At 72.3% G+C, this 47846-nt stretch carries 54 protein-coding genes and 2 pseudogenes (1 of these 56 only partly in view); 28 read left to right on the top strand and 28 right to left on the bottom strand.

Annotation, left to right across the window (positions count from 1 at the left end; translation table 11 throughout):
* Positions 1–308: 308 nt before the first annotated feature.
* Together ABD466_RS28590 and ABD466_RS28585 are read right to left on the bottom strand one after the other, a co-directional pair.
* The gene (locus tag ABD466_RS28590; RefSeq protein ID WP_344660286.1) at positions 309–3128 is read right to left on the bottom strand and encodes a cation-translocating P-type ATPase; all 2820 of its coding nucleotides are present in this window, start codon (positions 3126–3128) and stop codon (positions 309–311) included.
* An 87-nt stretch (positions 3129–3215) separates the two neighbouring features.
* On the bottom strand, positions 3216–4109 hold the full coding sequence (locus tag ABD466_RS28585; protein WP_344660285.1) for a universal stress protein: 894 nt from the start codon (positions 4107–4109) through the stop codon (positions 3216–3218).
* A gap of 393 nt (positions 4110–4502) precedes the next feature.
* Here ABD466_RS28585 and ABD466_RS28580 point away from each other — a divergent pair, with 393 nt between their 5' ends.
* A complete protein-coding gene (locus ABD466_RS28580; RefSeq protein ID WP_344660284.1) occupies positions 4503–6383 on the top strand; it encodes a glycoside hydrolase family 27 protein in 1881 nt (626 codons plus the stop codon).
* A gap of 18 nt (positions 6384–6401) precedes the next feature.
* Here ABD466_RS28580 and ABD466_RS28575 read toward each other — a convergent pair whose 3' ends face one another.
* Positions 6402–7586 carry a GntR family transcriptional regulator gene (locus tag ABD466_RS28575; RefSeq protein WP_344660283.1) on the bottom strand — a complete coding sequence of 395 codons (1185 nt, stop codon included), beginning with the start codon at positions 7584–7586 and terminating at the stop codon, positions 6402–6404.
* Between the two features lie 258 nt (positions 7587–7844).
* On the opposite strand from ABD466_RS28575, the gene ABD466_RS28570 reads away from it, so the two are divergent.
* Positions 7845–8423, top strand: a complete 579-nt coding sequence (locus tag ABD466_RS28570) for a hypothetical protein (RefSeq protein WP_344660282.1) — start codon at positions 7845–7847, stop codon at positions 8421–8423.
* 34 nt (positions 8424–8457) lie between these two features.
* On the opposite strand, the gene ABD466_RS28565 is transcribed toward ABD466_RS28570, so the two are convergent.
* Together ABD466_RS28565 and ABD466_RS28560 are read right to left on the bottom strand one after the other, a co-directional pair.
* Complete coding sequence (locus ABD466_RS28565) at positions 8458–9339, bottom strand: universal stress protein (RefSeq protein WP_344660281.1); 882 nt, start codon at positions 9337–9339, stop codon at positions 8458–8460.
* A 268-nt stretch (positions 9340–9607) separates the two neighbouring features.
* Positions 9608–10471, bottom strand: a complete 864-nt coding sequence (locus ABD466_RS28560; protein WP_344660280.1) for an NAD(P)-dependent oxidoreductase — start codon at positions 10469–10471, stop codon at positions 9608–9610.
* A gap of 116 nt (positions 10472–10587) precedes the next feature.
* Here ABD466_RS28560 and ABD466_RS28555 point away from each other — a divergent pair, with 116 nt between their 5' ends.
* The gene (locus tag ABD466_RS28555) at positions 10588–11142 is read left to right on the top strand and encodes a CGNR zinc finger domain-containing protein (protein ID WP_344660279.1); all 555 of its coding nucleotides are present in this window, start codon (positions 10588–10590) and stop codon (positions 11140–11142) included.
* Positions 11143–11463: 321 nt separating this feature from the next.
* Here ABD466_RS28555 and ABD466_RS28550 read toward each other — a convergent pair whose 3' ends face one another.
* Positions 11464–12105: a carbonic anhydrase gene (locus tag ABD466_RS28550; RefSeq protein ID WP_344660278.1), complete on the bottom strand. Its 642-nt coding sequence runs from the start codon at positions 12103–12105 to the stop codon at positions 11464–11466.
* 161 nt (positions 12106–12266) lie between these two features.
* Here ABD466_RS28550 and ABD466_RS28545 point away from each other — a divergent pair, with 161 nt between their 5' ends.
* The gene (locus ABD466_RS28545; protein WP_344660277.1) at positions 12267–12593 is read left to right on the top strand and encodes an STAS domain-containing protein; all 327 of its coding nucleotides are present in this window, start codon (positions 12267–12269) and stop codon (positions 12591–12593) included.
* A gap of 65 nt (positions 12594–12658) precedes the next feature.
* Here the strand turns inward: ABD466_RS28545 and ABD466_RS28540 are convergent, their stop codons facing one another.
* Both ABD466_RS28540 and ABD466_RS28535 read right to left on the bottom strand, forming a co-directional pair.
* On the bottom strand, positions 12659–14188 hold the full coding sequence (locus ABD466_RS28540; protein WP_344660276.1) for a ricin-type beta-trefoil lectin domain protein: 1530 nt from the start codon (positions 14186–14188) through the stop codon (positions 12659–12661).
* A gap of 64 nt (positions 14189–14252) precedes the next feature.
* Positions 14253–15104: a GntR family transcriptional regulator gene (locus tag ABD466_RS28535; RefSeq protein ID WP_344660275.1), complete on the bottom strand. Its 852-nt coding sequence runs from the start codon at positions 15102–15104 to the stop codon at positions 14253–14255.
* A gap of 147 nt (positions 15105–15251) precedes the next feature.
* On the opposite strand from ABD466_RS28535, the gene ABD466_RS28530 reads away from it, so the two are divergent.
* From ABD466_RS28530 to ABD466_RS28505, 6 genes are read left to right on the top strand one after another with little or no spacing between them, the layout of a single operon-like run.
* Positions 15252–16610: an ABC transporter substrate-binding protein gene (locus ABD466_RS28530; RefSeq protein WP_344660274.1), complete on the top strand. Its 1359-nt coding sequence runs from the start codon at positions 15252–15254 to the stop codon at positions 16608–16610.
* A gap of 1 nt (position 16611) precedes the next feature.
* Positions 16612–17556: a carbohydrate ABC transporter permease gene (locus ABD466_RS28525; protein WP_344660273.1), complete on the top strand. Its 945-nt coding sequence runs from the start codon at positions 16612–16614 to the stop codon at positions 17554–17556.
* Positions 17553–18449, top strand: coding sequence for a carbohydrate ABC transporter permease (locus ABD466_RS28520; RefSeq protein ID WP_425558764.1), 897 nt, complete (start codon positions 17553–17555; stop codon positions 18447–18449). The genes ABD466_RS28525 and ABD466_RS28520 overlap by 4 nt, the downstream gene beginning before the upstream one ends.
* On the top strand, positions 18446–19711 hold the full coding sequence (locus ABD466_RS28515; RefSeq protein WP_344660272.1) for a 6-phospho-beta-glucosidase: 1266 nt from the start codon (positions 18446–18448) through the stop codon (positions 19709–19711). The genes ABD466_RS28520 and ABD466_RS28515 overlap by 4 nt, the downstream gene beginning before the upstream one ends.
* The gene (locus tag ABD466_RS28510; protein WP_344660271.1) at positions 19696–20679 is read left to right on the top strand and encodes an N-acetylglucosamine kinase; all 984 of its coding nucleotides are present in this window, start codon (positions 19696–19698) and stop codon (positions 20677–20679) included. Before ABD466_RS28515 ends, ABD466_RS28510 begins: the two co-directional genes overlap by 16 nt.
* On the top strand, positions 20676–22172 hold the full coding sequence (locus ABD466_RS28505) for a glycoside hydrolase family 3 protein (protein ID WP_344660270.1): 1497 nt from the start codon (positions 20676–20678) through the stop codon (positions 22170–22172). Before ABD466_RS28510 ends, ABD466_RS28505 begins: the two co-directional genes overlap by 4 nt.
* On the opposite strand, the gene ABD466_RS28500 is transcribed toward ABD466_RS28505, so the two are convergent.
* Complete coding sequence (locus ABD466_RS28500; RefSeq protein WP_344660269.1) at positions 22078–23133, bottom strand: GDSL-type esterase/lipase family protein; 1056 nt, start codon at positions 23131–23133, stop codon at positions 22078–22080. The two genes, ABD466_RS28505 and ABD466_RS28500, sit on opposite strands and share 95 nt — an antisense overlap.
* A 194-nt stretch (positions 23134–23327) precedes the next feature.
* On the opposite strand from ABD466_RS28500, the gene ABD466_RS28495 reads away from it, so the two are divergent.
* Complete coding sequence (locus ABD466_RS28495) at positions 23328–24503, top strand: AI-2E family transporter (RefSeq protein ID WP_344660268.1); 1176 nt, start codon at positions 23328–23330, stop codon at positions 24501–24503.
* On the opposite strand, the gene ABD466_RS28490 is transcribed toward ABD466_RS28495, so the two are convergent.
* The gene (locus tag ABD466_RS28490) at positions 24436–24786 is read right to left on the bottom strand and encodes an STAS domain-containing protein (RefSeq protein WP_344660267.1); all 351 of its coding nucleotides are present in this window, start codon (positions 24784–24786) and stop codon (positions 24436–24438) included. The genes ABD466_RS28495 and ABD466_RS28490 overlap by 68 nt on opposite strands.
* Before the next feature lie 150 nt (positions 24787–24936).
* Here ABD466_RS28490 and ABD466_RS28485 point away from each other — a divergent pair, with 150 nt between their 5' ends.
* Both ABD466_RS28485 and ABD466_RS28480 read left to right on the top strand, forming a co-directional pair.
* The gene (locus tag ABD466_RS28485; RefSeq protein WP_344660266.1) at positions 24937–25377 is read left to right on the top strand and encodes an ATP-binding protein; all 441 of its coding nucleotides are present in this window, start codon (positions 24937–24939) and stop codon (positions 25375–25377) included.
* 3 nt (positions 25378–25380) lie between these two features.
* Positions 25381–26172 carry a SigB/SigF/SigG family RNA polymerase sigma factor gene (locus ABD466_RS28480; RefSeq protein WP_344660265.1) on the top strand — a complete coding sequence of 264 codons (792 nt, stop codon included), beginning with the start codon at positions 25381–25383 and terminating at the stop codon, positions 26170–26172.
* Positions 26173–26267: 95 nt separating this feature from the next.
* Here ABD466_RS28480 and ABD466_RS28475 read toward each other — a convergent pair whose 3' ends face one another.
* Positions 26268–27272: an SRPBCC family protein gene (locus ABD466_RS28475; protein WP_344660264.1), complete on the bottom strand. Its 1005-nt coding sequence runs from the start codon at positions 27270–27272 to the stop codon at positions 26268–26270.
* A gap of 146 nt (positions 27273–27418) precedes the next feature.
* Between ABD466_RS28475 and ABD466_RS28470 the strand changes: the two genes are divergently transcribed.
* The 6 genes from ABD466_RS28470 (at position 27419) to ABD466_RS28440 (ending at position 31460) form a co-directional block, all read left to right on the top strand.
* Positions 27419–27829 carry a phage holin family protein gene (locus ABD466_RS28470; protein ID WP_344660263.1) on the top strand — a complete coding sequence of 137 codons (411 nt, stop codon included), beginning with the start codon at positions 27419–27421 and terminating at the stop codon, positions 27827–27829.
* Positions 27826–28230 (top strand): DUF3618 domain-containing protein, encoded by a 405-nt coding sequence (locus ABD466_RS28465; RefSeq protein ID WP_344660262.1) that lies wholly within the window; start codon positions 27826–27828, stop codon positions 28228–28230. Before ABD466_RS28470 ends, ABD466_RS28465 begins: the two co-directional genes overlap by 4 nt.
* Positions 28231–28252: 22 nt before the next feature.
* A complete protein-coding gene (locus ABD466_RS44505; RefSeq protein ID WP_425558763.1) occupies positions 28253–28624 on the top strand; it encodes an epoxide hydrolase N-terminal domain-containing protein in 372 nt (123 codons plus the stop codon).
* A gap of 198 nt (positions 28625–28822) precedes the next feature.
* The gene (locus ABD466_RS28450) at positions 28823–29485 is read left to right on the top strand and encodes a phosphoribosyltransferase (RefSeq protein ID WP_344660261.1); all 663 of its coding nucleotides are present in this window, start codon (positions 28823–28825) and stop codon (positions 29483–29485) included.
* Positions 29482–30807 (top strand): erythromycin esterase family protein, encoded by a 1326-nt coding sequence (locus tag ABD466_RS28445; protein WP_344660260.1) that lies wholly within the window; start codon positions 29482–29484, stop codon positions 30805–30807. The genes ABD466_RS28450 and ABD466_RS28445 overlap by 4 nt, the downstream gene beginning before the upstream one ends.
* A gap of 80 nt (positions 30808–30887) precedes the next feature.
* Positions 30888–31460, top strand: a complete 573-nt coding sequence (locus ABD466_RS28440) for a GNAT family N-acetyltransferase (protein ID WP_344660259.1) — start codon at positions 30888–30890, stop codon at positions 31458–31460.
* A 15-nt stretch (positions 31461–31475) separates the two neighbouring features.
* Here ABD466_RS28440 and ABD466_RS28435 read toward each other — a convergent pair whose 3' ends face one another.
* Genes ABD466_RS28435 through ABD466_RS28420 form a run of 4 tightly spaced genes read right to left on the bottom strand, consistent with a single transcriptional unit; the run spans position 31476 to position 33577 of the window.
* Positions 31476–32093 carry an HhH-GDP family DNA glycosylase gene (locus tag ABD466_RS28435; RefSeq protein ID WP_344660258.1) on the bottom strand — a complete coding sequence of 206 codons (618 nt, stop codon included), beginning with the start codon at positions 32091–32093 and terminating at the stop codon, positions 31476–31478.
* Complete coding sequence (locus tag ABD466_RS28430) at positions 32090–32731, bottom strand: UdgX family uracil-DNA binding protein (protein WP_344660257.1); 642 nt, start codon at positions 32729–32731, stop codon at positions 32090–32092. The genes ABD466_RS28435 and ABD466_RS28430 overlap by 4 nt, the downstream gene beginning before the upstream one ends.
* Before the next feature lie 24 nt (positions 32732–32755).
* Positions 32756–33007, bottom strand: a complete 252-nt coding sequence (locus tag ABD466_RS28425) for a hypothetical protein (protein ID WP_344660256.1) — start codon at positions 33005–33007, stop codon at positions 32756–32758.
* 15 nt (positions 33008–33022) lie between these two features.
* On the bottom strand, positions 33023–33577 hold the full coding sequence (locus ABD466_RS28420) for a type 1 glutamine amidotransferase domain-containing protein (protein ID WP_344660255.1): 555 nt from the start codon (positions 33575–33577) through the stop codon (positions 33023–33025).
* Positions 33578–33638: 61 nt separating this feature from the next.
* Between ABD466_RS28420 and ABD466_RS28415 the strand changes: the two genes are divergently transcribed.
* The 3 genes from ABD466_RS28415 to ABD466_RS28405 all read left to right on the top strand — a co-directional run bounded on the left by ABD466_RS28415 (position 33639) and on the right by ABD466_RS28405 (position 35770).
* Entirely contained in the window at positions 33639–34949 is a 1311-nt protein-coding gene (locus ABD466_RS28415) for a serine/threonine-protein kinase (RefSeq protein ID WP_344660254.1), read from the top strand.
* A gap of 170 nt (positions 34950–35119) precedes the next feature.
* Entirely contained in the window at positions 35120–35344 is a 225-nt protein-coding gene (locus ABD466_RS28410) for a hypothetical protein (protein WP_344660253.1), read from the top strand.
* Positions 35345–35431: 87 nt separating this feature from the next.
* Positions 35432–35770: a hypothetical protein gene (locus tag ABD466_RS28405; RefSeq protein WP_344660252.1), complete on the top strand. Its 339-nt coding sequence runs from the start codon at positions 35432–35434 to the stop codon at positions 35768–35770.
* Between the two features lie 76 nt (positions 35771–35846).
* On the opposite strand, the gene ABD466_RS28400 is transcribed toward ABD466_RS28405, so the two are convergent.
* The 7 genes and pseudogenes from ABD466_RS28400 to ABD466_RS28370 all read right to left on the bottom strand — a co-directional run bounded on the left by ABD466_RS28400 (position 35847) and on the right by ABD466_RS28370 (position 40293).
* Positions 35847–36053 carry a DUF5988 family protein gene (locus ABD466_RS28400; protein ID WP_344660251.1) on the bottom strand — a complete coding sequence of 69 codons (207 nt, stop codon included), beginning with the start codon at positions 36051–36053 and terminating at the stop codon, positions 35847–35849.
* A gap of 49 nt (positions 36054–36102) precedes the next feature.
* Positions 36103–37131, bottom strand: a complete 1029-nt coding sequence (locus ABD466_RS28395) for a zinc-binding alcohol dehydrogenase family protein (RefSeq protein WP_344660288.1) — start codon at positions 37129–37131, stop codon at positions 36103–36105.
* A gap of 13 nt (positions 37132–37144) precedes the next feature.
* Complete coding sequence (locus ABD466_RS28390) at positions 37145–37801, bottom strand: dienelactone hydrolase family protein (RefSeq protein ID WP_344660250.1); 657 nt, start codon at positions 37799–37801, stop codon at positions 37145–37147.
* Between the two features lie 324 nt (positions 37802–38125).
* Complete coding sequence (locus ABD466_RS28385) at positions 38126–39259, bottom strand: baeRF2 domain-containing protein (RefSeq protein ID WP_344660249.1); 1134 nt, start codon at positions 39257–39259, stop codon at positions 38126–38128.
* A 6-nt stretch (positions 39260–39265) separates the two neighbouring features.
* Positions 39266–39481: an LLM class oxidoreductase gene (locus tag ABD466_RS28380; protein WP_344660248.1), complete on the bottom strand. Its 216-nt coding sequence runs from the start codon at positions 39479–39481 to the stop codon at positions 39266–39268.
* Positions 39481–39678: pseudogene (locus ABD466_RS28375) on the bottom strand (Rieske 2Fe-2S domain-containing protein); the annotation flags it as partial. The pseudogene ABD466_RS28375 and the gene ABD466_RS28380, both read right to left, overlap by 1 nt.
* Positions 39679–39792: 114 nt before the next feature.
* Positions 39793–40293 carry a DUF5709 domain-containing protein gene (locus tag ABD466_RS28370; RefSeq protein ID WP_344660247.1) on the bottom strand — a complete coding sequence of 167 codons (501 nt, stop codon included), beginning with the start codon at positions 40291–40293 and terminating at the stop codon, positions 39793–39795.
* Positions 40294–40397: 104 nt separating this feature from the next.
* Here ABD466_RS28370 and ABD466_RS28365 point away from each other — a divergent pair, with 104 nt between their 5' ends.
* Positions 40398–41927 carry a glycoside hydrolase family 130 protein gene (locus ABD466_RS28365; RefSeq protein ID WP_344660246.1) on the top strand — a complete coding sequence of 510 codons (1530 nt, stop codon included), beginning with the start codon at positions 40398–40400 and terminating at the stop codon, positions 41925–41927.
* 36 nt (positions 41928–41963) lie between these two features.
* Here the strand turns inward: ABD466_RS28365 and ABD466_RS28360 are convergent, their stop codons facing one another.
* From ABD466_RS28360 to ABD466_RS28345, 4 genes are read right to left on the bottom strand one after another with little or no spacing between them, the layout of a single operon-like run.
* Positions 41964–42791, bottom strand: a complete 828-nt coding sequence (locus tag ABD466_RS28360) for a SigB/SigF/SigG family RNA polymerase sigma factor (protein ID WP_344660245.1) — start codon at positions 42789–42791, stop codon at positions 41964–41966.
* Positions 42788–43303 (bottom strand): ATP-binding protein, encoded by a 516-nt coding sequence (locus tag ABD466_RS28355; protein WP_344660244.1) that lies wholly within the window; start codon positions 43301–43303, stop codon positions 42788–42790. The genes ABD466_RS28360 and ABD466_RS28355 overlap by 4 nt, the downstream gene beginning before the upstream one ends.
* A complete protein-coding gene (locus ABD466_RS28350; protein ID WP_344660243.1) occupies positions 43300–43683 on the bottom strand; it encodes a hypothetical protein in 384 nt (127 codons plus the stop codon). Before ABD466_RS28350 ends, ABD466_RS28355 begins: the two co-directional genes overlap by 4 nt.
* 6 nt (positions 43684–43689) lie before the next feature.
* Complete coding sequence (locus tag ABD466_RS28345; protein ID WP_344660242.1) at positions 43690–43974, bottom strand: hypothetical protein; 285 nt, start codon at positions 43972–43974, stop codon at positions 43690–43692.
* 139 nt (positions 43975–44113) lie between these two features.
* On the opposite strand from ABD466_RS28345, the gene ABD466_RS28340 reads away from it, so the two are divergent.
* Entirely contained in the window at positions 44114–44440 is a 327-nt protein-coding gene (locus ABD466_RS28340; protein ID WP_344660290.1) for a hypothetical protein, read from the top strand.
* Positions 44441–44444: 4 nt separating this feature from the next.
* On the opposite strand, the pseudogene ABD466_RS28335 reads toward ABD466_RS28340, so the two are convergent.
* Positions 44445–44813, bottom strand: a pseudogene (locus tag ABD466_RS28335) (transketolase); the annotation flags it as partial.
* A gap of 117 nt (positions 44814–44930) precedes the next feature.
* Here ABD466_RS28335 and ABD466_RS28330 point away from each other — a divergent pair.
* Genes ABD466_RS28330 through ABD466_RS28320 form a run of 3 tightly spaced genes read left to right on the top strand, consistent with a single transcriptional unit; the run spans position 44931 to position 46653 of the window.
* Entirely contained in the window at positions 44931–45182 is a 252-nt protein-coding gene (locus ABD466_RS28330; protein ID WP_344660241.1) for a hypothetical protein, read from the top strand.
* A gap of 5 nt (positions 45183–45187) precedes the next feature.
* Entirely contained in the window at positions 45188–45958 is a 771-nt protein-coding gene (locus tag ABD466_RS28325) for a phosphatase PAP2 family protein (RefSeq protein WP_344660287.1), read from the top strand.
* Positions 45955–46653, top strand: coding sequence for a phosphatase PAP2 family protein (locus tag ABD466_RS28320; protein WP_344660240.1), 699 nt, complete (start codon positions 45955–45957; stop codon positions 46651–46653). The genes ABD466_RS28325 and ABD466_RS28320 overlap by 4 nt, the downstream gene beginning before the upstream one ends.
* Here the strand turns inward: ABD466_RS28320 and ABD466_RS28315 are convergent.
* Entirely contained in the window at positions 46631–47572 is a 942-nt protein-coding gene (locus ABD466_RS28315; RefSeq protein WP_344660239.1) for a YihY/virulence factor BrkB family protein, read from the bottom strand. The two genes, ABD466_RS28320 and ABD466_RS28315, sit on opposite strands and share 23 nt — an antisense overlap.
* 9 nt (positions 47573–47581) lie before the next feature.
* Between ABD466_RS28315 and ABD466_RS28310 the strand changes: the two genes are divergently transcribed.
* Positions 47582–47846, top strand: the 5' end (the start) of a protein-coding gene (locus ABD466_RS28310) for a diacylglycerol/lipid kinase family protein (protein ID WP_344660238.1). It continues 692 nt past the right edge of the window; only the first 265 of its 957 coding nucleotides appear in the window; the start codon lies at positions 47582–47584; its stop codon lies off the right edge, out of view.

Here is a 47846-nt window from a genome sequence, read left to right as displayed (position 1 = left end):
GGCGCGCGATCTCCTTGAAGGGCGTGTCGGCCTGCACGACCATCACGTGCTCGGCAGACGTCATGATGTTCAGGACCAAGCGGTGTCTCATGACCTCGCTCCTCAGCGTCTCACCGGCGGCCGGAGTGCCGTTACGACCCGGCGCGCAGCCCAGCGCACCGATCCGGCACCGGCCGGGGCCGAACGGCTCTTCTGAGGTTCTCACGGAGCAGACCAACCGGCAGCGGCAGCAACGTGCCGACTGCGAGGCGGCCGTGGGGGCCACCGACTTCGGCGTGTCGTCCGTTGGCGGTACGGAAGACGGCCCCTCAGCTCACACCGCGCGGCCTCCGGGCTCTCCGCCTGCGCACCGCCCGGCGGATCTCGTCCGCGCCCCACACGATCACCGGGAACGGCGCGACCGTCGCCAGTTCCGCCGGGCCCAGCGCCGCGGTCCCGAACACCGAGTGCGCGGCCGGCAGGTACACCAGCAGGGCCGCGAAGCCCAGCGCGACGCCCACGCCGACGAGCAGGAGCCGGTTCGTGAACACCCCGACCGACCGGAGCGAGGCGTGGTCGGTGCGGGCCGCGAAGGCCACGCCGATCTGGCAGAACACGATGCCCAGCCACGCGGTCGTGGTGGCCTGCCGGTAGGACTCGTGCAGCGCCGTCCCCGACCCCACCGGGTCGCCGGGATGCCAGCCGGCTCGCAGCAGCGTCAGGAAGAACCCGGCGAGCACCAGGCTCGCCGAGATCGATCCCAGGAACACCCACGCGCGGAACAGCAGCGCCCGGTCGATGACCCCCTGCGACCGCTTCCGAGGCGGCCGGTCCATCAGCCCCGGCTCGGCGGGTTCGCGGGAGAGCGCCAGAGCCGGGACGGTGTCGGTGCCCAGGTCGACGGCCAGGATCTGCATCACCGTCAGCGGCAGCGGCACCAGGCCGCCGCCGAGGGCGAAGATCAGGAACGGCACCAGCTCGGGCAGCAGGTGCGCGAAGATGTAGAGGATGAACTTGCGGACGTTGTCGTAGACCCGGCGGCCGTCCTCGACCGCGGTCACGATGGTCGCGAAGTCGTCGTCGGTGAGGACCATCGTCGCGGCCTCGCGGGCCACCTCGGTCCCGGAGCGGCCCATCGCCACGCCGATGTCGGCCCGGCGCAGGGCCGGCGCGTCGTTCACACCGTCGCCGGTCATCGCCACGACCTCGCCCAGGGAGCGCAGCGCGTCGGCGATCCGCAGCTTGTCCTCCGGGGAGCTGCGGGCGAAGACGATCTCCTCCGGGCCGGTGAGCAGCGCGTCCAGCTCGGCCTCGCTCAGGGCGTCCAGCTCCTCGCCGGTGACGACCCGCAGCCCGCTCCGGCCGACGCCGACCCGGCGCGCGATCGACGCCGCGGTCAGGCCGTTGTCGCCGGTGACCACGTGGACCCGGATGCCGGCGGCGTGCGCCGTGGCGATGGACGCCGCCACCTGGGATCGCGGCGGATCCAGCATCGCGACCAGTCCGACGAGGACGAGCCCCTGCTCGGCGCCCATCCGGTCGGACGGCGCCGGTTCGCCCGGGCCGCCGTCCCGGCGCGCCACCGCGAGCACCCGCAGGCCGGCGCCCGCCAGGGTGTCGATCTCGCGGCCGATCGCGGCGCGGGTGCCGGCGGTGAGGCCGGCGCACCGCTCCAGCACCGCTTCGGGCGCGCCCTTGACCAGCAGCCGCCAGCGTCCGCCGCCGGCGTCCTGAACCGTCGACATCAGCCGCAGCCGCGGGTCGAAATGGAACACGGCCAGCCGGGCCGGGTCCCGTCCGGCCGCCACCGAGTGCTGCCCGAGCTCGTCGGCCGCCTCCAGCAGCGCCAGCTCCGTGGGGTCGCCGACGGCCGGATCATCAGGACCCTTCGACGGTGTCGCGGTCGTGCAGGAGGCCGCCGCCCGGACCAGTTCCACGATCGCGTCCGGAGGAACCGGGGCGTCCGGTGTACCCGGTGTACCCGGTGTACCCGATGCGTCCGGTGCGTCCCGTGCGTCCGGTGCGCCCGCGCGAGGCCCGTCGACATGGGGCGGCTCACCGGGGTCGAGCTGGTACGCGGCCCCCGGAGTCCACAGCCGTGTCACCCGCATCCGGTTCTCGGTCAGCGTCCCGGTCTTGTCCGTGCAGATCACCGTCGTGGAACCCAGCGTCTCCACCGCCGAGAGCCGCTTCATCACGGCCCCGTGCCGTGCCAGGTCGCGCACGCCCACCGCCAGCGCCAGCGTGATCGTCGGGAGCAGCCCCTCCGGGACGTTGGCGACCAGCAGCCCGATCGCGAAGCTGGCCGCCGCGCCGACCGACAGCCCGGCGGCCAGCCCCACGGGCAGGAACGCCGCCGCCACGCCCACGCCCACCACGGCGATCAGCCACGCCACCCGCTTCACCTGCCGCTCCAGCGGACTCTCGTCCCGCCGCACCCGCTGGCTCAGCGCCGCGATCCGCCCCAGCTCGGTCCGCATCCCGGTGGCCGTCACCACCGCCCGCGCCTCGCCGCCGGTGATCATCGTCCCGCTGAACACCAGATCGCGGCTGGACACCAGCGGCCCGCTGGTGTCCAGCAGCTCGGCCGACCGGTACACCGGCACCGACTCGCCGGTCAGCGCCGACAGGTCCACCTCCAGCCCGCCGTCCACCAGGCGCGCGTCGGCGCAGACCCGCTCACCCTCGTCGAGCAGCAGCAGATCGCCCGGTACCAGGTCGGCGCCCGCCACGACCCGCGCGCCGCCGTCGCGCACCACCCGCGCGTGCTCGGGCAGGAACGCCGCCAGCGCCTCCACCGCGCGCTCGGCCTGCATCTCCTGCACGAAGGCGAACACCGCGTTCAGCACGATGACCGCGAAGATCGCGACCGTCAGGCCCGGGAGCCCGGTGACCGCGGCCAGCACGGCGGCCAGCGCCAGCAGCAGCGCCAGCGGATGCGTGAACTGCCGCGCGAGCTCGCGCGGCCACCTGGGGCCGCCGTGCCGGACCAGCGTGTTGGGCCCGTGCACCACGAGCCGGCGCGCCGCCTCCCGCTCCGACAACCCGTCGGGGCGGCTGTCCAGGTCCCGGAAGAGGTCGTTCAACGGCTCGCGCGGATCGGCCGCGGTCGGCTTCGCGACTGCGGGGGACCCGGAGGCGGCATCCATGCTTACCACTCTCGCCGCGCGGGCCCGGCTGCGCAGAGCCGAAGGTCCCTGGAAACGGTGTCCATGGTTCCGGCGGGAGCGGTGGGGTCAGCCCTGCGGAATGATCACGACCGGGCAGTCGGCCCGGAGCAGGAGCGGGTGGACGGTCGAACCGATGTGCGCGTCGCCGACCGGAAGAGCGTCGGCTCCGTGGCGGTGGGCTCCGGCGACGACGAGGTCGGCGTACGAGGAGGAGGCGGTGAGGACGGCGCCGGGGGAGCCGTGGAGCAGCTGACGGCGGTGCGGGACGTCGGGGTAAGCCGTCTCCCAGGGGCGGAGGATGCGTTCGAGAGCGAGGACTGCGTTGTCCTCGGCATGGACCGCCGACCTGCGCAAGTCGTCGGGGTCGCCGGCGTAGACGGGCGGCCAGAACGAGTCCCGGACGCTGATCGCCTCCAGACTGGCCCCCCGCAGGCGGGCTTCCTCGAAGGCGAAGGCGAGGACCCCGTCGGCCGGATCCCGCAGGTCGATCGCTGCGAGCACGGTGCCGCGGCGTTCCGGCGCCCGGCGGCGGACGATCATCGTGGGGCGGCCGGGGCTCGACGCCAGGTGTACCGCCGCCGAGTCCAGCACGAGTTCGGCGAGTCCGCCCTGACCGCGATGACCGACCACCAGCAGCTCGGCGTCGGCCTCGGCGGCGGCGTCGGCGAGGACGGCCGGGACGGAGCCGTCGGCGGCGAGGGCGCGGACCTCCAGACCGGGATGCCGGGAACAGACGTGGTCGGCGCCCCGCTCGGCGATCCGCAGTGCGGCGGCGTGCCCGGGGCGCGTCGTGTCCTCGGAAGCGAGGTGGGCGCGCTGCTCGGACGACGAAGGGGCCGGCTGGAAGGCGTGCACGACGAGGAGCACGGCGTCCCGCCGCACTGCCTCGGCGGCCGCCTCGTCGAGCGCCGGTTCACTGTGGAGCGCCGGGGCGTAGCCGACGACGACGCGGGGTTTCATGATCCGCACCCTTCCGCTCGCCGGGTCACCGGCTGAGCGCGCCACCGAGACCCGGGATCACAGGTCATGACTTCATTGTCGGTCGCGGGCCGGCCCGGGGTCAGAACCTGAGGTCCCGATCCACCCGGGCCGAAAGACCCCTTGGAGCTCGCCGAGAAGGTCGGGCCCCGTCACCGGTCGAAACATGTGCCCGGTCATCCGTTGACGACACGTTGACCGGCCGGAACAGGGAATCTACGGTTCTGGCAACCCGCGGAGCCGAGGCTCGACGCGGATCCCCCGCACGCACGACGGCGTTCGCCCTGCCCTCCCGGCCGGGCCGAGCGTCGATGCCGGCGTGCACCGAGGACTCATGGAAGCAGGTGTGCCTTGAGAAGACGAGGAACGATCTCCGTGTCGCTGGCCATGGCGGCGGTCGCCGCCGGGGGAGTGTTGTGGGCCGCCGGCGTGCCGACCGCGGGCGCGGTGTCGGCGCCCGGCAACATCGCCGACCACACGTTGCAGGGCGTCCCGACGATGATCATCCGGCCGGGCAGCTGGCGGCAGACGAACGACACGCTGGTGCGCCAGGACGCGGACGCCGCGGCTTCGGACGGTCTGGCGAAGGCGGGCTGGAACACCATCGCGGTCGACGACGACTGGATGGTCCAGGCGAACTGCGAGGACTGGGGCAGCACGACGGTGCTGCCGGACTGCTCGGGCGGACGGGACGCGAACGGCGATCTGATCGCGTCGCCGAGCAAGTACCCGCAGGGCATCAAGGCGACGATCGACTATGTGCACAGCAAGGGTCTGAGATTCGGCATCTACGAGGACGGCGGCACCAAGACCTGCGACGGCGGGTCGGGCAGCTGGGGCCACTTCACCCAGGACATGAACTACTTCGCGTCCCTGGGTGTGGACTACATCAAGATGGACTACTGCTACAACTACGACAACACCTCCAACGGCTGGCCGCTGAACACCCAGAACGACGCCGACCAGGCTGTCACCGCCTACCAGGACGCCGCGACCGCCATAGCGGCGGCGAACGATTCCTACGGCACGCACATGGTGCTCAACGAGTCGGCGCCGGCGTACTTCAACTGGGACGACGCGAGCACCGGCAGCGCGCTGTTCAAGGAGGTCATGGCCGGGGCCGGGCTGTCCGCGCAGGAGTGGCGGATGGCCGCCGACTCCGGCGGCGGCAACTGGTCCTCGATGCTCACCGTCGCCGCCCAGGGCGTCGCCTCGGCGCAGTTCGCCCGCGCCGGGCACTTCAACGACCTGGACCAGCTCACCATCGGCCAGTCCTCGATGACCGAGACGCAGCAGCAGGCCGAGTTCAGCCTCTGGGCGGTGCTGGCCGCGCCGCTGAACATCAAGGTGACCGGGACCTCCGGGTTCACCACGCAGGTGGTCGCCGACGCCGGCAACGCCGACGTGATCGCCGTCGACCAGGACCGGCTCGGTGTGCAGGGCAGGCTGATCTCCACCACCGCCACCGCCGACGTGTACGCCAAGCCGCTGGCCGGCGGCGACATCGCGGTGCTGCTGCTCAACAAGTCCACGTCGGCTCAGACCGTCTCCACCACCGGCTCGGCCGTCGGTACGTCCTCGACCGACTTCACGCTCAAGGACCTGTGGTCGAAGACCGTCACGGCCGGCAGCGGCACCATCTCGGCCGACGTCCCGGCCACCAGCGCCGTGCTCTACCGGCTGCACCCGAACCAGTCCGGGCACTTCGCCACCTGGCGGACCGCGCTGAACGCCACGTCGATCAGCGACGACGACGCCGCGACCGAAGGCTGCTTCGACCGGGTCTGCGACAGCTTCTCCGCCGACGCCCTCGCCGCCGGGGGAGCGACGGCGGGCGGCAAGGTGACCGTCAACGGGCAGAGCTTCGACTGGCTGGACAACGGCTCGGGCCGCTTCGACAGCATCACCGCGCAGGGGCAGACCATCGACTACTTCGGGTCCGGCACCACGCTCGGGTTCCTGGGCGCCTCCAGCGGCGGCGACGTCTCGGGCACCATCACCCTCCACTACAGCGACGGCACCAGCAGCACCGCCACGTTCGGGTTCCCGAACTGGCTGACGGCGAACCCGACGGCCTTCGGGGACGAGACCGCGGTCACGGCCACCCACCGCGACACCCCGACCGGACCGGCGAACTTCGGCACCGACTACGTGGTCTCCTACGCACCGGTCGCGATCAGCGCGGGCAAGAGCCTGGTCGCGATCACCTTGCCGAACCAGCCGGCGCTGCACATCTTCTCCATCACCAAGTCCTGACGAAGCCCCGACGAGCGTTCAGGCGGAAGCAGGCCAGGCCCGGGCACGGGAACCGTGCCCGGGCGTCGGCGTCCTACGGAGGATCTCCTTGCTGGAGCGGTCCGCCGCCCCGCACGACGTGCGCACGGTCAGGCCGGGCCGGAGCAGGATCTGGCGCGGTGGCTGTCCCGGATTCCGCAGCCGGTTCAGCAGCAACTCGGCCGCGGTACGGCCGATCAGCCGTTTGGGCGGGGCCACCGCGGTCAGCGGGACGTCGGGGATGTCCGCGATCTCGTCGTCGTAGGCCACGAGGGCCAGGTCGCCCGGGACGCCGAGCCCGGCCCGCCGGGCCGCCGAGACCAGCAGCGCGGCCTGGCGGTCGCCGAAGCACAGGGCGGCCGTGCAACCGGCTTCGCGGAGCCGGCGCAGACAGCGGTCGGCGGTGGCCGGTCCCCACTCCTCCAGCGCGGACTCGAACTCGGCCGGTTCGCCGCCGAGTTCGGCCACCGCCTGCCGATAGCCCGCGGTCACCGGGGCGGCCGTCGGGCTGGGGGAGCGCAGAGCCAGGCCGATCCTGCGATGGCCGAGCGACGCCAGGTGCCGGACACCGTCATAGGCGCCGGCCGCGTGATGCGTGCACACGTGCTCGGTGGCGTCGTCCAGCGATCCGCCGCGCCGCTCCATCAACACGGCCGGGACCGGCAGCCCGGTGAGCCTTCGCAGATAGGCGCCGGCCGGCTCGGGACCGCTCAGGGTGGGCACCAGCAGCAGGCCGTCGACGCCGGCTTCGAGCATCTCGTCGAGCATCGTGAGCTCGAGGGCCTGGTCGTAGTCCGAGCAGGTGAGCTGGACGCGCGCGCCGGCCGCCGCGCGGACCTCCTCGACTCCGCGCAGCACCTGCGGATAGTAGAAGCTGCTGTGCGGCACCACGACTCCGATGAGGGTCGGGCGCACCTTCTCGGGCCGCTGGTCGCGGACGAACGTCCCCGACCCCTGCCGCCGCAGGACGAGGCCCTCGGCGACCAGCTCGTCGACGGCACGGCGGACCGTGCTGATCGAGACCGCGAACGATGCGGCCAGCTGCGCCTCCGTGGGCAGCCGCCGGCCGGGGGCACAGCCGTCCTGGCGGATCTCGCGGCGGAGCCGGTCGGCGAGGACCCGGAACTTCAGCTCGCGCTCGCCGGGGGCGGTGGACGCGGCGGACCACAGGCCCGGTTCGTCCATGGTCTTCCCTCTCGATGACGGCCTCGCGGCTCCGGTCCGCCCATGATTCGCCCGCCGGCACCGCCGGTCAATCGCCGGGAAGCGGATGAATGACCGGATGAATCGTCGTGGCGCCCGGCTGAGCAGGCGCACCGTTCCGCCTGGCGCCGCTGTCAAGAGATGAATCATCCGGAAACCCCGGCATTCATCCGCCCGGGACCCGTTGACCGGCTGGTTCGCCGAAACCTAGCGTCGAGGCACCACACTGGAGGAACGACCATGCCGACCGTCACGTTGCCGCACAGCGGCCTCGCCGTGCCGACCCCTTACCCGTGCGTCACGGATCTCAGAACCCTCGATCTGTCCTGCGGGCAGGCGTTCACCGCGGCCGTCTGGTTCGACGGACAGGAGATCGGCTGGTTGGAGAACACCGGCAGTGGCCGGGCGACCACCTTCGAGCCCTGCGAGCCCGATGCGGTCGCACGTCGCGCGCGGATGGAGCAGTTCGCGGCCCTGTGCAGCCACCCGCTGCTCCGGCTCGATCGGTCGCTCGTCTACGACCTGCTGGTCCAGGAACACGACATGGCAGAACTCGTCCACACCGCTGTGGCGGCCGAGGGCACCGTCGCCCGGTTCCTGGTCGACGGCGCCCCGATCGGCCTGTTCGCCGACGTCGCGGCCGCCCCGACCCGCTGGGCCGACCTCGCCGGCGACCTCGACCAGCTGCGTGCTTTGGAACCGGGGGAGGACATCGTCGGGCACTGGCAGGCGTGGGACGGGGCCGCGTGGCGGGACCTTCCGTCGGTGCCGGAGGCCGTCGAAGCAGAGAGCAGCGGTCTGATTCTCACCGCTGTCTGACCATGAGGACCTTCGGGGTCCCGGCGACGGGACCTCACCCGTGCGGGACGAGCACCACGGGGCACTCGGCGTGATGGCCCAGCGCGTGGGCGACGGGACCCACGCGCATCCCGTGGCGGCCGTCGCCGTGGTGGCGGGCACCTGCGACGATCAGGTCGGCGTGGTGGGTGGCCTCGGTCAGCACCGCGGCGGGGGCCCCGTGCGCGACGCGGTGGCTGACGTGGACGTCCGGGTACTTCGCGTGCCACGTGCGCACGACGGCCTCCAGCGCGGCGTCGAGGTCGGCGGCCGCCGCCGCGGTGGCCTGGCGGACGTCGGCGACGTTGCCGATGTATTCGGCGTACTCGGCCGTCCAGGTCATGTCCCAGGCGTACACGGCTGCGACACGGGCTCCGCGCCGCGAGGCTTCGGCGAAGGCGAAGTCCAGGACCTCGTCGGAAGGCTCCTCGACGTCGACCGCCACGAGGACCACATCGTGCGGGTCGCGGGGCTCGCCGCGCACCACCATGGTGGGGACGCAGGACTGTGTCAGAGCACGCATGGAGACCGAGCCGAGCAGCAGGCCGGTGAAACCGCCGCGGCCCCGGTTGCCGACCACGAGCAGGTCCGCGCCGCGGGCCGCGGTGGTCAGCGCCTCGGCGGCGTCGCCGGGCACCACAGCGGCGTCGACGTGCAGGCCGGGGAAGCGGGAGCGTGCGAGGTCGGCGCCATGCCCCGCGATGTGCTCCGCGGAGCGTTCGAGGGTCGCCCCCACGCCGGCGGGAACGTAGGTCTTCGGGGCGGTCGAGGAGATCCAGTCGAAGGCGTGCACGACGGTGAGCGATCCGCCGCGCCAGGCGGCCTCCCGCGCGGCCTGGACAAGAGCGCGCTCGCTGTGCGGGGTCTGGTCGTAGCCGACGACGACGGTGGACTTCATGATTCCTCCGGATGCTCCTGTGCCCTGCGGTTCCAGATCCACGATCCCGCCGCGCGCGCGACGGTCCCAGGGCCTGACGGCACGCCCGGCCCCGGGCCGGGCCGCGGACCCGACCCGGGCCTTAGGTCCCGGGTCGGCGCAGTCGCGGCGCGTCGGACCGAGGCGTCTCAGGCCCCCGTCGTCTCCGCGATCAGTGCTCGGAGACGATCGCGACCGGGCAGTGCGCGTAACTCCGAAGAGTTCGGGGCGCTCTCTTCTTCCTGGCGGATCACCGCGGCTGCTGCTCGGCGATGGCCGCCCAGTCGTCGGATCCGTGCCCGTCGGCGATGGCGCGGTCGAAGACCTCGCGCAGCAGGTGGCCGATCGGCAGTGGAACCTTGGACTCGGCCGCGGCGTCGAGTGCGAGGCCCAGGTCTTTGCGGCCGAGCACGGTGGTGAATCCGGCGGGCCGGTAGCGGCGTTCGGCGATCGCCGAACCGTAGCCCGCGTACACGGCCCCGGGAAACAACGTCGAGGTGAGCAGTTCGATGAGTCCCGCGGCGTCGATCGCACGGGCTTCGGCGAGGCTGACCGCTTCGCCGAGCGACTGGATCGCACAGGCGATCAGGTAGTTGCCGAGGATCTTCACGAGATTGGCCTGCTCGGGGTGCTCGCCGATGCGCCAGGTGCGCGAGCCGATCACGTCGAAGTACGGCTGGACCCGGCCGATCAGCCCCGGCTCGCCGGCCGCGAGGATGGTGAGCGCCCCGGCCTCGGCCACCGGCACGCGACCGAAGACCGGGGCCGCGAGGTATCCGACGCCGTGCTCAGCGTGCGCCGCCGCGGCCCGGCGGGCCAGATCGACACTCACCGTGGCGAGGTTGACATGCACGGTTTCACGCGGCGTGCCGGCCAGGACGCCGGAGTCGAGGAACATCTCGGTCACGGCACGGTCGTCGGAGAGCATGGAGAAGACGACCGGCGCGGACAAAGCCTCCTGGACCGATGCCGCTCGCCGCGCTCCCACCGCGACGAGCTCGTCGACCGCAGCGCCGGTGCGGTTCCACACGAGAACCTCGTGGCCCGCGCTGATGAGATTGCGCGCGATGGGCCGGCCCATCGCCCCGAGGCCGATGACCGCGATGCCGCTCACAGGAAACCCTCCTTGGTTGAACCACCTAAGACGGTTCAACCATGGCACGCGGCCCCGCGTTTGTCGAACCGTCTAAGATGGTTCGCATGGCGGTGTCATCGATGACGGAGGCCGGGATGGCCGAGGAAGCGCAGCGCGTGTTCCGCCTGGACAACGAGGTCCTGGCATTCCGGTTCACCGCCACCGTCAGCGACCGGCGCGGTGCCACACCCTACGAACGGCTCGGCGACCCCGGACGGCTGGCGCTATGGCTGCGCAGCGCGGGGCTCGACGTCGGCGGCGCGTCCCTGAGCGACCTGAACGACGCGCTCGAACTGCGCGAGGCGATCTACCGCATCGGAAAGGCGATCGCCACGGCACGACAGCCCGATCCCGAGGATGTACGTACCCTCAATGCGGCCGCCGCCGCCGGACGAGCAGTCGCGATCCTCGACGGTGACGTCATGCGCTGGCACCTGACCGAAACCGCCCCTGTCCGCGACGCCCTCGGAGTCCTGGCCACGGACGCCATCCGCGTGTTCGGCGCCTCCGAGCGCGACCGCGTCAAGTGCTGCGAAGGCCCCGAATGCGCAGGACTGTTCCTGGACACCAGTCGCGGCGCCAACCGCCGCTGGTGCTCCATGAACACCTGCGGAAACAAGGCCAAGAAATCGCGACTCACCGCACGGTGACACCCAGCCGCCGTCACCACGCGAAGGCGGCGAATCGACCAGCGGGACGCGAGTGATCTTTCGCGCCGCTGACGGCGCGCAGCGACCAGGCGCTGGAAGGCAAGGCGTGCGACGCCCCGCGGGGCTTCACCCGACAGACGCTGGCGGGCGTCGCCAAGAAGTAGCGTCGTGGCGGGACGCCGCCGTCGGCGGTGGACGACCGGCCCGGCCGGCGCACCGATCGTCGCGGACTCCGTCTCCGTCAGGTGTGGTCGGCGGCCTGGCCGGCTGCCGACTTCCTGGAACAGGGCCGGAGCGCTTCGGCGTCGCCGAGCCGAGCGTTCACGATGATCCGCCGGCGGTGTGGTTGACGCCGTTGAGGATGATCAGCTCGGCGGTGCCGTCGACGAGGCGGTAGGCCAGGCCGGCCACGGCGGTGTCGCCGTTCGCCACCGCGTCCGAAAGGATGCGGGAGCGGTCCAGCAGCAGGTGGACGGTGTTCCGGATCTGCTCGGCGACGAAGTCGCGGTCGTCGGTGCGGCCGGCGGCTATGGCGGCCAGCACCGACGGGGTCACCTTCTCGATGACATCACGGACGTAGCCCTCGCCGCTGGTGCCCTCGGCGACGGCGGTGCGGGTGGCCGCGACGGCGCCGCAGGAGTCGTGGCCCAGGACCACCACCAGGGGACAGTGCAGGACGGCGACTCCGTACTCGATGCTGCCCAGCACCTCCGGGCCGATGACGTGGCCCGCGGTGCGGACCACGAACAGGTCGCCCAGCCCCTGGTCGAAGATGATCTCGGCGGCCAGGCGGGAGTCGGAGCAGCCGAACAGCACGGCGAACGGCGCTTGTCCCGGGGCCAGGTCGGCCCGGCGCGCCGCGTCCTGGTTCGGGTGCTCGGGAGTCTCCGCGACGAACCGGTGGTTGCCCGCCATCAACTTGGCGAATGCTTCGTCCGGGGTCAGGTTCGCAGGGGTAGCCATGAACGCAGGTTACGGGTGTCGCGGCACCGGGGCGCGTCCCGTCCAAAGGATGAGAAAAAATTCATGCAATATTTGACAGCTGAGCGGAGGTGGGAGACGCTGGACCCACCACGCCGGCCGCGTGCCATCGCGACCGGCGGCTCACAGGCTGGGAGGCCGGGATGGAATTCTCCTGTACCGGACGGCAGAGCGATCGAGGCGTGCTTCTCACTGTCGCCGGTGACGTCGACCTTGCGATCCACACCAGCTTCCAGGCGGAGGCCGAGGCCTGGGCCGAAAAACACACCGACATGGTCGTGGACCTCTCCGGAGTCACTTTCATGGACTCCATGGGACTGCGCGTCCTGGTGGACGTCATGCGGCAGGTGGGCGCCACCGGGCACGACTTCGCTCTGCGGGATCCGTCCGCACCGGTGCTGCGGCTCCTGGAACTCGCCGGTGCGAAGAGCCTGTTCACCGTCGTCGGCGCACAGAGGATCCCCGCGTAGTCGCCCGGATGCCGATCCGGGCCGGATGACGTCCGGCCCGGATCGGTGATCGTCGCAGGCGCCGACTACGAAGCCGTCCACTTCTGGTTGCTCTGCCCGGTGCAGGGCCACAACTCCAGCGGTGTCCCGTCGGCCGCGGCCACCGCGCCTCCGGTGACGTCCAGGCACAGCCCGGACTGCACCCCGACGAACGTGCCGTCCGCCCGCCAGGCCCACTGCTGGTTGGTCCCGCCGTTGCACGTGTAGAGGATCACCGGCGTGCCGGCCGTCGTCTTGCGGCCCTGGGCGTCCAGGCACTTGCCGAGGACCTGCAACGTGTTGTCGGTGGCGTGCACGAACTGCTGGTTGGCGGAGCCGTCGCAGTCGTAGACGTCGGCGCGCGTGGAGTTGGCGCTGGACGGCATGTCCATGCAGCGACCGCTGGCGGCGCCGACATAGGTCGTCGGGCCGACCGGGGCCAGGGCGTTGGCCGAGAACCAGGCGTTGCCGCCGCCGAGCGTCCACACCGAGACGTGGGTGATGCCCAGGTTGCGGACCAGCTGCAGCTTGGCGTCGAGCGCGGTCTGGTCGACGTAGTCGTAGAACGTGCCGCTGGAACTCCAACGGATCTCGCCGGAGCCCGGGTCGCGGCGCGAGGCGATGACGGCCGGGTCGGAGGAGTAGCCCGGGGCCTTGGTCATGTCCTTCACGGTGAGGTTGCCCGTGATGTTCTGGCACTTGTTCGTCGCGGCGTAGGCCTCGGCGGGCAGACCGGCGACGAAGCGGCTCTGCTGCGCGGCCGGTATTTGTGCGAGGGCCGAGGTCAGCAGGTCCTGCATCCAGGCGTAGGGGGAGAAGGCCAGGCACGTGCTGCCGACCGGGGACTGGTACTCGTCGTCGTACGTCATCATCACGACCTGGTCCACGCCGTCGGCCAGCACGGTGCCGTAGTTGAACCCGGTGGTGGTGTCCGGCGGGCCCTCGACCTGGAGCTTGAGACCGGCGGCGTGCAGGCCGGCGGCGAGCTCGGTCAGGAAGCTGTAGTAGTTCGCCTGGTCATCGCCGGTCCAGTCCCAGTAGTTCTCGAAGTCGACGTCGGCGCCGGTGAAGCCGATGTTCTTCACGAACGTGGTGATGGTGGAGATCGCCGCGGCACGCTTGGCTTTGGTGCCGGTCAGTGCTTCCTCGGAGGGGAGGTCGGCGAGGGAGACGGTGACGTACTGCTGCGCCGAGTGCGCCTTCACGTCGGCGGCGTTGGCCGTGCTGTAGCCGTTGCAGGCATAGGCGGGGTTGCTCGCCAGGAGGGTGTAGGGGCTGCCGTCGGTGTCGATGTCGATGTACTCGGCCTTGAGGATCCCGTTCTGCACGCGGCCGTCGGCGTACTCGGCCGGGGCGGAGCAGGTGACGTTGCCGACGGGGCCGGGGTAGAGCCATTCCTGGACCTGGATGGGAGCGGCCGCGGAGGCTGTGGTGGTCGACGCCGCGGTCGTCCCGGCTGTGCGGGCGGCCCGTGGCGCGGCGCCGGCCGGCCACGCCGCCACGCCCACCAGAAGCGCCGCCGCGGCGGCGGAAGCGGCCAGAGCCGTCCGCCGCCCGGGGGAGGGGGGAATCGTCATGGCGGACATCATGCGACTGGTATTTACCAGTGGTCAATACCAGTGCGCGGTTTTCGGTAAAGGATCACGACGCCGACGGCGCGGCGAAGTACGGGTCGCTCGGCATCGCGCCGGCGTCTCCGCTCCCCGTGGACCACTCGCCCGCCAGCACCCGGCCGCCGCCGCGGTTCCGCGTGAGCGACAGACGGGACACCACGCGGTACCGGTCGCCCCGGTACACCGAGTGCGCGAACTCCACGACGCGGCCGTCGGCGTCCTCGGTGACCCGTTCGAACAGCAGGGCCGGGAAGTGCAGCGGCACGCCGAGCAGCGCCGCCTCCTCCTCGTCGGTCACGGTCGGCTCGATGGTCTGCACGGCTTCGGTGACGCCGATGCCGTAGCGGACTTCCAACAGCTCGTAGAAGGAGTTCTCCTCCAGGTCCGCGGCGGTGATGCCGGGTACCAGCTCCTCCGGCAGGTACAGCGTGTCCACCGCCATGGGCTCGCCGTCGACCAGGCGGAGGCGGGTGACCCGCAGGACCGGTGCCGAGGGGGCCAGGCGGAGCCGGCGGCCGACGCGGGCGCCGGCCGTGATGCGGGTGAAGTCCACCGTGCGGCTGCTCCAGGTGCCGGTCACGCCGGCCACCGCGTGGGCCGTCGCCGGGCCCTGCGTCGCCGGCGCCAGGTTCTGGGCGATCTTGCGGCGCGCCACGAACATGCCCTGGCCGTGGCGGCGGACCAGCAGCCCGTCGCGGACCAGGTCGTCGACGACGGCGCGGACCGTGGGGCGGGACACCGACAGTTCGGCGCACAGGCGGCGCTCCGAGGGGATCGCCTGCCCCGGCTCCAGGGTCTCCACCAGGTCCAGCAGATGGTCGCGGACCAGGTCGCGCTTGAGCCGGCCGGCCTCGGCGGACGCCGAGGGGCTGCCGTCCATGGGACTCCTTCGTGATGCGTGGTGCGTGCTGTGCGGGGCCTTTCCGGGCAGGCCGAAGGCGCCCCGGTGCCGCCATCCTGCCGGAGCGACCGGCAACTGGTCAACCCATTGCGCAACTGGTAAGCCAACTGGTAAACACCTCTGCTCATGAGAACCCCACTGCGACGGGCCCGGGTCTCGATCCCCGCCCTGCTATGCGCCGCCGCGCTGCTCGCCGGCTGCGGGACCGGTGGCACCGACGCCTCCGGGTCGGCACCGAAGGCGCGCACCGGTGCGGACGACACCACACCGGTCACGATCACGTTCTGGCACGCGTTCACCGACGACCGCGAGGTCGACGCGGTGGCCAAGGTGCTGGACAAGTTCCACGCGAAGTACCCGTACATCACGGTGAACGCGGTGAAGGGCCAGACCGACGACAAGATCAACCAGGCTGTGCGCGGCGGTACGGCACCGGACGTCGCCGCCTCGTTCAACGCCGGCAACGTCGGCGGGTGGTGCTCCTCCGGCGGTATGCAGGACCTGGGGCCGGACATCGCCGCCGACAAGGTGGACCTGTCGGTGATCCCGAAGGCGGTCCAGGACTACACCGCCTTCAAAGGCAAGCGCTGCACCATGCCGTGGCTGGCCGACACCTTCGGGCTCTACTACAACAAGAAGCTGTTCGCCGCGGCGGGCATCGCCGAACCGCCGAAGACCATGTCCGAGCTCGCCGACGACGCCAAGAAGCTGACCGCCTACAACGGCGACGGGTCGATCAGGGTCGCCGGCTTCATGCCCTACATGGGCGGCTACGAGATGGTGACCGAGCACCTGGTGACCGCATGGGGCGGTCAGTGGCTGACCGCCGACGGCAAGTCCAACACCAGTCAGGACCCCGCCTTCGCCGCCGCGCTCACCTGGCAGAAGAAGCTCGTCGACACGATGGGGGCGGACAAGCTCAAGGCGTTCAAGACCGCGATGGCGCCCGAGCAGTCGGCCCAGAACGCCTTCGAAGCCGGCAACCTGGCGATGATGGTCGACGGCGAGTGGCGCACCGCGTTCATCAAGGGTGACCAGTCCGCCGTGGACTACGGCACCGCTCCGATCCCGGCGGCCGACGACCATCCCGAGCTGTACGGCTCCGGCTACGTCGGCGGCAACGTCATCGGCATCCCCAAGGGCAGCAAGCACCCGGACGCGGCCTGGAAGCTGGTGAAGTTCCTGTCCACCGACACCGACGCGCTGGTCACCCTGGCCAACGACGTCGGCAACGTGCCGACCACGCTGCCCGCGCTGGACTCCCCGCAGCTCACGCTGACCTCCGACCCGCACTTCAAGACGTTCCTGGACGTGTACAAGAACCCGCACACGTCGACGACCCCGGCCGCGGCCGACGGCGGCGCCTACGTCACCAACTTCGAGCCCTTCGCCGAGAAGTGGCAGGACGGCGGCGTGCCGGACCTCAAGGCGGGACTGGCCGAGCTGGACAAGCAGAACGACGCGGCACTCTCGCTCGGGTCCTGACATGGCGATCCCGCACGTGCTCGCCCCTCGGGCGGCGGCCCACCGCCGCCGCCTGGTGGTGGCCGCCTTCCTCGCGCCGGGCGTGGTGGGGATCGGGCTGTTCCTGATCTATCCGCTGCTCACCACCGTCTACCTGTCCTTCACCAACTCCAACATGATCTCCCCGGCCAAGTGGGTCGGCCTGCGCAACTACCGCTACCTGTTCACTCAGGACCCTTCGATCTGGCAGGCCGTCCGCAACACCGGCTGGCTGGTCGCGATCATGGTCCCGGCCCAGCTGCTGTTCGCGCTCGGCGTCGCCATGGTCACCGCGCGGCTGAAGGCCGGAGCCGGGATCTACCGCACCTTGTTCTACCTGCCCGCGCTGGCGCCGCCGGTCGCCGCCACCGTCGCCTTCGTGTGCCTGTTCACCCCCGGCACCGGCCCGGTCGACCACCTGCTGCACGCCCTGGGGCTGCCGCAGCCGCTGTGGTTCACGTCCGAGACGTGGTCCAAGCCCGGCCTGGCGCTGCTGGCGCTGTGGGGGAGCGGCAGCAGCATGGTGATCTTCCTGGCCGCGCTGCTGGACGTCCCGGCCGAGCTCTACGAGGCCGCGGCGCTCGACGGCGCCGGCTCCTGGCAGCGGTTCCGCCGGATCACGCTGCCGACCATCTCCCCGGTCCTGCTGTTCTCGGCGGTGACCGGCGTGATCGCCGCCCTGCAGTACTTCACCCAGGCCGTCGTGGCGCAGCAGACCGCCGGGAACAGCCGGATCGGCGTGCCGCCCGGCTACCCGAACGGCAGCACCCTGACGTATTCGCAATGGCTGTACGTCGTCGGCTTCGGCCAGTTCCACATGGGCTACGCGTGCGCGCTGGCCGTGCTGCTGTTCGCCGCCACCATGCTCGCCACAGTCGTCCTGCTCCGCCGGGCGTCCGGTTTCACTCCGCAGGAGGCCGCGTCGTGACCGCCGTCGCTCCCGGACGTGCCGGCACCCCGGCCGTCTCAGCCCGCCGCGCTTCCGTGGCACGGGCCCGCCGCCGCCGGATCCTGGTCTGGATCGCGGATCACACGGTCGCGGTGAGCCTGGTCGTGCTGTTCACGTTCCCCCTGGTGTTCATCGTCCTCACCTCGGTGATGACCGACCAGCAGGCGCTCACCCCGGACCTGTGGCCGCGGCACTGGCAGTGGTCCAACTACGCCGAGGTGTTCCGGCGCGCGCCGGTGTTCACCTGGCTCCGCAACACGGTGGTGTACGCGGTGCTGGCCACCGCGGCGATGCTGGTGTCCAGCGTGCCGATCGCGTACGCGCTGGCCCGTTTCAGGTTCCGCGGCCGCAACACCGCGTTCCTGGCGGTGCTGACGATGATGATGCTGCCGCCGCAGGTGCTGGTGATCCCCATGTACTTGTTCTGGGCGCATCTGCACCTGACCGGGACCGTCTGGCCGCTGGTGGTGCCGTCGCTGTTCGGCGACGCGTTCTCGGTGTTCCTGTTGCGCCAGTTCCTGCTGACGCTGCCCCAGGAGTACCTGGACGCCGCCAAGATCGACGGCTGCGGCGAGATCAGGGCCCTGGTCCGGGTGGTGCTGCCGATGATGAAGCCGGCCGTCGCCGCCGTCGCCCTGTTCCAGTTCTTCTCGGCCTGGAACGACTACTACGGGCCGCTCATCTACACCGGGGAGAACCCGCAGCACTGGACGCTGGCCGTCGGGCTCGCCGGATTCCGCACGTCCCAGGCCGTGGAGTGGAACCTCACCATGGCCGCCACCGTGATCGCCATGGCCCCGGTGATCATCGTGTTCTTTTTCGCTCAGCGCGCCTTCATCGAGGGCGTCACCATGACAGGAGTCAAGGGTTGAAGATCGTCGTCGTCGGTGGCGGTTCCACCTACACCCCCGAACTGGCCGACGGGTTCGCCCGGCTGTACGGACAGCTCCCGCTGGAGGAGCTGGTGCTCGTCGACGTGCCTGCCGCCGCCGACCGGCTCTCCCTGGTCGGCGGGGTCTCCGCGCGGATCCTCTCCCGGCTCGGCCATCCCGGCCGGGTGGTGACGTCCGTGGCGCTGGACGAGGCGCTGGAAGGCGCGTCAGCCGTGCTGCTGCAACTGCGGGTCGGCGGGCAGGCCGCCCGGCACAGCGACGAGACCTTTCCGCTGATGTGCGGTTGCGTCGGCCAGGAGACCAGCGGCGCGGGCGGCCTCGCCAAGGCGCTGCGGACCGTGCCGGTGGTGCTGGACATCGCCGAGCGGGTGCGGCACGTCGCCCCGGAGGCCTGGATCGTGGACTTCACCAACCCGGTCGGGATCGTGACGCGGGCGCTGCTGGACGCCGGGCATCGCGCGGTGGGGCTGTGCAACGTCGCGAAGGGGTTCCAGCACACGTTCGGGGACTGGCTCGGGGCGGACCCCGAGGAGGTGGAGCTGGACCACGTCGGTCTGAACCACCTGACGTGGGAGCTCGGGGTGCGGGTGCGGGGCGAGGACGTGATGCCCGAGCTGCTGGCCCAGCACGCCGACAGCTTGGCGGCGAGGTGCATGCTGCCGGTCGACGTGCTGGAGCGGCTGGGCGTGATCCCGTCCTATTACCTGCGCTACTACTACGGGCACGACCGGGTGGTCGAGGAGCAGCGGAGCGCGCCGTCCCGGGCCGAGGCGGTGACCGAACTGGAGAAGCAGCTGCTGGCGCTGTATGCCGACCCGACGCTGGACACCAAGCCGGCACTGCTCGGCGAGCGCGGCGGGACGTACTACTCGGAGGCGGCGGTCGCGCTGGTCGGCGGATTGCTGCGGGACACCGGTTCGACGCAGGTGGCGAACGTGCGCAACGGCAGGACCCTGCCGTTCCTGCCGGAGCGGGCGGTGATCGAGGTGCCGTGCCGGATCGGCGCGGCCGGGGCCGAACCGCTGCCGGTGGCGGAGCTCGACCCGTTGTATGCGGGGCTGATCGCGCACGTGTCGGCGTATGAGGAACTGGCGGTGCGGGCGGCGGTCGAGGGCGGTGTCGAGCGGGTGGAGCGGGCACTTCTGGCGCATCCGCTGATCGGGCAGATCGGTCCGGCGCGGGAGCTGGCGGCGGAGCTGGTGACGCGGAACGCGGACTTTCTGCCGTGGGCCGCGCGGTGAGGCTGCTCGCGGTCGACGGGGGGAACAGCAAGACGGACGTGGTGCTGGCCGACAGGGACGGAAGGGTGCTGCGACGGGTGCGCAGCGGGTCGTTCCGGCCGCAGGTGACGGGTGTCGGTGCGGCGTTGGACGCGCTGGGGGAGGCGATCGCCGAAGCGCTCGACGGCGCTGACGGCGTCGTCGGGCAGCTGTCCGCCTTCGTCGCGGGGGCCGATCTCCCGGCTGAGGAGGCCGTGCTGGCCGAGGCGTTCGCCGCTCGCGGCTGGGCCGAGCGGGTGCACGTCGCGAACGACACGTTCGCGGTGCTGCACGCGGGATCGCGGTCCGGGACGGGTGTCGCAGTGGTCTGCGGTACCGGGATCAACTGCGTCGGCCTGGCCGCAGACGGCCGGGTGGCGCGGTTCCCGGCGCTCGGCGCGATCTCCGGCGACTGGGGCGGCGGCATCGACCTCGGTGCCGGGGCGCTCTGGCACGCGGCGCGGGCCGAGGACGGTCGCGGGCCCGAGACGGTGTTGCGGACGGCGGTCGCCGAGTACTTCGGCCGCGCCTCGGTCGCGGAGGTGACCGAGGCGCTGCACACCGGCGCCCTCCACCACGCGGCGCTGCCCGGACTGGCCCGGCCGCTGTTCGACGCCGCGACGGCCGGGGACGCGGTGGCGCTCGCGCTCGTGGACCGGCTGGCCGAGGAGATCGTCGCGATGGGTGTCACAGCCCTGCGACGCCTCGACCTTCTGGACGATCCGGCTGAAGTGGTGCTCGGCGGCGGGATCCTGGCCGCCGGGCACCCGCGGCTGGCGGCACGGGTGGCCGCCGGGTTCGCCGGCGTCGCGCCGCGGGCCGTGCTGCGGACGGTCGACCTGCCTCCCGTCGCCGGCGCCGCGCTGCACGCGCTCGGCGTGCTGCATCAGAACCCGGACACACTCCGAGCCGCGCGCGAACGGCTGCTCGACGAATGCGGAGCCTCATGAACACCGATCTCGAACGCCGGGCCGACGCCACCGTCTTCCCCGGGTTCTCCGGAACGGCCGTGCCGGACTGGCTGCGGCGCCGGATCGCCGAGGGCGTGCGGGGCGTCGTGCTCTACCACGACAACATGGCCGGGCCGGAGGCGCTGGCGCGGCTCACCGCCGGCCTGCGGGCCGAGCGCGCCGATCTGCTGATCGCGCTGGACGAGGAGGGCGGCGACGTCACCCGGCTGCACCTGGCCGAGGGCAGCCCGTGGCCGGGGAACCTGGCCCTCGGGGCGGCCGGCGACCCGGAGCTGACCCGCGAGGTCGCCCACTCGATCGGCACGACGCTCGCCGGGCTGGGGGTCAACGTCGACCTGGCGCCGGTCGTCGACGTGAACACCGCCGCCGGCAACCCGGTGATCGGCACCCGCTCGTTCGGCGCGGAGCCGGAGTCGGTCGCGGCACACGGCGCGGCCTATGTCAGGGGCCTGCAGGCGACAGGCGTCGCCGGATGCGCCAAGCATTTCCCGGGCCACGGTTCCACGGTGGTCGACTCGCACCACGACCTGCCGGTGGTGGCGGAGGACCGCGAGGCGTTCGAGGCGGTGGCGCTGCCGCCGTTCCGGGCCGCGATCGAAGCCGGGGTGGCGGCGGTGATGACGGCGCACATCCGGCTGCCGGCTTATGACGACGTCCCGGCGACGATCAGCCGGGCGGTGCTGACCGGCCTGCTGCGCGAACAGCTCGGCTTCGACGGCCTGGTGATCACCGACTCGCTGGAGATGCACGCGGTCTGCGACCGCTACGGCATCGCCGGCACCGCCGTCAGAGCCTTGGCCGCCGGTGCCGACGCCCTCTGCGTCGGGACGCACCGCGGCGAGGCGCGAGCTCGCATGCTGCGGGAGGAGATCACGGCGGCTGTGCGGCGCGGAGAGCTGACCGAGGAGCGGTTGACGCAGGCGGCGCGGCGGGTGGAGGTGCTCGCCGAACGGTTCGCGCCAGGGAGATCCTCGGGCTCGATCGACGGCGCGCCGGACCGGAGTTCCCTCACCGCGGCCCGCCGTGCGCTGACCAGCGCCGACCTCGTCCCGCTGACGGCCCCACCCCTGGTCATCGAACTCCACGACGAGCCGACTCCCGCGATCGGCGCCACCGCGTGGGGCCTGGGCGCCCTCCTCGCCGACCGCCTCTCCGGCACCACGGTGGTCCACACCGACGCCGATGCCGTCCCACCGCCCGACCCGAACCGTCCTCTGCTCCTCGTGGTCCGCGATCTGCACCGCCGTCCTCGAACCGCCGCCGTCGTCGCCGACCTGCTCGCGGCCCGCCCGGACGCGGTCCTCGTCGAAATGGGCCTGCCGCGGTACCGGCCGCCTCAAGGCACCGCGTTCCTCGCCACGCGCGGCGCGTCGCGAGTCAGCGCGCTCGCGGCGGTCGAGGTGCTGACGGGCCGGCGAGGACCCGCACCGGTTTCGACCGCCGGCCCAGCCGCTCGCCGCGAGCGGGGGTGACGTCGAACTCGTAGACATGACCCGGCGCCAAACCCCGGGCCCGCCAATGGTCGCCCAGGACGGGCAGGGGGCCCAGCGCGCGCCGCTCCCCGAGTGTGATGTCCCGCATCGCGACCCGGTACGCGGACGCGCCCCGCACCCGGCTCCACCGAAGCTGCACGCTCCCGCCCCGGCTCGGAGTCGCGGCGAGCGCCGGCTCGGTCAACGGCAGATCCCTCGGCCGGTCGTGGGGCGCGCTCCACGGCCGGCGGCCGACGCCGAACTCACGCAGCACTTCGGCGAACGCGGCGGCCATGACCAGTTCGCCGCCCGGGTTCGGGTGGATCGCGTCGTAGGTGTCGGAGGCGGGGTCGAAGCCGCTGCGGACGTCCACCAAAGCGACGCGGGACCGCGGCGTGGACCATGCGGCGAGCGCCGACGGCAGCTTGGCGTTGTAGTCCTTCAGCGTCTCCCGGAACCACGCGTTCCCCCACGAAGACGTCCCGGCGACGTTCGCGACCAGGACTGTCACCTCCGGTGCGGCGGCGCGGGCCTCGGAGACGACCGCGCCCAGGTCCCGCAGCGCCTGCTCGGGCGGTCCCACCATGGCGAGGTCGTTGAACCCCAGCTGGATCAGGAGGAAGTCCGGTTGCTCGGCCGCGACCACGTCACGGACGGCGCCGCGCGCCGCGTGCGCGGTCCACCCCGGTCGCGCGCAGTGCCGTCCTGCGAAAGTGCCGTCTCGATAGGGACCCGTCATCGGATTCGCGGCCTCGACACCCGTCGGCGCCGACCGCCCCTCCACGAGCGCCAGCAGTACCGGATCCTCGTACATCGAGAACGTCCCGCTGTACGGTCCCACGAACTCGGCGGCCGTGTCCGTGCGCCGATAGTGCTCGCCCAGCCGCCACCGCCATGTGTAGTCGTCCTGCATCCCGCTGGCGAGCGAATCGCCCAGGATCATGATCCGCGGTGCCCGCACAGGCTCCAGCCTCCTCCTCGGTCGCGAGGAGGAAGACGTGCCCGCCCGCCCGGGCACCCAAACGATCTGATCGAGTGCCCGTTTGACTTCCGTGATCGCGGCTATCAGGAGCCTGGCCACCGGGGATCCCCCCCGCCCGGTGGCTGCCGCATCCGAGGCGACCGCCGCGGATGCGGAGGCGAGGAGGAGTCTGTATGCCAGAGCCTTCCCGGATCCGCGGGAACGCGTCATCCCCAGGCGGTTCCTGGGTCCGGACAGGATTCGGGCTCGGCATCGGGCTCCTCCTCGCTTACGGACTCGCCCAGGCGCTGCTCGGAGCCGAGCAGGTTCTCCTGCTCGCCCTGCTGTCCCTGTTCATCGCCGTCAGCTTGGAGCCCGCGGTGGCGGCGCTGGTGCGGCTCGGCGCGCGACGGGGCGTGGCCGTGGCAGTGGTCGTGGCGGGGATGCTCGGCGTGGTGGCGGTGTTCGTCGCGCTCGCGGTGCCGCCGGTGACCACCGAGATCGACGCGCTGGTGAAGGCTGTGCCGGTGTGGATCCAGCAGCTGCACGACCACCACTCGGCCCTGGGTCGGCTGGAGGACCGCTACCAGGTCCTGGAGAAGGTGAAGCAGCACTTCTCCGGGCCGGACGCGGGTTCGGCGCTGTTCTCCGGCGTGCTGGGCATGGGACGGCGGCTGGTGGGCGCGGTCGCGGGCCTCCTGGCCGTCAGCACCCTGACCATCTATCTGCTCACCGGCATGCCGGTGATCAAGCGGTTCGCCCTGCGGTTCGTGCGCGCGCCGCGGCGGGAGACCGTGGGGGACCTCACCGACCGGATCATGACGCAGGTCGGCCGCTACATGCTGGCGAACGTCGCGACCTCGGTGCTGGCCGGGCTGGCGACGTTCGCGTGGGCGTGGCCCTTCGGCATCCCGTATCCGGCGCTGCTGGGGATGTTCGTCGCCATCATGGACCTGGTCCCGATCATCGGCTCCACCGTCGGCGGGATCGTGGTCAGCCTGGTGGCGCTGGCCGTCTCGGTCCCGGTGGCGGCCGCGACGGCCGTCTACTACACGGTGTTCCGCTTCGCCGAGGACCATCTGGTCAACCCGCTGACGATGAAGTACGTGGTGCGCATCCACCCGGCGGCCACGATGCTCGCCGTGCTGGCCGGCGGCACGCTGCTGGGCATCGTCGGCGCGCTGGTCGCGGTGCCGGCCGCCACCGCGGTCGGGCTGATCCTGGAGGAGGTGGTGTTCCCGGAACGGGATGCCGCCGAGCCGGGCGGCGTTCCCCGGCCCCAGGCCGCCGCCGTCCAGACCCTCAGCTCACCGGGTCCGGATCAGGCTCGCCGTCCGGCAGCGGCCCGACCACCGAGAACAGGCTCGTGACACCGGCCAGCTCCAGGACCCGCAGCACCGGTTCGGACGGCGCGGCGAGCGCGAACCCGCAGTTCTGGTGGGAGGCCCGCTGCATGGTCTGCACCAGCACCCGCAGGCCCATCGAGTCCAGGAACGTGACCCCGGAGAGGTCGAAGACCACGTCCGTGGGCGCCGACGGCCACGCGGCGTCCACGTCGGTCTGGAACCGGGCGTGGGCTGCGAGGTCCACGTCCCCGGTGACTGTGTACACCAGGAGTCCACCGGTCTGCTGTGAGGTACAAGAGAACTCCATGTCGGCTCCTAGCCCGTGGGTGCCGTGCGATGCGGGGTCCAGCTTTCGGTATGCCCGCCAAGTCTGTCAACTGATGCATGAATTTTTTCTCGTGTTTTATGCTTCATAGGTGTGCCCACGTAGGTGACCCACGACGACCGGGGAGCGACCATGGATCCTGAACCACCCACGGCACAGACGGTGCCGGCCACCCGGCCGGAGACGGACACGGTCCTGATCCGTGTGCCGGCCCACCCCGACTACCTGGCCATCATCCGGTCCGCCTCCGCGCACGTCGGCACCAAGCTCGGGTGCACCCTGGCGGAGGTCTCCGATCTGCGCCTGGCGTTGGACGAGGCCTGCGGCCTGCTGCTGCGGCACACCGTCCAGGACCCGGTCCCCGACGGCGGCGGCGACCTGGAGTGCCGGTTCGTGCTCGACGGCGAGGCCCTGCGCGTCGTGCTGAGCCTGCAGGCCCGCGACGCCGTCCGGCCCGAGACCGACGAGTTCGGCTGGACGATCCTGACCGCGCTGGTCGACGACTTCCTGTGGCGCGTCGACGGTCCGACCGTGCACGTCGAGATCGTGAAGCGCCGAACGCCGGGGAGGTGATCCATGGACGCGTCCGTCGAGCCGGGCGACCGGGCCCGCGAACGGGCCGCCGCCCGCGAGGCGCTGCTCCGTCTCAAAGCTCTGCCACCCGACGACGCCGAGTACGCCGACCTGCGCGAACACGTCATCGGCGAGTACATGTCCTACGCCCGCTACCTCGCCGGCAAGTTCCAGCTCCGCGGCGAGTCGCTGTCCGATCTGGAACAGGTGGCCTACCTGGGCCTGGTCAAGGCGGTCGACAACTACGACCCCGAGTACGGCACGACCTTCCTCACCTACGCCACCCCGATGATCGCCGGCGAGATCAAGCGCCACTTCCGCGACACCACGTGGGACCTCCACGTCCCGCGCAGCATGCAGGAACTGTCCACCCTCGTCCGCGCCGCCGAGGCGGAGCTGACCCAGCGCGACGGCACCCCGCCGACCGCCGCCGACCTCGCCCGCCACCTGGACCGCTCACCCGACGAGATCGCCGAGGCCTACGAGGCGGCCGCGGCCCACGACGCCGCGTCCCTGGACGTGCCCGTGGCCATGGCCGACGGCGACGGCGCCACCCTGGGCGAGCTCCTCGGCGACGACGACCCCGGCTTCGACAAGATCGTCGACCGCGAGGCGCTCAGACCGCTGCTCGCGGAACTCGGCGCGCGGGACAAGCGGATCCTGCTGATGCGGTTCTTCCGCAACATGTCCCAGGCGCAGATCGGCGCCGAGCTCGGCGTCTCGCAGATGCAGGTGTCACGGCTGCTGACGCAGATCCTGAGCCGGCTCCGTGAGGGCGTCGAGTCAGGGCACTGAGAAGTGCCGGATGGGCGGCGCCGCCGGGAACCCGGCGGCGCCGCCCCTTCCTCCGGACCTCAGAGCCCGGACGCGGCCGCCGGCCGAGGCGGCTCTCAGTTCTTCGCGGTCTGCACCGCGACCAGTTCCTCGGCCATCGTCCGCAACCGCGCCGGGTCCAGGTCGCGCCGCAGCCTCGGGAACTCCTCGCGCTCCTCGTGCTCGGCGTGGGCCAGCACGGCCGAGCGCAGCTCCTCGAACCAGGCGTCGAACTCGTAGCCGTTCATGCTCAGGTCCTCGACCTCGGCGATCAGCTGATCGGCCCGCTGCTCCTCGCCGAGGCGGGCGTTGGCCATCTGGCTGCCGCCTTCGACGCTGTTGCGCGTCACCGGGTGCACCACGCGCTGCTCGCCCTTCTCATGGGTCTTCAACAGGTCCACCAGCTCGGCGAACAGCAGCTGCTTCTCCGGCCCTTCGGCGGCCGACGTCCGGTCCAGGAGGTCCTTCACCTGCTGGTGCTGGCTCGTCAGGATGTCGACGACGTCGGGTGCGGAGCCCGCTGATGCGGTCGACGCCGCCGATTCCGCCGATTCCCTCGGCATCGCAGGTTCCGCCGGCATCGCAGGTTCCGTCGGCACCGCTGCCCGCGCCGGTGCCGAACCGGCCGTCTCGGGAATCTCACCGCGCCACTGCCCGGTCTCACTGCCGCGCGCCTCGATGAACCGCCGGAAGCGTTCCAGGTCGGCCTTGATCTGGAGGCGGTCGGCGCCGATCAGGCCGCCGGCCTTCTCCATCAGCCCCTGCGGCTGCCACCCCAGGTCGACGGTGACCCGGGTCCGCTCCTCGGCCAGGGCCTCGAACGTGACGGTGCCGCTGTGCCGCACGTCGCCGTCCGTACTGCGCCACGCGATCCGCTGGTCGGGAAGCTGCTCGACGATCTCCGCGTCGAACTCCCGGCGCGCGCCGGCCACCTCCGTCACCCAGTGCGTGCGGCGGTCGTCGAGCTGCTGGACGGCCACCACCCCCGTCATGAATTCCGGGAACGATGCGAACTGCGTCCACTGGTTGTAGGCGGTCCGGACCGGAACCCGGACGTCGACGGACGTGGTCACGTCACTCATGCTGCGTCCTTCCTCAGTGCGGGCGCCGGCTCCCGGCCGGCGCCGGAAGCCTTCTGCTGCCCTCGTCGCCGGGTGCCAAACCCGACGTTTTGACCGTGGCCACGCCGGTTATGCGGGGGCTGCCGTGCCGAGGAACGGAGACGACGATGAGCATCGACGAGCGGCGCCACACCTCTGCCGACGCGTCCGTCGCGACCCTGCTGTCCCAGGCCGCCCAGCAGTTCGGGCAGCTCGCCCGCGACGAGGTCCGCCTGGCCCAGGCCGAGATGGCCGAGCAGCGCCGCAACCTGGGCTTCGGCGGCGGTCTGCTCGGCGGCGCGGGCGTGATGGCCTTCGTGGCCCTGCAGGCGCTCGTCGCCGCGCTGATCGCCCTGCTGGCGCTCGCCCTGCCGGTGTGGGTGGCCGCCTTGGTCGCGGCCGCGGCCGTGGGCCTGACCGCCGCGGTCATGGCGCGGCTCGGCAAGCGACAGATGGACAGCGCCACGCCGCCGATGCAGGAGAGCGTGGAGAGCCTCAAGGCGGACGTGGACGCGATCAAGGAAGGCGGACGGCGATGAGCACGGACCCCGAGCGGAACGGTGCGGGGCGTCCCATGACCGTCGAGCAGCTGCGCGAGCAGATCGCCGAGGACCGCCGCGAGCTGACGGAGACCGTCACGGCGCTCCAGGACAAGACCGACGTCAGGCAGCTGGCGCGGGAGCGGGTCGTGGACGCGGAGATCGCCGCGGCCGCGCTCGCATCGCGGGCCGGGCGGACGGCGGGTGCCGCGGCCGGCTTCGCGCGGCGGTCGGCGGCAGCGACCGCCGGGCAGGTGAAGGACAAGACGTCGCAGCCGGTCCGCCTGGCCCTGGTGGGGTCGACGGCGATCGTGGCGGCCGCGACGGCTGTCGCGGTGCGCCGTCGCCGCCACGGGGGCTCACACCGGCGATCACATCGGGCTTCACATCGGGGCTGCTGAACGCACGGGCCCGGCGGCCGACGTGGGGTGGGACTTGGGCGTCGCCCGGGATCACCTGCGCGACCTGGTCGCCTACTGGGCTGACGGCTACGACTGGCGCCGTCATGAGGCACGGCTCAACGCGCTGCCGCAGGGGACGACCGAGGTCGACGGCCAGTTGCTGCACTACCTGCACGTCGCCTCGCCGAACCCCCATCCTGCGTCTCTTCCACCTCTTCCACCTCTTCCACCTCATCCGCCTCGGCCCGCTGGTACGTCCGCTCAGCGATCTCGGCAGCGTGGCGAAGCCGTCGGTATTCCTGCAGCACCTGTCCCGGCCCGGGCGCGAGCCGGTCCTCCTCCGCCGTGGGGTCTTCGGCGGAGCCCGGTGCGTGCTCGTCCCGGTATTCGTTGAAACGGTCCCAAGCCTGTTCCCGCAGCAGGAACGGCAGCTGCTCCGACATCGCGTTTCACCCTCTTCACACTCGCGGTGACCGAGGCGCCCGCGTACCCCGTCCGGGCCGCGGCATGCGCGCATGTTCGGCGCATGAGGGGGCACAGCTAGGCGGCGGGTGCGCGGGATCGAGCGCGCGGACCGACGCTGGAGATGATCATGAACGTGGATCGCCGTTTCCGGGACCGTGCCGAGGCCGGCCGGCTTCTGGCCGACCGCTTGGCCGAGATCGAGTGGCACGACCCCGTCGTCCTGGCGCTTCCACGCGGCGGCGTGCCGGTGGCGGTGCCGGTCGCCGGCCGGCTCGGGGTGCCGGTCGAGGTGTTCGTCGCCCGCAAGGTCGGGATGCCCGGCGACGAGGAGTTCGGGATCGGCGCGGTCGCCGAGAACCTCGAGGAGATGGTGGTCGGCGACGCCGCCGCACAGCTCGGGTTCGACCCGCACAAGCTGGGTGAGCTGGCCGCGCGCGAGCGCGAGGAGGTGCGGCGCCGGGTGGAGGTCTATCGCGGCGGCCGTCCCCTGCCGGAGCTCGCCGGCCGCGACGTGATCCTGATCGACGACGGCCTGGCCACCGGCGTCACCATGGAGGCGGCCGCGCTGGCGGTGCGCGCGGCGGGCCCTCGGCGGCTGGTGATCGCGGTGCCGGTCGGCGCGCCGAGCACCCGCTCGCGGCTGGCCGGCGTGGCCGACGCGGTCGTGTGCCTGACGGCGCCGCCGCGGCTCGGCGCGATCGGCGCCTGGTACGACGACTTCCAGCAGGTCGGCGACGGCGAGGTCCTCGACCTGCTGGCGGCCGCGGGTTCCGGGGCCGGGCCCCGATGACCGCCGCGACGAGCGGCCTGCCCGAGGCCGTGGCCGGGATCAGGGCCCTGGCCCGTCCGCTGCGCACCGCCGACGACTTCGACCCGCTGCTGGACCGGATCGCGGACGCGCGCATCGTGCTGATCGGCGAGGCCTCGCACGGCACCGCCGAGTACTACCGCTGGCGCGCCGAGCTGTCGCGGCGGCTGATCGCGGAGCACGGCTTCTCCTTCGTCGCGGTGGAAGGCGACTGGCCGGACTGCTTCCGGATCCACCGCTGGGCCGCGGACCGCGCCGAGCCCGACCGGACCGCGCGCGACGTGCTCGGCGAGTTCGACTGCTGGCCGCGGTGGATGTGGGCGAACGAGGAGGTCGCGGACTTCGTGGGCTGGCTGCGCGAGCACAACGCCGCCACCGGCGCCGGCGTCGGCTTCTACGGCCTCGACGTCTACTCGCTGTGGGAGTCGATGGGGATCGTCGTCGGCTACGTCATGGACCGGTACCCCGACCTGCTGCGCAACGCGCAGCGCGCCTGGACGTGCTTCGAACCGTACAACGGCGATCCGAACGCCTACGCCTACGCCACCAGGATGGTCCCGACGACCTGCGAGGACGAGGTGGTCGCGCTGCTGACCGGCATCCGCCGCGCCGCCGACGCGGAGGGCGCGGACCCGCGCGACCCCGAGGCGGCCCTGGACGCCCGCCAGAACGCCGAGGTCATGGCCGGCGCCGCCCGCTACTACCGCGCGATGCTGCGCGCCGACTCCGAGTCCTGGAACATCCGCGACCACCACATGGCCGACACCCTGGACCGCCTGCTCGCCCACCGCGGCCCCTCGGCCAAAGCGATCGTCTGGGAGCACAACACCCACGTCGGCGACGCCCGCGCGACCCCGATGGCCGACCGCGGCATGGTCAACGTCGGCCAGCTGGTCCGCGAACGCCACGGCGACGCGGCCGTCGTCGCCGTCGGCATGGCCGGCCACCGCGGCACCGTCATGGCCGCCGACTCCTGGGGCGCCACTCCGCGCGTGCTCCCGGTCCCCGACGCCCCGGAGGGCAGCCACGAGCAGCTGCTGCACGACGCGCTCGGCGAGCCGTCCCTGGCGGTGTTCCCGCCCGCGGGCGATTCGCCGTGGCTGACCCGTCCACGCGGCCACCGCGCCATCGGCGTGGTCTACCGCCCGCAGCACGAACGCTTCGGCAACTGGGTGCCGACGGTGATGGGGCGCCGCTACGACGCGTTGTGCTACTTCGACACCACCGAGGCGGTGCATCCGCTGGCCGTCGACGAGCCTCCGCAACCCGGCGCCGAGCAGGAGACGTATCCGAGCGGGCAGTGACCTGACGGGAAACCCGTTGGCGAGTGATCGGGGATCGGATGTTTGATGGAACGGCCACCGACCCCGGAGGGAGCACGAGGATGTCACTGCCCACCCCCTCGTTGCCCACTGCCCGCCTTCGACTGCGAGCCTTCGAAGACGCGGATGCGGATGACCTCTTCGCCCTGCAGAGCAACGCCTACGTGCTGCGCTACTGGGACGGTCCGCCGTGGACCGAACGCGCGCGCGCCGAGAAGTTCATCACCCGCTGCCGAGAGATGGAGACGGAGGGCACCGGGGCGCGGCTGGCCGTGGAGCGGGTCTCCGACGGGGCGTTCATCGGCTGGTGCACCCTGGCCAGGTGGAATCCGGACTTCCGCAGCGCCGCGCTGGGCTATTGCTTCGACGACGCGGTGTGGGGCCAGGGCTACGCGACCGAGGCGGCACGTGCCCTCTTGCGGTGGGCGTTCGACACGCTGGACCTGAATCGCGTCCAGGCTGAGACCGATACGCGCAACGGGGCGTCCGCCCGCGTGCTGGAGAAGCTCGGCTTCCTGCGTGAGGGGACCTTGCGGGAAGACTGTGTCGTCAACGGCGAGGTCTCCGACTCGTGGGTCTTCGGGCTGCTCAGGCGGGATTGGCGACCGTCGGCCGAGCCGGTCGACGCTCGCTGAGGGCCGGACGAGAGCTCACGTCCGGCTCTCCTGGAGAGTGCTGCGAACCAGCGCCGCGGCCAGCTGCGGCAGTTCGTCCGACGGGACCAGGGCTGCGAGCTTCTTCGGATCCTTCGGCAGCCCGTACTTCTCAGCACCGTCGCGGGCGCGCTTGTCGAAGCTCGGCCGCAGTTCCTTCCACAGCCCCTGCGCCTCCCGGCAGAAGATGTCCGCGCCGACGGGGCCGATGCGCGGGAACTCCTGCAGCAGCCGCCGGATGCGCTGCGGGTCGCCGTCGGCTTCCTCGCGGAGACGTCGCAGGTCGCCGTGCCACCGCTCGATCAGCAGGTGCGCACCTTCGCCGAGGGCGGTGGAGGTGCTCTCGTCGTACCGCCTGTAGTGCGCGCGCCCCAGCGCCTCGACCAGGTCGTCCCGCGACGCGTCCGCGATCGCCCGCGGCGTGCGCCATCCCGCTTCGAACACCTCCCGCGCCGCGGCGACCGCGATGTGCGCGGAGATGCGCGTCGACAGCAGGGTGCTGAGAACGAGCAGCTGATACAGCGGGCTCGGCTTGTCCTCCAAACGGATGCCCGCTTCGTGGGCGTAGGTCGCGCCGTTGTCGGCGAGGAGTTCCTCGACGCGTTGCGAAGTCACTTCATCACCTCCGCTGCCGTACGCAGATCCGCGACGAACCCTTCGAACGCGCCCTCCCGGTCGTCCGCACGCAGCACCGCCGAGGGGTGGATGGTCACCACCACGTGGATCCCCGACCACGTCCGCACCGTCCCGCGGGCCTCGCCGACCCGGAACGCCGAGCCGAACAGGCTCTTGCCCGCGCTCCCGCCCAGCACCACGATCACGTCCGGGCGGACCGCGTCGAGCTCGGCGAGCAGCCACGGACGGCACGCGGAGATCTGCTCCTGGGTCGGGGGCTGATGGATGCGGCGCTTGCCGCCGCCGGGCGCGGGTTTCCAGCGGAAGTGCTTGACGGCGTTCGTGCGATAGACGTCCGGTTCCTCGATGCCGACCCGCGCCAGCGCCCGGTCCAGGACCCGCCCGGCCGGGCCGATGAACGGAAGGCCCTCACGATCCTCCTGATCGCCGGGCTGCTCGCCGAGCAGCAGGATCCGCGCCTGCCGCGAGCCGCTGCCGAACACGGTCTGCGTCGCGTTCCGGTACAGCTCGCAGCCCTGGCACTCCTCGGCCGCCGTGCTGAGCGTCTTCAGGCTCCGCGAGGAGGGAACGTAGGGTTCCGCACCCGCGCCGGAGCCCGCCGTTCGGTCCGGTGCCATCTCGGTCGCCCTCTCCCGCCGGTCCTACATCGGCGGTCCGGCGCCGCCGCCGAGCGGCTTGCCGAACTCGTCGCGCATCAGCGACTCGATGCCGGACTGGGGAGTGCCCTGGCCGCGGCACCAGTTGTAGGCCTCCTGCTTCTCCCGCAGGGCGGCTGTCAGTTCGGCGAGATGCTCCTTCTCCTCCGGGGTGTCGCTCCCGGGGCGTTGCCGCCGGTAGTCCGCGAGCGCTTGCTCGGCACGTCGCAGAGCATTGAGTTGTTTCTCGCAAGACATGGTTCACCTTCTCGCTCACGGTGCTGCGCCGTCGGAGAACTTCTCGACGATCTCGGAGCAGAACGCCGGCAGATCGTCCGGGTTGCGGCTGGTGACCAGGCCGCCGTCGACGCAGACCTCCTTGTCCACCCAGGTGGCGCCGGCGTTCTCGAGGTCGGTGCGCAGGCTGGGCCACGAGGTGACCGTGCGACCCCGGAGCACGTCCGCCTCGGCCAGCATCCAGGGGCCGTGGCAGATCACCCCGACCGGCTTGTCCGCCTGGAAGAAGGCCCGGACGAAGCGGACGCTCGCGGGGTCGGTGCGCAGCCGGTCGGGGTTCGCCACGCCCCCGGGGATCACCAGGCCGTCGAAATCCGCGGCGTCGACCGCGCCGGCGGCGGTCTCGGCCTGGATCCGGTCGCCCTTGTCGTGGTGCTGCATCATCTGGACTTCGTGCACCTTCGTCGATATCAGCGTAGCCGTGCCGCCGGCCGCCTTCACGGCCTTGAGGGGCTCGGTGAGCTCGGATTGCTCGACGCCGTCCGTGAAGAGGAAGGCGATTCGTTTCCCGTTCAACAAGGTCTTGTTCATGCGTTTCCTCCACGAGGTCGTGGGCTCGGCCTCTCGTGCCCCGGGGTTCGGGGTGGCAAACATGGAGGTTTCCGTGCATGGTGTGCGGCCCGCCGGGTACAGCGGCGCCTCCGGGCATCGTGGAGAGGGGCGGCTGATGGAGGTCACGGAGCGCTACGTTCTGGGGCGGCTCGTGGGAGAAGGCGCGACGGCGTGCGTCTACGAGGCGTCCGACACGGTGCTCGAGCGCGAGGTGGCCGTGAAGGTCTTCCACACGGCCGATCCCGGGGACGGCCGGTCCGAGCGGTTCAGCGAGGAGATCAGGATCCTGACCTCCCTGGTCCACCCGCATCTGCTGCCGCTGTACGACACCGGCCGGGACGGCGACGGCCGCCGGTTCATCGTGATGCCGCTGGTCCGCGGCACGACGCTGGCGCGGCTGACGGCCAGCGGGCCCGTCCCGCCCCGCGAGGTCAAGCGGATCGGGAAGGCGCTGGCCGGGGCGCTGGCCCACGTCCACGCGCGCGGGATCGTCCACCGCGACGTCAAGCCCGGCAACGTGCTGCTCGACGACGACGGGACGCCCTACCTGGCGGACTTCGGCTTCGCGCACGCCGAGGACGGCCCGGCGCTCACCGCCACCGACTGTGTGGTCGGCACCGCGGGCTACCTGGCTCCGGAGCAGGCCGAGGGGCTCGCGGTGCCGCCGGTCGCCGACGTCTACGCGCTCGGCCTGGTGCTGCTGGAGGCCCTGACCGGGGAACGCACGTATCGCGGCACGCCGATCGAACGGGCCGCCGCCAACGCGCTGCGGCCGCCGGAGATCCCCGCGAGGCTCGGTCCGGGGTGGCTGACGGTGCTGCGGGCGCTGACCGCGAGGAACCCGGCGGTGCGCCCGACGGCGGAGGAGGCGGCGTCGCTGCTGGACGCCGGTGAGGACGAGATTCCGGAGGTCACCGCGTCCGACGACACGATGGAGCTCACTCCGGTCTTGTTCGATCTGCCTGAGGGCCTGGTCCCTGCCGCCTCAGCCGTGCCCGCGGCTCCGCGCGAGACCTCCCGCCGCCTCATGGCCGGCGCAGCCGCCCTCGCCGCCGTCGCGGTCTTCGGAGTCGGCGCCGGCACGAACTGGCTCGCCTTCGGCTCCTCGAACGGCGGTAAGGTCCCGGCGCCCGCCGGACCCGGCGCGGGAGCAGCCGGTCCGCAGCAGCCTGAGACGCCCACCTCGACCTCGGCCTCGACCCCGCCCCCGACCGCCACCGCGCCCGGTTCCACGCACGACGCCGTCCGGCCGACCACCCGGGTACGGCCCGCCGACCAGGTCCTCACCGCATCGACGAATTGCCAGGAGGATCACGGCGGAAAGGGCCACGGCAAGCACAGATGCCATTGAGGAACATCGATCGCCCCTCGACCGTTGTCGAGCGCTCGCATCGAGCACTCGGCGCAGCCGAAGCCGAAGCCCTCCGGACGGTGGTCACCGAGCTCGCGGCTGCGACACGCCAGGCTTAGCGTGGTGGTGAAAAGGTGAACAGCCCGAGGGGCCGAGTGGAGGCAACGATCATGGGCAGTTTCTTCCGCCTCGTGGCCGCGGGGCCGATGTTCTTCGTCAGCGCCTGGCTGCTGATGCTCATCGTGGGCGCGGTGCACTCCGACATCGGTGTCAACGCCTTCGGCTACGACACGGCGATGGTGGTGACCATCGCGCTGTGGCTCGCCGTCGCCCCGGCGATCGGTGCGGTCGCCAGGACGCCGCAGAAGGCGTGCCCGCCGCGCGAGCGGGTCTGAGCCCGGCCGCGCGACGTCACCTGATCGGCCCACCGGGGACGCGCGCGCCTCGGCATCCGCCGCAGGTCCGAAGCGCATACTGGACAGATGTCTGACGAACCCCGAGCGCACGCCACCGGCCGCCGGAAGCGCGTATTGCTCACGACAGCCCTCGTCCTCGCGGCGATCGCTGCCGAAACCGTCGTCATGCGCCGGCGCGGCTACGGCGTCGGACTCAAGACGATCGTCCGCTGCCGCGACGGCCACCTGTTCACCACGATCTGGATCCCGGGCGCGTCGCTGAAGTCCCTCCGGTTCGGAATCGTGCGGCTGCAGTACTGCCCCGTCGGCCGCCATTTCACGACGGTCCGGCCTCTCAAGGACGACGAACTCACCGAGAAGACGCGGTCGATCGCCGGCCTGGTGCACGACGTGCCGATTCCGTGACGGCTTGACAGAGCTGCGGCCGGCCGGTGAGCGAGGAGTGCACCCCGCCACGGCGCGTCATCCTCGTCCAGCCTGGCTACGCCGTCATCTCCGTCCGCTCCCACCACTCGTAGACCAGCAGCAAGCCGTGGGGCGTCTCCGTGCGGCGGGCTGTGGCCCGGAAGTGTTCGTAGCCGTTGCCGAACTTGATCTTCAGGTCGTCGCCGAGCGTCGCGACCGTCGCGGTCCGGCCGGCCAGCTCGGCCGGCCCGCCTTCGAGAATCACAGTGTTGGTGCTGCTCATGGCCTGGTCATGCCTTGTTCCGCGGGGTGCCAACCGTGGTTGCGGCCAGTCAGGTGGCGGCGGTGCCCGCGGCGTCGGCGATCAGCACGGCCGCGCCGTCGAACCGTCCCGCCTTCAGGTCCTGGAGGGCCTGCTGGGCGTGGGGGAGCGGGTACTCGTGGGTCGTCACCTGGAGGCGGTGCTCGGCGGCGAAGCCCAGGAAGGCCTCGGCGTCGGTGCGGGTGTTGGCCGTGACGCTGCGGACCTCGCGTTCGTAGAACAGGTCGGTCTCGTAGACCAGCGGGGGGACGTCGCTGAGGTGGATCCCGGCGATCGCGAGGACGCCGCCGCGGTCCAGGGCGCGCAGCGCCACCGGGACCAGCTCGCCGACCGGGGCGAACAGGATGGCCGCGTCCAGCTTCTCCGGCGGGACGTCGAACGCGCCCGATGCGGAGGCGGCCCCCAGGTTCAGCGCCAGCTGCCGCGCCTGCTCGCCGCGGGTCATGACGTGGACCGTCGCGCCGCGGGCCAGGGCGACCTGCGCGGCCAGGTGGGCGCTGCCGCCGAAGCCGTAGATGCCGAGCCGGCCGCCCTCCGGCACCGCCGCGCGCTCCAGGGCGCGGTAGCCGATGATGCCCGCACACAGCAGCGGCGCCAGCTCGGCGTCGCTGTAGCCGGAGGGGAGACGGTGCGCGAAAGCGGCGGGCACGGTGGCGTACTCGGCGTAGCCGCCGTCGGCGTCCCATCCGGTGTAGTGCGAATCAGGGCAGAGGTTCTCCGCGCCGCGCCGGCAGAACCGGCACTGTCCGCAGGTGCTGCGCAGCCAGGCCACGCCGACCCGGTCGCCGATCGCGAATCCGGCGTCCTCCGTGCCCGGCCCGAGCGCCGCCACCGTAGCGACCACCTCGTGCCCGGGGGTGACCCGCTCGCGCCGCACCGGCAGATCGCCCTCGGCGACGTGCAGATCGGTACGGCACACACCGCAGGCGGCCACCCGCACCAGCAACTCACCCGCGCCTGCTGTGGGGACCGGCTTGGCGACCCACTCCAGCGGCCCGTCCTCGATCGGGCCCGGTTCGCGCACGACCCAGGCGCTCATCGTCGTCATCGTGTCAGCCATGCTGGCTGAACCAGTCGGCCGCGAGGTCCGCCACCTGCGTCAAAGCCCCCGGCTCGGAGAACAGGTGGGTGGCTCCCTCCACCAGCGTCAGCCGCTTCTCGCACCGCATCCGCTCCAGCGCGAGCTGGTTCAGCGCCAGCACCTCGACGTCGAGGTCGCCGACGATCAGCAGCGTGGGCGCCGTCACCCGCGGCAGCGCGGCGTCGGCCAGGTCGGGCCGGCCACCCCGCGAGACCACGGACGCGATGCGGTCGCCCTGCTCGGCCGCGGCGATCAGCGCCGCGGCGGCCCCGGTGCTCGCGCCGAAGTAGCCGATGGACCGCGGATCCGGCGTCGGACGCCGTTCGATCCACTCCACGGCCGCGATCAGCCGTTCGGCCAGCATCTGCACGTCGAAGCGCAACCGCCCGCCGCGCGCCTCCGCCTCGTCCTCGGCCGGAGTGAGCAGGTCGAGCAGCAAGGTGCTGATCCCGTCGCGCTGCAGGCGGGCGGCGACCGCGCGGTTGCGAGGGCTGTGGCGGCTGCTGCCGGAACCGTGGGCGAACACCACCAACGGGGCGTGTTCGGCGACCACGGCCAAGTCGGCACCCAGCGTACCGACCTGCGGCACGTCGACGGCTACTGCTTCGGTGGCTGCCTGCGTCTTCATGGGGCTCTCCCCGGAACTGGACGCGAAGGAACCCGCGAGGTGGGCTCCCTTCGCCGGTATTACCCGGATTCAGGTAGTGGAGGTCGCTTTCCAGCCTCTCAGCCTTCCAGCCTCTCAGCACGGCCGATGCAGACTCGATCGAAATCTCTCGAGTCCCGCTCGCCCGATGCTCCCTCGCTCGCCACGCGGGTCCACTGGTTATATACCCGTTGATGGTGCTTATAACCAGAAAGGGGATAATTTCCTCGGCCTCGACAAGTCGCTGGGGCCGGGGCGCCGGACGCCGGGCGGCGCCCCGCCCTCCCCGCACCGCTTTCCGGACGCTCAGGACACGGCGAACCGGCACAGCGCCCCGATGCCGCGGGACGCCTCGTCGGCCCAGTTCGGAGGCAGGATCCGGATGTCCGCGTCGGTGAGCACGGCGGCGCGGGCCAGCACCTCCTGCAGCGGCCCGTGGCTGGGGTTGCCGTCCGGCACGAGCACACCGTTGCGGTGCTCGGAGACGTCCGTGGGCCGCGGGCCGAACCACGCGGTCGTGGGCTCCGTCTCCCCGGTGCCCGCCTCGCGCCGGCTGAGCAGCAGGACCCGGACCTGGGCCCGGGACAGCGCGTGGATGGTCGCGGCGGGGCCCAGCACGCCCAGGCCGCCGGGGGCGGACTGGTTCCGCACCCGGTCCAGCAGACTCCGGTTCTCGTCGTTCACGTGCTCCTGCACCAGGGCCTCGACGACCTCGGCGCGGTGCTGTTCGGAACCGTCCGGACCGCGGCCGCCGGAGATGCTCTTGATCGCGACCTCGCGGACGCCGCCCGGCAGCTGGTCCAGGAAGTACTGCTGGGCGCGGACGTCGCCGCCGACGATCAGCAGTCTCGCCTGCGCCGCCTTCAGCGCCTCGCCCACGGCCTCGGCGGCCCGGCCGGCGTTGTGCTGCCACGAGTCCTCGGCGCGGTTCTGGTACCGGCCCTGCGACCAGCCGCCGGGGGCGTTGCGCTCGATCACGTCGTCGGGCCCGGCGACGGTGGCGCGCACCGGCCGCCCGGCGCCAGCCGGATGTACGACCAGCTCGGCGCCGGTCCGGTCGAGCATCACCACGGCGAACGCCGGATGCTGCTGGCGCCACTCCAGGAACGGCAGCACGTGCGGCACCGCCGCGACGTACCCCTGGTCCCCGACCCGGGCGCCGGGCAGCGAGAACAGCCGGACCCGGCCGTCCCCGCCGACGAACGCCGCCGCCGGCGCCTCGCCCGGCTCCAGCGAGCTCAGCACGCCGTCCATCGCCTCCAGGGCGTCCGGTGTCGCATGGGCGGATCGCAGCTCGCCGAGCAGGGCCTTGCGGCGCAGGGCGGTGTCGTCGACCCCGGGACCGGGGAACGGCGAGTTCAGGTACGCGGTCAGGACCGGTGCCGGGAGATCGTAGAGATCGTGGATCACCGGGTTCTCAGTGATCAGCGCCGTGGTCATCAGTGGTCACCACCTTCGTGAGTCGTTCGGCGGGGACGCCGAGACGGTCCCCATCCGCCGCGCGATGCGCAGGACCTCCTCCAGCATCTCGTAGCGCTCGGACCTCGAAGGGAACGACAGGCCGAGCCCTTGCGCCTCCTCCTTGTTCCAGGCTGCGCCGATGCCCAGCACCGCGCGACCGCTGGAGAGCGTGAAGCTCGTGCGGCGCAGGCCGAGCCTCATCAGACGCTGCCTCCCTCTCCCTTGCCCGGAGCGTCGTGGACCGTCCTCCGGGGCAGCGCCCGCAGCGCCGGGCCGTCCAGCACGGCGCCGAAGACGTCGAAGCGGGAGCCGTGGCACGGGCACTCCCACGTGCGCTCCACCTCGTTGAACCCCAGGCGGCAGCCGCGGTGGGAACAGTGGGCGGCGACGGCGTGGAGTGCGCCCTCGCGCCGTCCGGCCGGGTGAGGAAGTGCCGGGTCGTGTTCCCCAGGACCCCGACGATCGAACCCGCTTCGTCCATCGGATGGAAGCGGTGCGGGTCGAAGGCCGCCTCAGGTGGCTTCCGACTCGTCGTGCACCTCGGCGCGCGCGGCCTCCTCGAACTCCTCCGCGCCGGCCAGGTCGTCCTCGTTCACCACGTGGACGGCCGCCTCCTCGGCCGACGCGGCGCCGCCGTCGATCCCGACGTCCTGCGCCACCAGGTCCTTCTCCAGGTCGGCGTGCGCGCCCTCGTCCGGGGCCACCAGCCGCCCGGACCGTGCGCCCCCGACCTGGTCGTCCACCGGCTCGCCGGTGCCGCCGGCCAGGTCGCCGATCGCGTCCCCGGCCTGGTCGGGGCCGGGGTCGGCGTCCGGGTCGGGGACCTCCTCGGCCAGGCGCTCGTCCAGGGTGAGCTCCTCGCGCATCCCGAGCGGCCGCTCGGGCGGCGAATACCCGGTCTCCAGCGGGTCGGCCCCGCCGACCTGCGAGTCCTGGGCCTCGAGCTGGTCCAGCTCCTCCGCGGCGTCGTAGTTCTCCGGGTCGATGGTGCTGTCCGTGCCGTTGTCGCTCATGGTGTGCCGTGTGACCGTGCGGGCGGGGCGTCAAACGCCGCCGCGGCCGTTTAGGAGCGTCGGGCAGGGCTAAACGGAGGTCTTTCGGCAGCGAGGAGATGATGATGACGGTTTCCGAGGCGGCGCCGGCGCTCACGCGCACTCCGACCAGCGGGATAGCGGTCGACGAACTGGTCACGCGGCGCCGGCTGCGGCTCGACCGCGACCCCAGCCGGGTCGTCGCCCGGCTGTTCGTGCCCGGGGCGCACCCGCCGGAGATGAGCTCGCGCGCGGCCGCGGTCGTGCGCCGGATCCTGAAGCTCGACGAGGACGACGTCGCGGCCGCCTACGAGCGGGTGCTGAGCGGGTTCGGCAACCGGCACCGCGGGCTGGAGCAGATCTTCGCGGACAACTTCCGAGTGGTGGCGCACCGCATCCCCGCCGACGGCGAGATCACCGAACTGCGCGAGCTGCTGATCGGTGCCCACTTCACCCACGAGTACGCGATCGAGGGCGCGGCCCTCACCAACCCCTCGATGGTGCCCCACCCCGACCAGAGCGGCCTGGACGACGGCGAGCTCAGGTTCCTGATGAGCGCCCGCGCCATCGGCGAGGGACACCTCTCCTGCGTCGAGTTCCGCACCGGCATCGTCCGGCCCGGCGGTGAGCTGGCCGTCGACCGGCCCTCGCCGTATGCCGGCACCGGCCACCTGCACACCGCGACCTACAGCCGGACTCAGCTCGCCCAGGCCCTGAACCGTCCCTACGAGGACGACGAGATCCTCGCCTTCCTCCTGCACCACCTCCCCGAAGACTTCACGGAAGCGGAGCTGGAGCAGCTGCTGGGCTCCCTGAGCCCCGAGCTGCTGGTCCTGGAGCGGACGTTCCAGACGCTGTCCCGCGTCCACTGGTTCATCGCCTGCCAGTACCGCGTCCAGTTCCCCGGCGACACCGACATCTCCGAGCACGTACTGTGGCCCACCTCCCCGACCGAGCGGCACGGTATCGAGGACGCGCGGTTCGTCCGGGTCGCCGACGCCGACGCCGACGGAACGGCGGCCTATCGCGCCACCTACACCGCCTACGACGGCTCGGAGACCCGCACCCAGCTGCTGGAGACCGACGACTTCCGCGCCTTCCGGATGTCGCAGCTGTTCGGCAAGGCGGTGGGCAACAAGGGCCTGGCGCTGTTCCCGCGCAAGATCGACGGCCGGTACGCCGCCCTGTCCCGCTGGGACCGGGAGACCAACTCGCTGGCCACCTCGAAGGACGGCCGGATCTGGCCCGAGGCGCGCGCCCTGGAGGTGCCGTCGCACACCTGGGACCTGATGCAGGTCGGCAACTGCGGGTCGCCGGTGGAGACCGACCAGGGCTGGCTGGTCCTCACGCACGGCGTGGGCCCGATGCGCGTCTACGCCCTCGGCGCGCTGCTGCTCGACCTGGACGACCCGTCCCGGGTCGTCGGCGCCCTGAAGGAGCCGCTGCTCATCGCCTCGCCGGACGAGCGCGACGGCTACGTCCCGAACGTCGTCTACTCCTGCGGGCCGATGAAGCATCAGGACACGCTGGTCATCCCCTACGGCTTCGGCGACATGGGCGTGGAGTTCGCGACCGTGCCCGTGTCCGGTCTGCTGGAACGGATCCAGGCCGGCTGACCGGCCCGCCGCGACGCCCGGCCGCGGCTCGGCGGCTCAGCCCGGGACGCCCAGCCGCTGCCGCAACCGCCCCAGGATCTGCGACAGCAGCCGGGACACCTGCATCTGGGAGACGCCGAGCTCGGCCCCGATCTCGGCCTGCGACATGTTCCGGAAGAAGCGCATCAGCAGGATGCGCTTCTCCCGGCCGCTCAGCTGTTCCAGCAGCGGCTTGAGAGCCTCGCGGTCCACCACCAGGTCGATGCCCGGATCCTCGCCGCCGAGCAGGTCGCCCAGGGTGGCGCCGTCGCCGTCGGCGAGCGCCACCGGCGTGTCCAGCGAGGCGGTGTGGTACGCGGCGACGGCCTCGTAGGCGTCCACGACCTCGTCCAGCGGCAGGTCGAGGAAGAACGCGACGTCCTCGGCGCTCGGCGCGGTGCCGAGCCGCTGGGTGAGCTCCTCCTGCGCGCCGCGCACGGCCGCGGACAGCTCCTGCATCCGGCGCGGTACGTGCAGGTCCCACGTCGTGTCGCGGAAATGACGCTTGATCTCGCCGGAGATGATCGGGGTGGCGTAGGTGAGGAAGGTCGTGCCGTAATCGGGGTCGAAGTTGTCGACCGCCTTGACCAGCCCCAGATAGGCGACCTGGTCCAGATCCTGCGCCGGCTCGCCGCGCTGCCGGAAGCGGCGGGCGACGAAGCGCGCATAGGACATGTACTCCCCGATGACGTGCTCGCGCAACGCGTCGTGCTCGGGGTGGTCGGAGGGCATCGCGCACAAGCGGGACAACGCGGCGCGCGCCTCGGCCCGCTCTCGCTCCCGATCGTCTTGCGGCTGTTCTTCCCGCAGTCGCTCGGCTTGTAGTTCGTCGACGGGCGTGTTCATCCCTGCCTCCCCGCGGCTTGTGTCTTCCGGATCTCCACGCGGACGGTCGAGCCGTCGACGTGCCAGGTGAATCCGTCGACCAGCGCGGTCAGGATCGTCCACCCGAATTCGCCGGCGTCGGGGGTGACGAAGGCGTCGGCCTCCATGCTCAGCGTGATGAACAGGGCCGGGCCGTCGGCGACGAACGTCGCGGCCAGGCCGTCCCCGTCGGTGCCGCGCCGCAGCCGGACGCAGTGGCGCAACAGCAGGCCGCACGCCTCGTCCACGGCCAGCCGCAGGTCGGCGATCTCGGCCGGGGTGCAGCCCAGGCGCGGCGCCAGTTGTCCGCACGCCGCGCGCAGGATGGAGACGTACTCCGGGTCGGCCGGGATGCGGATCGTGACGACGGCGGGGTCCGGCGCCCCGGCGCCCCCCGGCCGGTCTCCCCAGCCGTCGGGCCGGCTTCCGGAACCGGGGCCGTCGCGGCGCTTTCCGGGATCCCGGTCCGCGGCCCCGAAAGGGGACGAGCTCATCGGCCCCGGGGGCTCGACCGGTCGCACCACGCCTGCCGGGCGCGGCCCGCGGTGGCGTCGGTCCACTCGGCCAGTTCGCGGGCCAGCTGGTCGCGGGCCTCGGCGTACTCGCCCAGGGCCCGGCCGCAGGCCCGGTCGGCGTGCTCCAGCTCGGCTTGCGAGCGCGCCAAGGAGACCAGGTCGCCGGACCGCTGGGCGTCGCGGACGCGCTCGGCGACCCGGTGCCGGACCCGGGTGGAGGCGGCCATCGTGGCCTCGGATTCGGCCTCGGCCAGCAACAGCTGTCCGAGCCAGGCATCGTGCACGGTCTGCTCCGCGGTGCGGACGGCTTCGCGGTCCGCGGCCCCGCCGGATCCTTCGTCGGCTTCCCACGCGTCCATCTCCGCTCACTTCCCGCGCGCCTGGAGGCGGTCGCGTACCCACCGGCTGACGACGAAGGCGGCCAGCGCCCCCGCGACGGAGACGACCAGTTCGATGACCCGGGCCTGCCAGACGGAACGCTCTCGTTCGTAGGCGTGGGCGTGGGCGTGGGCGTGGGCGTGAGTGGGGGAGTGGGCGTGAGTGGGTGAGTGGCTGTGTCCGGGCACGTGCACCACGGCGCCGACCCCACCCCGTACGCGCTGCCCGGTGGCCTGGACCGCGTTGAGTCCGTCGCTGACTATGTTCGTCATCTGTCTTCGCTCCTCGGCTCGTTCACTCGCAATGCCTGAGCCGCCCTGCTGCCCGCACCCCCCGACGGGTAAACGGTCGTGTTAGCGAACCGCGCGGCTGGGTACCGGAGGTCACACCCGAGGAGACTGTCAGGGAGCGATGATGAGATTCCCGTGGTTCCGGACCAAGCGCGCCGCCTACCGGCGGCTGTTGGCCGAAGTGGTCGAGCACGAAGTCGTCCGCGAGGCCGAGGAGATCGTGGGCGCGGCGTGGATGGCGGGACTGTTCGAGGCCGCCGGGCAGGCGGCGGGCCGGGTCCGGCCCGGGGGCCAGGGACTGAACGAGTTCGTCACCCGCGAGCGCGAGGTCTGGGCGACGGCGGCGAAGGCGCGCGCCCTGGGCGCGATCGCCGATCGGGAGCGGTTGGCCGAGGCCGCGCGCGCGGCCGGGATGCGCGAGGTGTCGGTCGTCGAACTGCTCGGATGAAGGCCGGCGTCGGGTGGCCCTGCAGGCGGCTGCCGGCCCGCCGGTAGGTCGTCACGAGCTCGTCGTCGGAGACCACGCCGGCCGCCTTGAACATCGCGTACAGCAGCGGCGAGGCGTGGCCCTTGGAGAAGATGAGGCGGTCGTTGCCCCCCCCGGCGTCCGGATCGTGCCAGTCATAGCGCAGGTGCCGCGTCATCAGGACCGCCATCAGGTCCGCGGCCGACATCCCGGAGGTGGGGTGCCCGGAGCCGGCGGCGGTGCTGGACCGTATGGCGTCGGCGCGCAGCCGCCGCGCCAGTTCGTGGACGTCGCCCCTGACACTGGTCGGGTGCACGAGCAGGATCCGGTCGGAGACGGTGTCGGTGGTGTTCATGCGAACTCCTCGATCGAGGGCGGACCGCCCGCCTGCCCGCATCGGCCGCGGCGAACCGGTTTGACCGCGCCTGTGCGGGATACCGGGACGCGGCGCAGCCAGAAGGAGGTTCCGGACATGCGGGAGCGCATCGAGATCGCCATCGGGTCGGCCGTCCAGGGGGACGAGGGCTTCGTCGGCGAGGTGGAACGGATCGACTTGGACCCCTCGGGCGGCTTCGCCGCCCAGGTGGCGGTCCGTCCCCGGCACGAGGGCGGGGCGACGCGGCTGGTCCCGGCGGCGCTGCTGGAGCAGGGCCCGGACGGCCTGCGGCTGGCCCGGACCCTGCAGGAGTTCGAGGAACTTCCCGCAGACGGTCCGGCCCGGTGACCGCGATGACCGCCCGGGCCTCCCTGCGCCGCCGCGTGCACGAGCGGTTCGGCGCGCGCCTGGGCCTGACCCTGTTCGTCGCGGTCCCGGCCGCCGCGCTGGCCGGCCTCATCGCGGTCGCGGTCGAGAGCGCCTGGGACCCGTTCCGCGAGCTCGACCGGCGCACGGCGACCGCGCTGCACGACCACGCGGCCGGCCACCCGCTGGTCATCAAGACCCTGATCCGGGTGTCGGAGGTGGGCGGCCCCACGCCCTTCCGCGTCCTGATCGCCGTCGTCGCGGTGTTCCTGTGGATCCGCGGCGCGCGCCGCCTGGCGCTGTGGGCCGCCTCGACGATGGTCGCCGGCGCCGTGCTCGACATCGGCCTGAAGACCCTCGTCGACCGGGCCCGGCCGCATCTGCCGAACCCGTTCGCCCACGCCCCCGGGGCGTCGTTCCCCTCCGGCCACGCCCTCACGTCCGCTCTGGCCTGCGGGATCCTCGTCCTGCTCCTGCTGCCGCTGGTCGGCAGAGCCGGCACCGTCGTGGTGTGGACGGTCGCGGCGGTGGTGGTGTTCGCGGTCGGATACAGCCGGGTCGCGCTCGGCGTGCACTGGGTCACCGACGTGGTCGGCGCCTGGCTGCTGGCCGTCGCGCTGCTGGCGGCCACGGTCTCGGCGTTCCAGACCTGGCGCGTCGAGCACGGGCTGCGGCCGGCCCGGCCGGCCACGGAGGGCGTGGAGCCGGAGGAGCCCGAGGAGATCCTGCCCTCCGACCGTCCCGGGGGCGGGGAGTGACCGCCTCGACCGCCGGGCTCGCGCAGCGGCGCGACCCGCGCGACGCCGGGATCCGCCTGGTCCTGGGGCTGGCCGTGGTGTTCAGCGTCCTGGCCGCCGCCGGCTGGCTCGTCACCGGACGGCTGTCCCACGTCTGGCCGCTGCGATCCGAGGACGGCGTGAACCGGGCCCTGGCCCTGCACCGGAACCATGTCCTGAACGGCGTCTCGGGCTTCTTCTCCACGCTGGCCGACACCCCTTCGGCGATCCTCCTGAGCGCCGTGGCCTTCGTCACCATCAGGGTCCTGAGCCACCGGTGGTCCGAAGCGGTGTTCGTCGCGACCGCCCTGGTCTGCGAGGTCGGCGTCTTCCTGCTGACCACGCTGGTGATCGAACGGCCGCGGCCGGCGGTGCCGCACCTGGACGCCTCCGCACCGCCCACGTCCAGCTTCCCCTCCGGTCACGTGGCGGCGTCGGTGGCGCTCTACGCGGCGGTGGCGCTGGTGGCTTGGCGCCACGGCGCGCCGTGGCCGGTCTGGGCGCTGCTGACGGTGCCCTGCGCGGTCGGCTTCTCCCGCCTGTACCGGGGCATGCACCACCCCAGCGACGTGGCCGCCGGGGTGCTGCTCGGCGTGCTGTGCGTGGTGCTCGCCCACCACGTGGTCCTGGAAGCCTGCCCGGCCCGCCCCGGCCTCATGCGCCGGGATCGGAGGTGACCGGCGAGGCCACCCCCGCCCGGCGGCTCTCCAGCTGCGCGGCGAACGCGATGCCGTAGAACAGCGCGATCGCGCTCAGGTTCGCCCACAGCAGGAACGCCAGCACCGCGGTCAGCGGGCCGTAGGTGGCGCCGAAGGACTGGCTGCCCTCGACATACCAGGCCAGCACGCCGGTGACCGCCGTCCAGGCCACCAGGGCGACGCCCGCGCCGAACACCAGCCAGGTGGCCGAGGGCTGGCGGCGGCGCGGCGCCTTGCGGAACAGGACTCCGGCCGAGACCAGCGCCAACAGCGCCCCGACCGGCCAGCGGGCCGGCTCCCACGCGTGCAGCCGGCCCGGCGGCCACCGGTAGACCTCGGCCAGCGCGCTCCCGAACGACTCGCCGAACACCAGCAGCGCCAGCCCGCAGGCGATCGGCACACCGGCCAGCACGGCGCGCAGGAACGCGCCGCCGTACTTGGCCGGGAAGGGCCGATCGCGCTGCACGCCGTATATGCGGTTGGCGCCGCGTTCGATCTGCCCCATCGCCACGGTCAGCGACAGCAGCGCCGCCGCCAGGCCGAGCCACAGCGCCGAGCGGCCGCCGTTCCCCGCACCTTGCAGCGCCTCGTGCACGGCGGGCCGGCTGGCCGGGGGAGTGACCCGTTCGATGGTCTCCTGCAGCGCGCGGCCCCAGCGGGCGTCGTGCGCGGTCTGGGCCAGACCCACCAGTGCGATCAGGCCGGGGATGGCGGTGAGCGCCATCTGGAGCGCCAGGGCACGCGCGTGGCTGAACCCGTCGCCGTAGCGCAGCCGCACGAACGCGTCGCGCAGCAGCGTCCCGGTCCCGGTGGTGCGCAGAGTGCGCCACGCGTCGTCCGCGGACAGCTCCTCGCCGGACATCGTCCGGGTCTGCGGAACCTTCGTCGTCGTCGACATGGGGCCCGCATGTCCGGAACCGGCCGGATCATGCGCGGTTTGGGGGAGGCGCCGGCGGGCAATCAGGGCGCGATGGCACAGGTCGCGGTCGTGGTTCACGAGGAGAAGCTCGCGGCGGTCCGGGGCGCGGACCCGCGGGAGCTGCTGCGTGCGGCGTTGCTCGCGCGCGGCGAGCCCCCGCCGAAGCTGTATCCCACCAGCAGCGGGGACGCGGGGGAGGGGGCGACGCGGGCGGCGCTCGCCGAAGGCGCGCAGCTCGTGGTCGTGTGCGGTG

The organism is Catenulispora subtropica (assembly GCF_039531675.1).
Taxonomy (GTDB): Bacteria; Actinomycetota; Actinomycetes; order Streptomycetales; family Catenulisporaceae; genus Catenulispora; species Catenulispora subtropica.
This window is presented reverse-complemented; position numbering and strand designations above follow the sequence as displayed.

What these genes read in the sequence shown, in the direction of transcription:
- ABD466_RS28315 (WP_344660239.1), bottom strand. Translation starts at nt 47,572, where the DNA reads ATGTCGACGACGACGAAGGTTCCGCAGACCCGGACGATGTCCGGCGAG.
- ABD466_RS28530 (WP_344660274.1), top strand. Translation starts at nt 15,252, where the DNA reads ATGAGAACCCCACTGCGACGGGCCCGGGTCTCGATCCCCGCCCTGCTA.
- ABD466_RS28360 (WP_344660245.1), bottom strand. Translation starts at nt 42,791, where the DNA reads ATGAACACGCCCGTCGACGAACTACAAGCCGAGCGACTGCGGGAAGAA.
- ABD466_RS28410 (WP_344660253.1), top strand. Translation starts at nt 35,120, where the DNA reads ATGGGCAGTTTCTTCCGCCTCGTGGCCGCGGGGCCGATGTTCTTCGTC.
- ABD466_RS28355 (WP_344660244.1), bottom strand. Translation starts at nt 43,303, where the DNA reads ATGAGCTCGTCCCCTTTCGGGGCCGCGGACCGGGATCCCGGAAAGCGC.
- ABD466_RS28350 (WP_344660243.1), bottom strand. Translation starts at nt 43,683, where the DNA reads ATGGACGCGTGGGAAGCCGACGAAGGATCCGGCGGGGCCGCGGACCGC.
- ABD466_RS28495 (WP_344660268.1), top strand. Translation starts at nt 23,328, where the DNA reads ATGCCAGAGCCTTCCCGGATCCGCGGGAACGCGTCATCCCCAGGCGGT.
- ABD466_RS28380 (WP_344660248.1), bottom strand. Translation starts at nt 39,481, where the DNA reads ATGAGGCTCGGCCTGCGCCGCACGAGCTTCACGCTCTCCAGCGGTCGC.
- ABD466_RS28470 (WP_344660263.1), top strand. Translation starts at nt 27,419, where the DNA reads ATGAGCATCGACGAGCGGCGCCACACCTCTGCCGACGCGTCCGTCGCG.
- ABD466_RS28420 (WP_344660255.1), bottom strand. Translation starts at nt 33,577, where the DNA reads ATGAACAAGACCTTGTTGAACGGGAAACGAATCGCCTTCCTCTTCACG.
- ABD466_RS28465 (WP_344660262.1), top strand. Translation starts at nt 27,826, where the DNA reads ATGAGCACGGACCCCGAGCGGAACGGTGCGGGGCGTCCCATGACCGTC.
- ABD466_RS28330 (WP_344660241.1), top strand. Translation starts at nt 44,931, where the DNA reads ATGCGGGAGCGCATCGAGATCGCCATCGGGTCGGCCGTCCAGGGGGAC.
- ABD466_RS28555 (WP_344660279.1), top strand. Translation starts at nt 10,588, where the DNA reads ATGGCCGAGGAAGCGCAGCGCGTGTTCCGCCTGGACAACGAGGTCCTG.
- ABD466_RS28425 (WP_344660256.1), bottom strand. Translation starts at nt 33,007, where the DNA reads ATGTCTTGCGAGAAACAACTCAATGCTCTGCGACGTGCCGAGCAAGCG.
- ABD466_RS28545 (WP_344660277.1), top strand. Translation starts at nt 12,267, where the DNA reads ATGGAATTCTCCTGTACCGGACGGCAGAGCGATCGAGGCGTGCTTCTC.
- ABD466_RS28405 (WP_344660252.1), top strand. Translation starts at nt 35,432, where the DNA reads ATGTCTGACGAACCCCGAGCGCACGCCACCGGCCGCCGGAAGCGCGTA.
- ABD466_RS28475 (WP_344660264.1), bottom strand. Translation starts at nt 27,272, where the DNA reads ATGAGTGACGTGACCACGTCCGTCGACGTCCGGGTTCCGGTCCGGACC.
- ABD466_RS28365 (WP_344660246.1), top strand. Translation starts at nt 40,398, where the DNA reads ATGACGGTTTCCGAGGCGGCGCCGGCGCTCACGCGCACTCCGACCAGC.
- ABD466_RS28370 (WP_344660247.1), bottom strand. Translation starts at nt 40,293, where the DNA reads ATGAGCGACAACGGCACGGACAGCACCATCGACCCGGAGAACTACGAC.
- ABD466_RS28325 (WP_344660287.1), top strand. Translation starts at nt 45,188, where the DNA reads ATGACCGCCCGGGCCTCCCTGCGCCGCCGCGTGCACGAGCGGTTCGGC.
- ABD466_RS28415 (WP_344660254.1), top strand. Translation starts at nt 33,639, where the DNA reads ATGGAGGTTTCCGTGCATGGTGTGCGGCCCGCCGGGTACAGCGGCGCC.
- ABD466_RS28485 (WP_344660266.1), top strand. Translation starts at nt 24,937, where the DNA reads ATGGATCCTGAACCACCCACGGCACAGACGGTGCCGGCCACCCGGCCG.
- ABD466_RS28525 (WP_344660273.1), top strand. Translation starts at nt 16,612, where the DNA reads ATGGCGATCCCGCACGTGCTCGCCCCTCGGGCGGCGGCCCACCGCCGC.
- ABD466_RS28450 (WP_344660261.1), top strand. Translation starts at nt 28,823, where the DNA reads ATGAACGTGGATCGCCGTTTCCGGGACCGTGCCGAGGCCGGCCGGCTT.
- ABD466_RS28550 (WP_344660278.1), bottom strand. Translation starts at nt 12,105, where the DNA reads ATGGCTACCCCTGCGAACCTGACCCCGGACGAAGCATTCGCCAAGTTG.
- ABD466_RS28490 (WP_344660267.1), bottom strand. Translation starts at nt 24,786, where the DNA reads ATGGAGTTCTCTTGTACCTCACAGCAGACCGGTGGACTCCTGGTGTAC.
- ABD466_RS28535 (WP_344660275.1), bottom strand. Translation starts at nt 15,104, where the DNA reads ATGGACGGCAGCCCCTCGGCGTCCGCCGAGGCCGGCCGGCTCAAGCGC.
- ABD466_RS28390 (WP_344660250.1), bottom strand. Translation starts at nt 37,801, where the DNA reads ATGAAGACGCAGGCAGCCACCGAAGCAGTAGCCGTCGACGTGCCGCAG.
- ABD466_RS28395 (WP_344660288.1), bottom strand. Translation starts at nt 37,131, where the DNA reads ATGAGCGCCTGGGTCGTGCGCGAACCGGGCCCGATCGAGGACGGGCCG.
- ABD466_RS28440 (WP_344660259.1), top strand. Translation starts at nt 30,888, where the DNA reads ATGTCACTGCCCACCCCCTCGTTGCCCACTGCCCGCCTTCGACTGCGA.
- ABD466_RS28445 (WP_344660260.1), top strand. Translation starts at nt 29,482, where the DNA reads ATGACCGCCGCGACGAGCGGCCTGCCCGAGGCCGTGGCCGGGATCAGG.
- ABD466_RS28340 (WP_344660290.1), top strand. Translation starts at nt 44,114, where the DNA reads ATGATGAGATTCCCGTGGTTCCGGACCAAGCGCGCCGCCTACCGGCGG.
- ABD466_RS28540 (WP_344660276.1), bottom strand. Translation starts at nt 14,188, where the DNA reads ATGACGATTCCCCCCTCCCCCGGGCGGCGGACGGCTCTGGCCGCTTCC.
- ABD466_RS28400 (WP_344660251.1), bottom strand. Translation starts at nt 36,053, where the DNA reads ATGAGCAGCACCAACACTGTGATTCTCGAAGGCGGGCCGGCCGAGCTG.
- ABD466_RS28385 (WP_344660249.1), bottom strand. Translation starts at nt 39,259, where the DNA reads ATGACCACGGCGCTGATCACTGAGAACCCGGTGATCCACGATCTCTAC.
- ABD466_RS28575 (WP_344660283.1), bottom strand. Translation starts at nt 7,586, where the DNA reads ATGGACGAACCGGGCCTGTGGTCCGCCGCGTCCACCGCCCCCGGCGAG.
- ABD466_RS28480 (WP_344660265.1), top strand. Translation starts at nt 25,381, where the DNA reads ATGGACGCGTCCGTCGAGCCGGGCGACCGGGCCCGCGAACGGGCCGCC.
- ABD466_RS28570 (WP_344660282.1), top strand. Translation starts at nt 7,845, where the DNA reads ATGCCGACCGTCACGTTGCCGCACAGCGGCCTCGCCGTGCCGACCCCT.
- ABD466_RS28505 (WP_344660270.1), top strand. Translation starts at nt 20,676, where the DNA reads ATGAACACCGATCTCGAACGCCGGGCCGACGCCACCGTCTTCCCCGGG.
- ABD466_RS28590 (WP_344660286.1), bottom strand. Translation starts at nt 3,128, where the DNA reads ATGGATGCCGCCTCCGGGTCCCCCGCAGTCGCGAAGCCGACCGCGGCC.
- ABD466_RS28565 (WP_344660281.1), bottom strand. Translation starts at nt 9,339, where the DNA reads ATGAAGTCCACCGTCGTCGTCGGCTACGACCAGACCCCGCACAGCGAG.
- ABD466_RS28345 (WP_344660242.1), bottom strand. Translation starts at nt 43,974, where the DNA reads ATGACGAACATAGTCAGCGACGGACTCAACGCGGTCCAGGCCACCGGG.
- ABD466_RS28430 (WP_344660257.1), bottom strand. Translation starts at nt 32,731, where the DNA reads ATGGCACCGGACCGAACGGCGGGCTCCGGCGCGGGTGCGGAACCCTAC.
- ABD466_RS28585 (WP_344660285.1), bottom strand. Translation starts at nt 4,109, where the DNA reads ATGAAACCCCGCGTCGTCGTCGGCTACGCCCCGGCGCTCCACAGTGAA.